The sequence below is a fragment of the Streptomyces sp. NPDC045287 genome, assembly GCF_056432325.1.
Genome location: NZ_JBWKJG010000023.1, coordinates 15,125 through 71,918 on the forward strand (window position 1 = coordinate 15,125; position 56,794 = coordinate 71,918).

The 56,794-nt window shown below is 69.9% G+C and carries 49 protein-coding genes and 2 pseudogenes; 24 read left to right on the forward strand and 27 right to left on the reverse strand.

Going from position 1 to position 56,794, the window contains the following annotated elements; translation table 11 throughout:
* A partial coding sequence (locus AC07D6_RS29075; protein ID WP_479049308.1) for a hypothetical protein occupies positions 1 to 227 on the forward strand: 227 nt, incomplete at its 5' end.
* 188 nt (positions 228 to 415) lie between these two features.
* Here AC07D6_RS29075 and AC07D6_RS29080 read toward each other — a convergent pair.
* Positions 416 to 784 (reverse strand): hypothetical protein, encoded by a 369-nt coding sequence (locus AC07D6_RS29080; protein ID WP_479049482.1) that lies wholly within the window; start codon positions 782 to 784, stop codon positions 416 to 418.
* A gap of 3 nt (positions 785 to 787) precedes the next feature.
* On the opposite strand from AC07D6_RS29080, the gene AC07D6_RS29085 reads away from it, so the two are divergent.
* On the forward strand, positions 788 to 1,465 hold the full coding sequence (locus AC07D6_RS29085; RefSeq protein WP_479049478.1) for a hypothetical protein: 678 nt from the start codon (positions 788 to 790) through the stop codon (positions 1,463 to 1,465).
* Between the two features lie 876 nt (positions 1,466 to 2,341).
* On the opposite strand, the gene AC07D6_RS29090 is transcribed toward AC07D6_RS29085, so the two are convergent.
* Positions 2,342 to 3,361, reverse strand: coding sequence for a YaaC family protein (locus AC07D6_RS29090; protein WP_479049310.1), 1,020 nt, complete (start codon positions 3,359 to 3,361; stop codon positions 2,342 to 2,344).
* A 63-nt stretch (positions 3,362 to 3,424) separates the two neighbouring features.
* Here AC07D6_RS29090 and AC07D6_RS29095 point away from each other — a divergent pair, with 63 nt between their 5' ends.
* Positions 3,425 to 3,952, forward strand: a complete 528-nt coding sequence (locus AC07D6_RS29095; protein WP_479049312.1) for a hypothetical protein — start codon at positions 3,425 to 3,427, stop codon at positions 3,950 to 3,952.
* 203 nt (positions 3,953 to 4,155) lie between these two features.
* Here AC07D6_RS29095 and AC07D6_RS29100 read toward each other — a convergent pair whose 3' ends face one another.
* The 4 genes from AC07D6_RS29100 to AC07D6_RS29115 all read right to left on the reverse strand — a co-directional run bounded on the left by AC07D6_RS29100 (position 4,156) and on the right by AC07D6_RS29115 (position 7,064).
* Positions 4,156 to 4,437 (reverse strand): hypothetical protein, encoded by a 282-nt coding sequence (locus AC07D6_RS29100; RefSeq protein WP_479049314.1) that lies wholly within the window; start codon positions 4,435 to 4,437, stop codon positions 4,156 to 4,158.
* 73 nt (positions 4,438 to 4,510) lie between these two features.
* Positions 4,511 to 5,062 carry a hypothetical protein gene (locus tag AC07D6_RS29105; protein ID WP_479049316.1) on the reverse strand — a complete coding sequence of 184 codons (552 nt, stop codon included), beginning with the start codon at positions 5,060 to 5,062 and terminating at the stop codon, positions 4,511 to 4,513.
* Positions 5,063 to 5,400: 338 nt separating this feature from the next.
* The gene (locus tag AC07D6_RS29110; protein WP_479049318.1) at positions 5,401 to 6,195 is read right to left on the reverse strand and encodes a hypothetical protein; all 795 of its coding nucleotides are present in this window, start codon (positions 6,193 to 6,195) and stop codon (positions 5,401 to 5,403) included.
* A gap of 599 nt (positions 6,196 to 6,794) precedes the next feature.
* A complete protein-coding gene (locus AC07D6_RS29115) occupies positions 6,795 to 7,064 on the reverse strand; it encodes a hypothetical protein (RefSeq protein WP_479049320.1) in 270 nt (89 codons plus the stop codon).
* Between the two features lie 482 nt (positions 7,065 to 7,546).
* Here AC07D6_RS29115 and AC07D6_RS29120 point away from each other — a divergent pair, with 482 nt between their 5' ends.
* On the forward strand, positions 7,547 to 8,224 hold the full coding sequence (locus tag AC07D6_RS29120) for a hypothetical protein (RefSeq protein WP_479049322.1): 678 nt from the start codon (positions 7,547 to 7,549) through the stop codon (positions 8,222 to 8,224).
* A gap of 241 nt (positions 8,225 to 8,465) precedes the next feature.
* Here the strand turns inward: AC07D6_RS29120 and AC07D6_RS29125 are convergent, their stop codons facing one another.
* A complete protein-coding gene (locus AC07D6_RS29125) occupies positions 8,466 to 8,849 on the reverse strand; it encodes a hypothetical protein (RefSeq protein WP_479049324.1) in 384 nt (127 codons plus the stop codon).
* 171 nt (positions 8,850 to 9,020) lie between these two features.
* Here AC07D6_RS29125 and AC07D6_RS29130 point away from each other — a divergent pair, with 171 nt between their 5' ends.
* Positions 9,021 to 9,506: an N-acetyltransferase family protein gene (locus tag AC07D6_RS29130; RefSeq protein WP_479049326.1), complete on the forward strand. Its 486-nt coding sequence runs from the start codon at positions 9,021 to 9,023 to the stop codon at positions 9,504 to 9,506.
* A gap of 64 nt (positions 9,507 to 9,570) precedes the next feature.
* Positions 9,571 to 10,020: a hypothetical protein gene (locus tag AC07D6_RS29135; RefSeq protein ID WP_479049328.1), complete on the forward strand. Its 450-nt coding sequence runs from the start codon at positions 9,571 to 9,573 to the stop codon at positions 10,018 to 10,020.
* A gap of 824 nt (positions 10,021 to 10,844) precedes the next feature.
* Here AC07D6_RS29135 and AC07D6_RS29140 read toward each other — a convergent pair.
* Positions 10,845 to 12,242: a replication-relaxation family protein gene (locus tag AC07D6_RS29140; RefSeq protein ID WP_479049330.1), complete on the reverse strand. Its 1,398-nt coding sequence runs from the start codon at positions 12,240 to 12,242 to the stop codon at positions 10,845 to 10,847.
* 673 nt (positions 12,243 to 12,915) lie between these two features.
* Here AC07D6_RS29140 and AC07D6_RS29145 point away from each other — a divergent pair.
* The gene (locus AC07D6_RS29145) at positions 12,916 to 13,359 is read left to right on the forward strand and encodes a hypothetical protein (protein WP_479049332.1); all 444 of its coding nucleotides are present in this window, start codon (positions 12,916 to 12,918) and stop codon (positions 13,357 to 13,359) included.
* A 423-nt stretch (positions 13,360 to 13,782) separates the two neighbouring features.
* Here AC07D6_RS29145 and mobF read toward each other — a convergent pair whose 3' ends face one another.
* On the reverse strand, positions 13,783 to 15,744 hold the full coding sequence (gene mobF / locus AC07D6_RS29150) for a MobF family relaxase (protein ID WP_479049334.1): 1,962 nt from the start codon (positions 15,742 to 15,744) through the stop codon (positions 13,783 to 13,785).
* A gap of 282 nt (positions 15,745 to 16,026) precedes the next feature.
* Here mobF and AC07D6_RS29155 point away from each other — a divergent pair, with 282 nt between their 5' ends.
* A complete protein-coding gene (locus AC07D6_RS29155; RefSeq protein ID WP_479049336.1) occupies positions 16,027 to 16,326 on the forward strand; it encodes a hypothetical protein in 300 nt (99 codons plus the stop codon).
* Positions 16,327 to 16,431: 105 nt separating this feature from the next.
* On the forward strand, positions 16,432 to 17,130 hold the full coding sequence (locus tag AC07D6_RS29160; protein WP_479049338.1) for a hypothetical protein: 699 nt from the start codon (positions 16,432 to 16,434) through the stop codon (positions 17,128 to 17,130).
* 808 nt (positions 17,131 to 17,938) lie between these two features.
* Here the strand turns inward: AC07D6_RS29160 and AC07D6_RS29165 are convergent.
* The 3 genes from AC07D6_RS29165 to AC07D6_RS29175 form a co-directional block, all read right to left on the reverse strand.
* On the reverse strand, positions 17,939 to 18,130 hold the full coding sequence (locus tag AC07D6_RS29165) for a hypothetical protein (protein ID WP_479049340.1): 192 nt from the start codon (positions 18,128 to 18,130) through the stop codon (positions 17,939 to 17,941).
* 75 nt (positions 18,131 to 18,205) lie between these two features.
* Entirely contained in the window at positions 18,206 to 18,334 is a 129-nt protein-coding gene (locus tag AC07D6_RS29170; protein WP_479049343.1) for a hypothetical protein, read from the reverse strand.
* 18 nt (positions 18,335 to 18,352) lie between these two features.
* On the reverse strand, positions 18,353 to 21,736 hold the full coding sequence (locus AC07D6_RS29175; RefSeq protein ID WP_479049345.1) for an RHS repeat-associated core domain-containing protein: 3,384 nt from the start codon (positions 21,734 to 21,736) through the stop codon (positions 18,353 to 18,355).
* A gap of 514 nt (positions 21,737 to 22,250) precedes the next feature.
* Here AC07D6_RS29175 and AC07D6_RS29180 point away from each other — a divergent pair.
* The 3 genes from AC07D6_RS29180 (at position 22,251) to AC07D6_RS29190 (ending at position 25,633) form a co-directional block, all read left to right on the forward strand.
* A complete protein-coding gene (locus tag AC07D6_RS29180) occupies positions 22,251 to 22,481 on the forward strand; it encodes a hypothetical protein (RefSeq protein ID WP_479049347.1) in 231 nt (76 codons plus the stop codon).
* A gap of 439 nt (positions 22,482 to 22,920) precedes the next feature.
* The gene (locus tag AC07D6_RS29185) at positions 22,921 to 23,826 is read left to right on the forward strand and encodes an NAD(P)-dependent oxidoreductase (protein WP_479049349.1); all 906 of its coding nucleotides are present in this window, start codon (positions 22,921 to 22,923) and stop codon (positions 23,824 to 23,826) included.
* 1,408 nt (positions 23,827 to 25,234) lie between these two features.
* A complete protein-coding gene (locus AC07D6_RS29190) occupies positions 25,235 to 25,633 on the forward strand; it encodes a peptidase inhibitor family I36 protein (protein WP_479049351.1) in 399 nt (132 codons plus the stop codon).
* Between the two features lie 27 nt (positions 25,634 to 25,660).
* Here the strand turns inward: AC07D6_RS29190 and AC07D6_RS29195 are convergent.
* Positions 25,661 to 26,044: pseudogene (locus AC07D6_RS29195) on the reverse strand (MobF family relaxase); the annotation flags it as partial.
* On the opposite strand from AC07D6_RS29195, the gene AC07D6_RS29200 reads away from it, so the two are divergent.
* The 3 genes from AC07D6_RS29200 (at position 25,986) to AC07D6_RS29210 (ending at position 31,119) form a co-directional block, all read left to right on the forward strand.
* Positions 25,986 to 26,546: a L,D-transpeptidase gene (locus AC07D6_RS29200; protein WP_479049353.1), complete on the forward strand. Its 561-nt coding sequence runs from the start codon at positions 25,986 to 25,988 to the stop codon at positions 26,544 to 26,546. The pseudogene AC07D6_RS29195 and the gene AC07D6_RS29200 sit on opposite strands and share 59 nt — an antisense overlap.
* Before the next feature lie 155 nt (positions 26,547 to 26,701).
* A complete protein-coding gene (locus AC07D6_RS29205; protein ID WP_479049355.1) occupies positions 26,702 to 27,043 on the forward strand; it encodes a CU044_2847 family protein in 342 nt (113 codons plus the stop codon).
* Positions 27,022 to 31,119, forward strand: coding sequence for a trypsin-like peptidase domain-containing protein (locus AC07D6_RS29210; RefSeq protein ID WP_479049357.1), 4,098 nt, complete (start codon positions 27,022 to 27,024; stop codon positions 31,117 to 31,119). The genes AC07D6_RS29205 and AC07D6_RS29210 overlap by 22 nt, the downstream gene beginning before the upstream one ends.
* 66 nt (positions 31,120 to 31,185) lie before the next feature.
* On the opposite strand, the gene AC07D6_RS29215 is transcribed toward AC07D6_RS29210, so the two are convergent.
* Both AC07D6_RS29215 and AC07D6_RS29220 read right to left on the reverse strand, forming a co-directional pair.
* A protein-coding gene (locus tag AC07D6_RS29215) for an IS630 family transposase (RefSeq protein WP_479049359.1) occupies positions 31,186 to 32,270 on the reverse strand; the annotation gives its coding sequence in 2 pieces (ribosomal slippage) (positions 31,186 to 31,745 and positions 31,745 to 32,270; 1,086 coding nt in all).
* Positions 32,271 to 32,742: 472 nt separating this feature from the next.
* Complete coding sequence (locus AC07D6_RS29220) at positions 32,743 to 33,954, reverse strand: MFS transporter (protein ID WP_479049361.1); 1,212 nt, start codon at positions 33,952 to 33,954, stop codon at positions 32,743 to 32,745.
* Between the two features lie 98 nt (positions 33,955 to 34,052).
* Here AC07D6_RS29220 and AC07D6_RS29225 point away from each other — a divergent pair, with 98 nt between their 5' ends.
* Together AC07D6_RS29225 and AC07D6_RS29230 are read left to right on the forward strand one after the other, a co-directional pair.
* Positions 34,053 to 34,970, forward strand: a complete 918-nt coding sequence (locus AC07D6_RS29225) for a LysR family transcriptional regulator (RefSeq protein WP_479049363.1) — start codon at positions 34,053 to 34,055, stop codon at positions 34,968 to 34,970.
* Positions 34,971 to 35,367: 397 nt separating this feature from the next.
* Positions 35,368 to 35,541: a hypothetical protein gene (locus AC07D6_RS29230; RefSeq protein ID WP_479049365.1), complete on the forward strand. Its 174-nt coding sequence runs from the start codon at positions 35,368 to 35,370 to the stop codon at positions 35,539 to 35,541.
* Between the two features lie 118 nt (positions 35,542 to 35,659).
* Here AC07D6_RS29230 and AC07D6_RS29235 read toward each other — a convergent pair whose 3' ends face one another.
* The 5 genes from AC07D6_RS29235 to AC07D6_RS29255 all read right to left on the reverse strand — a co-directional run bounded on the left by AC07D6_RS29235 (position 35,660) and on the right by AC07D6_RS29255 (position 41,115).
* Positions 35,660 to 36,073: a hypothetical protein gene (locus tag AC07D6_RS29235; protein ID WP_479049367.1), complete on the reverse strand. Its 414-nt coding sequence runs from the start codon at positions 36,071 to 36,073 to the stop codon at positions 35,660 to 35,662.
* Positions 36,074 to 36,125: 52 nt separating this feature from the next.
* Complete coding sequence (locus tag AC07D6_RS29240) at positions 36,126 to 36,803, reverse strand: hypothetical protein (RefSeq protein ID WP_479049369.1); 678 nt, start codon at positions 36,801 to 36,803, stop codon at positions 36,126 to 36,128.
* A 924-nt stretch (positions 36,804 to 37,727) separates the two neighbouring features.
* Positions 37,728 to 38,207, reverse strand: coding sequence for an OsmC family protein (locus tag AC07D6_RS29245; protein WP_479049371.1), 480 nt, complete (start codon positions 38,205 to 38,207; stop codon positions 37,728 to 37,730).
* 1,132 nt (positions 38,208 to 39,339) lie between these two features.
* Complete coding sequence (locus tag AC07D6_RS29250) at positions 39,340 to 39,558, reverse strand: hypothetical protein (RefSeq protein ID WP_479049373.1); 219 nt, start codon at positions 39,556 to 39,558, stop codon at positions 39,340 to 39,342.
* A gap of 693 nt (positions 39,559 to 40,251) precedes the next feature.
* Positions 40,252 to 41,115, reverse strand: a complete 864-nt coding sequence (locus AC07D6_RS29255; RefSeq protein ID WP_479049375.1) for an SDR family NAD(P)-dependent oxidoreductase — start codon at positions 41,113 to 41,115, stop codon at positions 40,252 to 40,254.
* Positions 41,116 to 41,258: 143 nt separating this feature from the next.
* Here AC07D6_RS29255 and AC07D6_RS29260 point away from each other — a divergent pair, with 143 nt between their 5' ends.
* Positions 41,259 to 42,167, forward strand: coding sequence for a LysR family transcriptional regulator (locus AC07D6_RS29260; RefSeq protein WP_479049377.1), 909 nt, complete (start codon positions 41,259 to 41,261; stop codon positions 42,165 to 42,167).
* A 1,164-nt stretch (positions 42,168 to 43,331) separates the two neighbouring features.
* On the opposite strand, the gene AC07D6_RS29265 is transcribed toward AC07D6_RS29260, so the two are convergent.
* The 4 genes from AC07D6_RS29265 to AC07D6_RS29280 form a co-directional block, all read right to left on the reverse strand.
* Positions 43,332 to 44,456 (reverse strand): ParB/RepB/Spo0J family partition protein, encoded by a 1,125-nt coding sequence (locus tag AC07D6_RS29265; RefSeq protein ID WP_479049379.1) that lies wholly within the window; start codon positions 44,454 to 44,456, stop codon positions 43,332 to 43,334.
* Positions 44,453 to 45,703, reverse strand: a complete 1,251-nt coding sequence (locus tag AC07D6_RS29270) for a ParA family protein (protein ID WP_479049381.1) — start codon at positions 45,701 to 45,703, stop codon at positions 44,453 to 44,455. Before AC07D6_RS29270 ends, AC07D6_RS29265 begins: the two co-directional genes overlap by 4 nt.
* Before the next feature lie 1,077 nt (positions 45,704 to 46,780).
* Positions 46,781 to 47,497, reverse strand: coding sequence for a hypothetical protein (locus AC07D6_RS29275; protein ID WP_479049383.1), 717 nt, complete (start codon positions 47,495 to 47,497; stop codon positions 46,781 to 46,783).
* Positions 47,498 to 47,796: 299 nt separating this feature from the next.
* Positions 47,797 to 48,225 carry a hypothetical protein gene (locus AC07D6_RS29280; RefSeq protein WP_479049385.1) on the reverse strand — a complete coding sequence of 143 codons (429 nt, stop codon included), beginning with the start codon at positions 48,223 to 48,225 and terminating at the stop codon, positions 47,797 to 47,799.
* Between the two features lie 208 nt (positions 48,226 to 48,433).
* On the opposite strand from AC07D6_RS29280, the gene AC07D6_RS29285 reads away from it, so the two are divergent.
* The 4 genes from AC07D6_RS29285 (at position 48,434) to AC07D6_RS29300 (ending at position 51,202) form a co-directional block, all read left to right on the forward strand.
* On the forward strand, positions 48,434 to 49,453 hold the full coding sequence (locus AC07D6_RS29285; RefSeq protein WP_479049387.1) for an AraC-like ligand-binding domain-containing protein: 1,020 nt from the start codon (positions 48,434 to 48,436) through the stop codon (positions 49,451 to 49,453).
* Positions 49,454 to 49,564: 111 nt separating this feature from the next.
* Entirely contained in the window at positions 49,565 to 50,062 is a 498-nt protein-coding gene (locus tag AC07D6_RS29290) for an SRPBCC family protein (RefSeq protein WP_479049389.1), read from the forward strand.
* Positions 50,059 to 50,406: an ArsR/SmtB family transcription factor gene (locus AC07D6_RS29295; RefSeq protein ID WP_479049391.1), complete on the forward strand. Its 348-nt coding sequence runs from the start codon at positions 50,059 to 50,061 to the stop codon at positions 50,404 to 50,406. The genes AC07D6_RS29290 and AC07D6_RS29295 overlap by 4 nt, the downstream gene beginning before the upstream one ends.
* A 25-nt stretch (positions 50,407 to 50,431) precedes the next feature.
* Positions 50,432 to 51,202, forward strand: coding sequence for a DUF899 family protein (locus tag AC07D6_RS29300; RefSeq protein WP_479049393.1), 771 nt, complete (start codon positions 50,432 to 50,434; stop codon positions 51,200 to 51,202).
* Between the two features lie 133 nt (positions 51,203 to 51,335).
* Here AC07D6_RS29300 and AC07D6_RS29305 read toward each other — a convergent pair whose 3' ends face one another.
* Together AC07D6_RS29305 and AC07D6_RS29310 are read right to left on the reverse strand one after the other, a co-directional pair.
* Positions 51,336 to 51,461, reverse strand: a complete 126-nt coding sequence (locus AC07D6_RS29305; protein WP_479049395.1) for a hypothetical protein — start codon at positions 51,459 to 51,461, stop codon at positions 51,336 to 51,338.
* Between the two features lie 230 nt (positions 51,462 to 51,691).
* Positions 51,692 to 52,342, reverse strand: coding sequence for an Lsr2 family DNA-binding protein (locus AC07D6_RS29310; protein ID WP_479049397.1), 651 nt, complete (start codon positions 52,340 to 52,342; stop codon positions 51,692 to 51,694).
* A gap of 1,347 nt (positions 52,343 to 53,689) precedes the next feature.
* Here AC07D6_RS29310 and AC07D6_RS29315 point away from each other — a divergent pair.
* On the forward strand, positions 53,690 to 53,875 hold the full coding sequence (locus AC07D6_RS29315) for a hypothetical protein (protein ID WP_479049398.1): 186 nt from the start codon (positions 53,690 to 53,692) through the stop codon (positions 53,873 to 53,875).
* A 125-nt stretch (positions 53,876 to 54,000) separates the two neighbouring features.
* Here AC07D6_RS29315 and AC07D6_RS29320 read toward each other — a convergent pair.
* A pseudogene (locus AC07D6_RS29320) lies at positions 54,001 to 55,238 on the reverse strand (IS701 family transposase).
* Between the two features lie 254 nt (positions 55,239 to 55,492).
* Here AC07D6_RS29320 and AC07D6_RS29325 point away from each other — a divergent pair.
* The gene (locus tag AC07D6_RS29325) at positions 55,493 to 56,041 is read left to right on the forward strand and encodes a hypothetical protein (protein WP_479049400.1); all 549 of its coding nucleotides are present in this window, start codon (positions 55,493 to 55,495) and stop codon (positions 56,039 to 56,041) included.
* Positions 56,042 to 56,794: the final 753 nt, after the last annotated feature.

The window sequence follows — 56,794 nt, forward strand, 5'->3', positions numbered from 1 at the left end:
ACGAAGAACTCCAGACCGCCGGCTACGGCACCAAACCACGGCAAGTCATCCCAACCCGCGTGTGGGACGCCATGACCACCCAGATCGCGGACGGCACGCTCATCAAGGCACCCGGCGCGGCGGACGTGTGGCTAGTGTCCGGCAATCACAGGCAGCTGATGACGGAGACGGGTACAACCGTCTGGACCGTGCCACAGCGTGTGATCGACGCGATTCCCCTGGGGTGAGGTAGCCGCGGGGTCGACAGCCGGGGTGGTGGGCGCTCGATGCCACCACCCCGGCCGCACGCCACCTCTGACGCCTCGTATCTCTGCACTTAAGCTCCCTCCACCGCAGCGAGGTGGGGGAATGGGGAGTTGACTGCTTGGATGGTGAGGCTCGGGCCCATGAACCAGGTGACCGTCCACGTGCGCCGTCACCCCGGGCAACGCTGTTCTCCGTGCTCAAGGATGTCTTCGCAGGGCACGGTCACGGGATACCGCCCCCCTTGGCGGAAGACCGTTCGCCGCGCGACCCTTGCCCGCGCGGCCGCGATCGCCAGTCTCATGCTCGTCTCACGCAGCCACTGGATACCCGACCACGTCGCGCTGGTGGAAAATCTCGGCGCCTCGGACAGTGTCCCGAGAGTGAGCCGCTTGCCGGTCCGTTCGCGCAGGGCGGTCCGAGTGAGGCGGTACCAGTCGGCCTGCTCCTTGGCCAACTCGTCCGGGACCATCGCCGAGGGCAGGTCCAAGTACCACTGGGCGATCCAGACCAGGTCGCCCTGGGTGGGCAGCTGAGCCACCGCCTGCCCGTCGAATACGTCCAGGGCCAGGCCGCCCAGCGGCTGAAGGCGTCGGTGGCGGCGTTCCGGTGGGCCCGGCACACCGGCCTCATCCCCGAGCCGGACGCGTCGTCCTACCAGTGGTCCCGGGCCGCCGTGGAGGCGCTGGATGCCGACGCCATCGGCGCCGCGATGCCCAAAGCGGCGATCTCCGGCAGTGCGGCGGTCGACCGGATCGCCGCCGCGCTCGGCACCCCGAACGTGATCGGCGAGAAGGCGAACGTGACGGCGTTCGTGGTTCACCGGTTCGTCGACCGGGGCCTCCTGGTCGACCTGAGCGCCACCCCCGACGGGACACTGCACCACCCCGGCCAGGTCGAGCAGGTCTGCCGCCGCGAGGCCCTGGCCGAGCTCGTCGCCGACACCCCGCTCGGACCGGAGCAGGCCGCCGCCCACCTTCGGGTCCGCCGTGCCGACTTCAACCACATGGTCCGGCTCGGCTGGATCCGCTCCCCGCAGTCGATCGAGGTCCGCTTCGGCACCAGCCGGGCCGGAGCCGTCGACATCGCCCTCTACACCACCACCTCCGTCGACGCCCTCGTCCCCGCCCACCCCGAAGCCGACTGGGAGCAGCTGCGCACGATGGGGAAGGGCCGGCGCTCCCCTCTCGCCGCGCTGGCCAAGCAGGCCGCCGCGGCCTGACCCGGGCCGCTGCTCGTCGACGCCGCCTCTCCTCGTGTCCGGCGGGGAGGGCCGGCGTCGCCGTGTGGGGTCAACCGCAGCAGCGGAACAGCCCGCGGCGGGGCTTGCCCGGCCCCTGGTCGTGATCCGGCTCCGGTTCCGGGGGCGTGGTGGCCTGGAGGCGGGCGGCTTCGGCGGCAGCGCCACGACGTCGCCGTGGAACGCCGGCACAGCCTCACCGCCCGCTGCCCCGCTATGCCGGCAGGAACAACCAGTCGGGACGGCGACACTACCGCCGCGCGGTGCCGGCACCGCGCGGCGGACGGCAGGACGACAGCGCCACGGAACGGCAGCACCACAGCAGCACGGCGGCACGGCGAAGCACAGCGGCGGGGACGCCGCAGCGGCACGGCGGGACCGCGAAGTGGCGGGACGACGACCGCGGGCGGCGGCGAGCGGGTGGCAGGGCACGGAGACAGCGGGACGGCGCGGCGGCACCACGGGCGGGCCGAGCGGCGCCCGCCCCGCAGTTACAAGCGAGGACACCAAAAGCCGGGGCCGCGACAGCGCCGCCCCTGGCGGCGGGCCCGCGGCGAGAGGGCAGCCAGAGCGACCGCGCCGCAGATGCTCAGGCCCTCACCACCCGGCCGAACGCGGCACGCAGAACACCAAGGCAACAGGGTGTCGACGCGGCAGCAGCAGGGGCGCCCCTACGACGGCCCGGGCGGGCTGAGCGGCGGCGGGACGGGACGGCCAAGGCCGGAGCGGCGTGCCCGCAGCGGCGGCCCGGCGCACCGCAGCAGGACCGCGGAGCGGCGGGACGGCGGCACCGCGGGCGGCACACCGGAGGGCCGGACAGGGGGTGGTCCTGTCCGGCCCCACTGGTTTGTCCGTACGTCATGCTGAGACCTCTTCAACCGTAGACACGATGAGGTCCGGGAGGACGTCGATGGCGCGCTTCAACAAGCCTTCGATCGGGACGGCGTGGCTGTTGCTGTCCACACTGATGAGTCCGACCCATCCGGCCGGCTCGTAGCGGGCCAGCATGGATAGCGTGTAGACGACCGACCACCAGGCCATCAGCAGGTGCGGTTCCCTGCCTGTCGATGAAATCGCCGGCAGGAACCAGCGTGAGTGGCCGTGGCTCCGGGTGAGGCCGTGAAGGTGGGCACGGCGCTCTTCGACGGAGGCGTGTCCTTGGGACATGAGCCAGCTCACCCCGAGTTCGCCACCGCCGTGGTCATAGCGGGTGAAGTCGGGTGGCCCGTCGGGGCGGGGTGTCCGTCGGACGTACTCGTGATGCTGGGCGAGGCCCGGGTACTTCGCGAAGAATGCGTTCACCGTCTCCCTGCTGCCGTCATCGATGACCCAGTCGGGGATGTCACAGACGGGGACGTGCAGCAGAGGATGGGGGTCGCCGTGGATGCTGCGATCGTCCGTGTACAGGGCGGGGTGCCGGTCCCGGCCGGTGAGCGGGTAGTCGAGGTTGACCGGCAGCATGTCCCAGACGTCTTCGAGGCGTACCGGGTCCTTGCCCCAGACCGGGGAGTCGAGGAGCTGGCTCAGTCGCACGAAGCTGCCCCGTGATGTCGCGGGGTCGGTGCGGATCTCGATGTCGGCGAAGGGCTTGTCGAAGCCGCTGGCCTTGATGCCGTGCCCATCGAGTCGCCAGTCTTCGCCCTTGAGGTCGACCGCCGCAGCGGCGATGGCGCGGCCCGCCTGGCTGAGGCCGTAGAAGACCTGCAGGGGGCGAGTGGCCGGTCCCACCACGGAGGCCGCGCGGAACATCTGCTCCGCCTGTTCTAGCGCCGCCGCGTAGGTCTTCCGGCGTGCTCCGTTGCCGGCCTTGCCGGGCGGGTTCGCCCGGCTCGCGCGCAGCTTCTCCCACACCTCGTCAGGATCCGCCTTCATGTACATGCACAGACGCTACCTGACCCAAACGGCTCCCGAAGCCTCTACCGCAGGGTCTAGGGTCCGCCCATGAGTGAGTTCTGGGACGCGGCCAGCGCGGTCGCAACAACAGCGGCAACGGGCGTTGCCCTCTGGTTGGCCGTGCACGAGGTACAGATGAGGCGGAAGGACGAGACTGACAGGCAAGCCGCCCAGGCTCGCTTGGTGGTGTCGGCCATCGAGGGAACGCGGGGCGAGGTGGTCAATCACAGTTCTGAGCCCTTGCTTGAGCTGAGGATCATCAGGGCCGACGCCGACGTGGACGGGGGGCCGGTCGCAATGCGTTGGGACGAGGATACTCAACGTATATTTCGCAACGTGTCGGCCGGTGAGGAGCGACACCTTGAGCTGCTGGTACAGGGCTGGGGGCCGCTGTTCCACCCGGAACTCAGCTACGAGGTGGGCACTGATGAAGGCGTCGCTCCCTTCAACGCCACCAATCACCGGCTGACCATCCAGTTCCTCGATGCGGCCGGTCTGTGGTGGCAGCGTGTTGGGCTTGAGCCGCCCACCAGAGTTCTCGGAGAGCCTGCGCAGCCTGCGGCAAACCCGGAATAGGCCAGGCACCGGTTAAAGGCTCACATCTACCTGGTTAACACGACCGCTGGCAGCAACCGGACGACGGCAACCAGGCTCGAAAGGCCCTCCTCCGTCGACCCTTCCCTGGGGGTACTTCATGGCTGTGTCCAAGCGCCTGCGATACGAAATTTTTCGGAGGGAAAGGAGGGCGGCGACGAGTCGTACGTGCGGCCCCTCTCGCCCTACCTGGGGTCAGGGGTGTCTCCAGACCAGTCCCAGCAGTTCTGCTCGCCGGGCCGCGGGTCGTACAGGGCCCTGCCGCCGGCGCCGAACTGCCCGAGCTCGGTTGTCAGCGCGACGCCGGTCTGGATCTCGTCCGCGCTCCAGCCGGTGCTGTCGAACAGCAACCCGTCGAGCGGGCCGCCGACCAGTTCGGTGTAGGCCCGGTCGGGCCGCGGGCCGGGGTGGTCGTGGTCGGCGCCGTAGACCCGGCCGCGCAGCAGCTGCTCGTCATCACGGTCCATCCGCTCAGCCTGGCAGCCACCACTGACAGCCGTGCTCAGTCTCGTCAGCGATAGCTTTCAATGACTTGCTGGATCACTGTTCCCAGGGGGCTTTGTGGCCTTCGGGGTCTAGTGCTGCGGCAGCACGGAGATCCCGTTCATTTCCTTTGGCCAGCTCGCGATCCCAGTAGGCAGTCTGTGCGGGATCAGTATAAAGCGGCCGTCCGAGCATCTGATACATCTCGCTCCGTGCGCGAGCATGTTCATCGCTGGCTCGTACCTCGACCGCAGCTCGGAGCTGGCGAGCAGCTTCGACCTCTCCGATGCGGTGCATATGACCAAATGCCTGCCCGACAAAGGCCGCACAGTCTTCCCAGCCCTTGCGTTCCGTCATTTGGTAGGTGGCAATAACCGCGTAAAGCAGTAGTTCCTGAATTCCGCCCTGATCGCCCCATACCTTCGGAGCGATTGCTTGCATGACGTAAGAGGCCCCGTAGTTCGCCCTCTCTCGCGGGTTGGGATCACGCCGGGCTTCGACCAACAGGCCGTAAGCGTGTCCGTTTGGATCCTCAAGACCAGCGAGCCACTCCTCTACGTACGCGCGGAGGTCTCGACCGGCAACAACATACTCGCGATCGTCTGTCATGGGCACTTCCTGTTCGTCTCTGACCCGGTCTAACTGTGCAAGCCGCACCAGCCATTGTGGCGCTCACCGCTGACCACACGGTCGTCTAGGACCACCGCGATGCGCCAGCATCCGGATCATGTACGGAAGCGGGAGAACCAGGTGCAGCAAGCTGGCGACCACCTGCTCACTCGACCGGTGCTCGTACCGCTCGAAGCCATGGACGACCTGCCCCACTGGCTTCCGAGAAAGGCCTAGTCGCTTTGCTGAGGACTCTGGCTCCGTCAGTGATCCGCCGGACAAAACCTAACCGGCGGGGCCGGGCAGGGGAAGCTCTGTCCGGCCCCGCCGTCCTGCGCTCAACAGGCCCGGCCGCGCGGACGCGACCCCGCCTCTTCGCTTACTTCCGCGATGCGCGCGACGAGAGCGGTGGCGTTGTCCGCGTACGGGTCCGGTAGCGCGTGGGCGTGCCGGACGGCGTCGTCGACGAGGCGTCCGGCGGCGTCGTGTGAGTCGCCGGTCAGGTAGGTGCGCAGGTCGTGGTCGGCGTCCTCGTGGGGTTCGTAGGCGCCGTCGGATGCCAGCAGCAGCCACCCCGGCCGGGCCGGAGCGCGCAGGTACTCGATGGCCGGGTGGCCCCAGAGCTGTTCGGTCTCCTGGTCACTGCGTCCCAGCCCGAGGCAGGCGGTAATCAGGTTGCGGTCCCCGTAGCCGTCGCAGGCGCGGCGAGCGTTGTGGTCCTCGGTCAGCAGCCACAGTGGGCCGTCGAGCCCGTCGAAGAGGAGGTAGGCGCGGGCGTCATCGGACCAGGCGGGTGAGAACTGGCCGCCGGAGGCGTGGATGGCGACGACGGCCGCGGGCAGGCCCTGCTTGAGGCGGCGGGCGGGGTTGGCGGCGTAGCGGTCGTACTCGGCCCGCAGAGCGGCCTCCGCGTCACCGCGCACGGCGGCGGCACGGGCCAGACGGCGCGCGGCGGTACGCGTCCAGGAACGCACCGGCCGGGTGTCGCCGACGCCGTCGAGGAGAGCGTAGGCCCAGGTGCCGTATGGCATCGTGCACACCGCGGTCGCGTGGCACTGGAAGACCCGGTCACCGAGCCGCTGGGCGGGGGCGTACGGCTTCACGGCCAAGTCGACGTCGACGGCCTCCCGCATGCGGCAAGCCTCCCAGAACACGAGCCCGGACAGGGCGCTTCGCAGGGAATCCCCGGGCGGAGCGGGTGCCCGCCGCAGCTTGTCGCGAGGCGGCGGGACGGATTCGCGTGCCCGGCGCGCGGGTCCGGCCCTCACGGCACGTCGCCCTCCCAGCCGCTGGCGGGCTTCTCACCCAGCGGTATGGGTGGGGGCCGTTACGGTTGGGTGTGCTGATCGTCGCCCGGTACCGCGGCGCGGCGCCGGCGGCGGGGAGCGGCCCGGTGGTACTGCCCCCAGAGCGCTGGGCACCGGGCCTGACCCGCACACTCCCTACCGGCACGGACTGCCCGCGATCCTAGCCCGGCAGCACACCCGGGATGCCGGGACCGGCCGGGCCGGCGCCCAACGGTCGGCGCCCCGCGCGCGGAGGCGGCGTCGGGCGGGGCGGAACCGGTTCGACGAACTCGGCGCCGGCCGCGCGCTCGGCGGCGGAACGGGCCCGCGGGTCACACACCGGCGCCTCGGAAGGGACCTCGGGGCCGGGGCCGGGCCCGAGCTCCCGGCGACGTACAGCGCTGCTCACGACGGCGCACTCCCCCGCCGCCGGCCCGCACGTCCGGTCACGGCACGTCGCCCTCCCAGTGCCACACCAGCAGCTCGGTAGGGTCGGCCGGCCCGTACAGGGCTCGCCCTCCCGGCCCGTAGGCGCCCGCTTCCGTGATCAGCGCCGCCCCCTCCGCCAACTCCTTCGGTGGGCAGCCGGTCACGTTCACCAAGAGCCCGTCCAAGGGGCCGCCGTGCAGGGCGGCGTAGGTGCGGCCAGGCTTCGGCCAAGGATGCGGGTCATCATGATCAACCCCGTAAACCCGGGGCCGCAGGCTCTCCGTCATACCCGCCAGCATCCCGCACAACAGCCCCCCGGCAGAGGAGATTTGACAGCCCAGCCCAAGGCCACTCGAACGGCCGCCGGAACACCCCGTACGGCCAGACCGGAACGGGAGAAGCCGGCGCCGAGGGCGAGGAGACCTGGCGCCGGCCGTTACGCCCGGGCGTGCCGCTCGTCGCGCGACCGGACGACGACCCGGGACGGGCCAACCGGGCCGGGCCAACCGGGCCGGGGCGGGCCGGGGCGGGCCGGGCCGGGGCGGGCCGGGGCGGGCCGGGCCGGGGCGGAGCGGCGGGCGGTGGCGGCCGGGGCGGGGTGGGCCGGGGCGGTGGCGGCGCCCGAGTGGGTGATTTTCCCTTCGCGTACGCGGGCGCAGTCCTAGCAGTGCGCGTCCAACTTGCCTATTTCTAGGGGAGCTTGACAGTTTTTCATGCGTTCTGTCATGTTCTGTCCGCCGCTTCCGGCGAACGAGCGAGAGGTGATCTCATGCGACGAACCGAGTACGACGCGAGCCAGGCCGCCAAGCGCCTGAAGGTGTCCGCAGCCGCCTTCCGGTGGGCCCGGCATACCGGCCTCATCCCCGCCCCCGACGTGTCGACGTCCCTGTGGTCCCGGGCCGCCGTGGAGACACTGGACGCCGACGCCATCCGGGCCGCGATGCCCTCCCCGCCGATCTCCGGCGGCGCGGCGGCCGACCGGATCGCCGACGCGCTCGGCACCCCGAACGTGATCGGCGAGAAGGCGAAGGTGACGGCGTTCGTAGTACGCCGGTTCGTCGACCGGGGCCTCCTGGTCGACCTGAGCGCCACCCCGGACGGAACGCTGCACCACCCCGGCCAGGTCGACGAGGTCTGCCGCCGCGAGGACCTGGCCGAGCTCGTCGCCGCCGACACCCCGCTCGGACCGGAGCAGGCCGCCGCCCGCCTCCGGGTGCGCCGTGCCGACTTCGACCACATGGTGCGGCTCGGCTGGATCCGCTCCCCGCAGTCGATCGAGGTCCGCTTCGGCACCAGCCGGGCCGGAGCCGTCGACGTCGCCCTCTACACCACCGCCTCCGTCGACGCGATCGTCCCCGCCCACCCCGAGGTCGACTGGGAGCAGCTGCGCACGATGGGGAAGGGCCGGCGCTCCCCTCTCGCCGTGCTGCGGCCCGCCGCGGCCTGACCACTCGCCCCGGCCAAGAGCTTCGGGAGCTCCGAGTGCCGCCCGGTCCTCCCGGCCGGGGCGGGCGCAGCAAAACGCCCCGCCGTCCCTTCACGGGGACGGCGGGGCGGGGCATCGGCCCGTCTTTTCGTCGCGGTGTCGGACCTGGTGGGTGGGGGCCCCGGCCTGTGGGCTCAGCGGGGGTACGGGATCAGGGCGACGACGGCAGGTACCGGTCGATGGTGGAGCGCGTCAGCCCCGATCATGCATCTTCGTCTTGGAGACGCCCGCCGCCTGTGCGGCCACCCATGAGGAACAGGGCCGATGCCGGGTTGGCGAGGCTCTTGCCCAGTTGCTCGCTGTCGGCCGCGACCGTTCGGAGTTCCGCGGCGGTCGTGGCCACCTCGGTCTTCACCTCGCCCCGCTCGACCGTGACCTTGTCGCTCTTGGCCAGGAGCTCCAGGACGTCGGCGGTCTGCTCGAATGCCTGCGGGAGGCGGTCGACCAGCGACTTCAGCGCCTGGGTGGCTTCCGAGAGAGCAGGCGCCGGCAGGGCGTTCGCGTCGTCCAGGAGTACACGGTTGTACCCCTCGATCAGGTCCCGGGCCTGCCGAGCCAGCTTCGCCGGATCCGCCTTCGCCGCCATGTCCTCGCTCCTCACCGCTGGGTGGCCCTCAGTGTTCCAGAGCCGGTGCCGGCGGCAGATCCGTTCATGAGGGGTTCCGGAGTTCAGGGGGTGGCGCGGTTCAGTACCTCCGTCATGTCGTCGATGGCCGTGGACAGTGACTCCGCGCCGGAGTCCTGGAACACTCGAGTCATGCCGCTCATCCGTGACATCGCCCCAGCCGACTACCCGGTGGTGGAGGGGCTGCTGTACTCGAACCATCTGGGAGACGGCAGCTTCTACGACCCCGAGGGCCTGGACGTCGTCGTGGCCGAGCTCCACGGGCGTCTCGTCGGTGTCGCCGAGTTCCAGCTCCACTGCGACTTCGGGCATGACGAAGGCCGGGAGGCGTATCCCGGCGAGCAGACGTTCATCTTGACGATGGCCGTTGCCCCTACCGATCGTCGTGGCGGGGTCGGCCGGGCGCTTCTCACCGAGATCGCCCGCCGGGCCCAGGAAGCCGGCCACACGTTCTTGGCCCTGGTGCCGCAGGACGGCGCCGACGCGACCGGCCGACAGGCGTTCTTCCAGGCGTGCGGGTTCACGCTCTACGGCCCGGCCGGACCGGGCGCGGCATGGGGCTGCCCGGTCTCGGAGATCCTCGCCGTGAAGAACACGGCCGACGCCGCAGGTGGGTAACCCGCACCGTGCTGTGGCCGGAGCGGAACCGTGTCCGCCTTGCTGGTCGGGGGGTTGACCGGGCATGGAGAACATCACCGCCGCGGCCGGGACCACGGTGCCGGGTGCCGCGATCGAGCAGTTGCTGTTCACCGCCGGCTGGCTCACGGGCGTGCGCGCCACCGCGAACGCCGCCCTGACCGAGCAGGCGGACTACGCGTACAGGCTGGCGTACGCTCTGTCGGGCGGGGGCGAGCTCCATCCCGACGCGCACAGCGCCGCTCTCGCCAACCTCCTGCACAGCGTGACGCCGGGCATCGTCGCGTTCGCCCTGCACCACCTACGCCCGCTCCTGCCCGACCTCACCGACGAGCAGTGGACGCGTATCGACGCGGCCGCCGTCGCTTTGGACCTGCGGGTGTGCGAGGACCTCAGCGGCGCCGGCATCGTCGAGGAGACCGCAGGGCCCGCGCTGGCACACGCTCCGTGTACGACCGGCCGGGTCGACTGCGGCCCGGCCCCGGAGCGGTCCTGATCCGGCAGCAGACCGGGAAGGCCCCTGGCGTTGTGCGAAGCCCGGGGCCCCGAGGTGTTCCAGAGGGTTGCGCCGGTGCTGTTTGTGGCCGGTGTGTGCGTTCCCCCGGGTGCGAAGGGAATCATCAGGCCGCCGGCGGAACCAGCCGCGGCCCCGGCCCGGCCCGGGCTCGTCCTCCGGATCCGGCACCAGCGGCGCCGCAAGCGGCGGGCGGCACGGCCGAGGCCCGGGCAGCGGCAGGGTGTCGACGCGGCGGCGGGACGGCAGCGCGGCAGGAACACGAAGCGGCGGAACAGCCCGCAGCGGGGCTTGCCCGGCTCCTGGTCGTGATCCGGCTCCGGTTCCGGGGGCGTGGTGGCCTGGAGGCGGGCGGCTTCGGCGGCAGCGCCACGATGTCGCCGTGGAACGCCGGCACAGCCTCACCGCCCGCTGCCCCATTACGCCGGCAGGAACAACCAGTCGGGACGGCGACACCACCGCCGCGCGGTGCCGGCACCGCGCGGCGGACGGCAGGACGACAGCGCCACGGAACGGCGGCGCCACAGCGGCACGGCGGCACGGCGGCACGGCGGCACGGCGGCACGGCGAGGCACAGCGGCGGGGACGCCGCAGCGGCACGGTAGGACCGCGAAGTGGCGGGACGACGACGGCGGGCGGCGCCGGGCGGGCGGCAGGGCACGGAGACAGCGGGACGGCGCGGCGGCACCACGGGCGGACCGAGCGGCGCCCGCCCCGCAGTTACAAGCGAGGACACCAAAAGCCGGGGCCGCGACAGCGCCGCCCTGGCGACAGGCCTGCGGCGGGACGGGCGGACGGCCCCTCCGTCAGGAGCGGAACCGCGCGAACCATCCGCCCTCCTCCCTCTGCTTGGGCACGGCCTGGTCGTGCTCTTGGTGCTCGGGCCCGGCCTGCTCGGCTTGGCGTTCGACGGTGATGGCGCGCTGCTTGCAGTCGTCGCACAGGTGCGGGTGGGTCTCGCGCGGGGCGTCCCACCCGGCGGGCTCGATGGCCTTCCACCGTTCGTCGGTGAAACGGGTGCCGCAGTCGGCGCACACGGGACGGCGGGCCTCCTTCTCGGCTCTGTGCTGTGCGGCGGTGCGGCGCAGCTCCTCCTGGTGCTCCCGCTGGCGGGCGGCGTACTCGGCCTGCTTCCGGGCGTCGTAGGCTTCGCGGCGCGGGTTGCCGATCGCCTCGATGAGGGTCTGGTTGTGCGGCCGGCCGAAGCGCCGGAAGACCGCTCCGGCCGGGCCGTGTTCCTTCAGCTGCTTCATGCCGGTGACCACGATGGGCAGCTTGCCGTCGTACACGTGGAAGCCGCCCTCGTACGCCCTGCCCTTCCAGTGCCGTTCGGTGAGCTCGGCCAGCTGCGCGATGACGGTGTTGGGGTTGCGCGGGCCGATCCGGTTGAAGACGAGCAGCAGCGGCGGGTGCGGCTGGTCGCCGCGGCGGCCGTCGGGCACCCACCAGCGGGTGCGCCACATCGGCCGCTCCTTGCCGTCGACGTCCTTCACCTTCCGCTGGCAGAACCGCATGTACTTGTCGACCTTCGCGGCGAGGACCTGCGCGGACTCGAAGCAGTTGTCGATCTCCACGAACAGCAGCGGCACCCCGTCCTCGGGCGCGGCGATCACGATGTCCGCCTGGGCGCCGCCCTTGCCCGGGTTGGCCCAGGTGCCGGTCGCGGGCAGCGCCACCTCGGTCGCGTAGGAGGCGATGGTGCCCACCCCGGCGGGCGCGTCGGCAGCGGCCTGCGCGGCGGCGAGGACGTCGGCCGGCTCGCTGGCGAGCTGGGCGAGGTCCGGCTTCGGGCGCAGCAGGGCGAGCACGGCTTCGTTGACCGTCATCGGATGGGAGGCGCCGGTGCGGCCCGCGCCGCGGGCCGGGTTGCCCATCTCCCCCACCGGCCGCCCCAGCTCGCGCGCGGCGGCCTTCAGGCCCATGGGCGTCAAGTTGCGCAGCGTGTCCCCGCCCGGGAGCTGCCCGCCGTTCTCCGCCAGGCCGTGCTTGCGCAGATCGGACAGCGCCCCGGTGTGAGAGGCGGTGCGGGCCTGCTTCCGCTTCGACGGCGTCGGCTTGCCGGTGTGGCGATAGCTCAGGTGCGGGGCTGAGATCTGCTGGACCTGTTCGACCGTGGCGACCTTCAGGACTCCGAGCACGCGCAGCACGTCACCGCGCAGGTTGTTCGACGACCCCGCCGGGTTCTCCTCACGCTTCCCCGCCATCAGCTGCGCTCCTTCCCCGTCGTCTGGCGCGCGCGGCCACCTGCCGAGCACCGGCCGCGCCCGACCGCGGAGGGCGCCCGGCCCCCGAACCCGATGATCTCCTCCTCTACGGACATCACTTCAAAGTTCAGGAGTAGACAAGAGGGTTGTGACAACGCGGCGCGCGGCCGTATCTGCGTGGTGACCTGGGCTTTCTCCGTCCAGTTCGGTGCCGGGCACCAAAGTGGGTTCCACAGTGGCCTCCCAAGCGCGCACCACAGGAGGCCGGACCGGCTTGCCCGCTGCTGGTCAGGCCCGTGGTCGCGCCGGGCGCCTGCCGGGGGTCGGTGCGTGGTCATCGCAGTAGCTCCTTCGCTTCGGGCCGCCCCTGGTGGGCGGGGACTCGAGGGAGCAGCGTGCAACCGACCCCCTTGTCCGCGGTCTAACCGTGGCCAGGTCAAGGAGAAACACGGCGATGAGCGGGGCGGTAGCAGAGGTGGACAAGGGGTCAGGGTCGGGTTCGTGGTCGGGCCGACCACCCTGGACAAGGGGACCGCTTTGACTCTTGCAGCCCCGATTCGCCCCCTTTCTCTTGAAGTAGGGAGAAATCTTTGGCCTCTGTCCACAGGCCCGCACGCCAACCATGCGATGAGCACGCCGCGAGCCGCGCGGCGGCCATCGTGAGGAGAGCTTCATGCCGTACCTGATCCCGCCCCGTACGCCGCTGACGCCCGAGCAGGTGGAGCAGGGCTTCGACTACCTCCTGGCGCTCCAGATGGGCGGCGGGAACTACGTCTCCGGCCGCACGCCGGCTACTCCAGAACTGGCCTTCCTGCTGCTGCGCCTCGCCGAGAACATCGTCTTCCCCGTCACGGGGGTCCTGGGCGACGGGGAGCCGCACCCGGACTCCTTCGCCCTGGACGAGGTCGGATGCATCTTGCTGTCCGCCCTGCGGGACTGGACACGCGACTCCCCCACTACGGCCGTGCTGGGCATCGCCCGCAGCATCATCCGCTTCGTCGAGAACGTCATCCCCGACCCCGACGACCACGGAGACACCCGCGCCACCCTGGAGACCATGCGCGACGAACACCTGGAGTGGGCCCGCACCGTGCAGTCCATGACCGCGCGCCCATAGCCACGCCGACGCGCACCGGTGCGGTGGAGCGCACCGATCCGGTGCGGTGGGCGCGCAGGTGGTGCGCACCGATCCGGTGCGGTGGTGCGCCCGGGTCTATCCGGTGCGCTCCACCCGGTGCGGTGGTGCGCGCACCGGTGCGGTGGGCGCACGGAAGTGGTGCGCACCAGGTGGATGCGGTGCGGTGGAGTGGAGTGGGCCCGGGTGGAGACGGTGCGTTTCTCCTTGACCTGAGCCGAGGTCAAGGAGAAACGCACCGGGTGGAGCGCGGCGCCACTCCCGTCGATGTCGTCCACTTCCACCCGGTGGGCTCCACCCAGTGGGTCCACTCGGTGGGCTCCACTCGGTGGGCTCCACTCGGTGGAGTGGAGCCGGGCGTCGTCGGTGCGCACCACCGCACCGGGTGCGCACCATCGGGTCCACTCAGTGGCCGGCCTCCCGGCCGCGGTGCGGTCCGGGTTGCTGTGGGCGGTGCGCCTGCTGGTCGTCCGGGCGCACCGCGTCGGCGTCGGCCTGTGCGGTGTGGCGGTGCGCGCGGGCGTGGGAGTCGTTGACCATCTTGGTGGCCGCCTCCTGGATGCGGCGCAGCCGGTCGGCGGTGAGATCGAGGGCTTCCACGTCCGTGCGGGATCGTCGCAAGGCCCGCAGCGCCGTCATGTCGATCGCCTCCCCGCGACCGGCCTCCTGCTCCTGGGCGTCGTGCTCGGGGTCGGCCGGCTCGGGTGCGAGCAGCTGCTCGGGCATCGCCGCCTGCTGGTGGGCGACGACGTCGTACGCCCGGCCCCGCACCGCGGGGGCGGTGGTGGTGCGCAGCTTCTCCCGCACCACCGCTCCGGCGAGGACGGCACGGTCGTACGGGAGCGGGATGCGGGGTACCTCCCACTCCCCCGCGTCCTGGCCCGGCGGCCGGAGCGCAGCCGGCTCGCCCAGGTCGGCCGGGGGCTGCCGGTCCGGGTCGGGCGCGGGAGCGGGTGGGCGGGGCCGGGCGGGGAGGTCGGCCAGGTCCCACCGGGCGGTGTAGAGGCGGTAGTCCGCCAGCAGGCCGATGGTGGTCTTCGGCTCGGTGATGTCCAGGCAGTGGGTGGAGATGGCGGCGGCCACCACCTGGTCGTCCAGGCCGGGGTCGCGGCGGCGGCCGCGCAGGACCAGGGCGAGGTGGCGGCGGGCTTCGGCGAGCAGGTGCCGGCGGTGGAAGCGCCCGCCCTCGTTCATCACGAACACCGTCGCGGTGACGTCGACGGCCGCCAGGGCGACGTCGACCACGGCGGCGACGCGGGCCCGGATCGCGGCGGCTGCGGCGCGGGCGTGCTCGAGGAGGGAGGTGATGACGTCGGCGGTGACCTTGGAGGTGAGGATCGCGCTCACCTTCCACCAGGCGCGCAGCTGCGCGAGCGGCTGGGTCTTCCGCTTGGGCGGGCGGGTCTTGCGGGCGGCGATCTGGTTCATCTTGGCGCGGGCCCGCTCGGAGACCACGGGCAGGAACTTCGGCTCGCCGTCGTCGTCGACGGCGGTGACGTACTCGTGCTCCAGCACGGAGCGGCAGGCGGCGATCTGGTCGCTGCGCCGGGCGGTCCAGCGGATCAGCTCGTGCGGCACCCCGGCGATCTCCATCACCGGCCGGCGCCCCGGGGTGACGGTGCGCGGCTCGGTCGCCAGCCCGAGTTCCTCGCAGACCTCAGCGGCCACGATCTCGTTGTAGAGCGCGGAGGCCGCGACCGTGTTCTCGTACAGGGCCGTGGTGTGAATCGACCCCCACTTCCCGTCCAGGCGCTGCCCCTTCACGCTCAGCAGCAGATGGTCATGGAGCAACGGCCGCCCGGAGCGCGCCTCGTAGTGGCGGAAGCGGGCGGCGACCAGACCGCCGGTCGGCCGCACCCGGTAGATCCCGTCCTTGCCATAGCGGATCACCGCGACCTCGTCCTCGATCCACTCCAGCACCCGCCCGATCGCCCGCTCGTGCGCGGCCTCAATCACCAGACGGGTCTCCTCATCCCCCAGCGCCCACAACAGGTAGATCGTCGGCTGCGGCCGGAACACGAAGTCCACGCCCGTGACCGTCACCCGGCGTCCGAGGGCGCCGGCCTTGAACGCCTTCTTCGGGGAGTCGCCCGCGGCGAGCCGGTCGGCCTCGATCCGGTCCGCGTACGGGTGGCGGCCCCCCTCACCGAACAGGTTCCGCAGCTGCGCCTCGGTGACCTCCTCACCCGGCGCGAGTCCGAGCGCCGCAAGGCCGCGGCCCATCCAGCGCCCGACCGGGACACCGGCCCGCTCCTGAGCCTCGCGCAGCGGCGTGCGCGCCGGGCGGCGGCCGTCGCCGACCACGGTCTCACGCAGGTAGTAGCGGTACATCCGACCGGCCCGGATGACCCTGATATCCACTGTCATGCAGACCACGCCACACCGCTCTGACCTGCAAGAAAAGGCCGATCAGCGCGGCGTCCCGTCAGGCGGGAGGAGAGGCCGAACTTTCTTTTCAGGTGCCCGCCGGGCGGGAAGCGGCACTGGGCCGGACGCGAATGTCATCGCTCTCCGGCAGCCCACGCACCCCGACCCGAACGACACCATCCAGCACCACTGAGCATCACCACGCGCCAAGGAACGAGCACCGCCTACAGCAGCCCCCGGCAACCGCCGGGGGCTTCGTCGTGCTGCCCGGAGGAGACCACCGTGCCCACCTTCGAGACCTGCCCCCGCTTCACCGCCGACCTCCAGCACCTCACCCCCGCCCAACGCCGGCGCTTCCGCCGCGTCGTCCTGGACGCCTTCGTCCCCGACCTGCGCACCGGCCGCGGACGCTTCCGCGCCGGCCTCCGTATCAAGGGCGTCCGCCGCGCGCCCGGGGTCTACGAACTCACCTGGGCACCGGACGGGCGCGCCACGTGGTCCTACGGCCCGGCCCGGTCAGCCGGCGAGCAGCACATCGTCTGGCGCCGTATCGGCGGCCACGACATCCTCACCGGCCCGTAACGGCCGACTCCCGCGCGTCGGGAGGGAAGCCGCCGGGGCGCGATGACCGTCATCATGTGATCCCGGCGCGTACGACCAGGATGCGTGGAAGGACGTGGGCGGAACATGGAGCTGACCGGCGAAGGGCGGCCCGGCGGGCTGGAGGCGCTGGCTGAGGAGATGGTCGTCGCGGCGTGCGCGCTGGCGGACGCCGCGAGCCTGGGCGGGTGGAGCGCGGGCGCGGTGGAGGACGCGGCCACCGCGTTGGAGGTCCTGGCCGGTGCGCTCGCCCGGCTCGATCCGCAGTGCGCCGAGATCCTGGCCGCCGTGCCGGTCGCGGCGGCCGCCGTCGCCGAACGCGCCGAACAAGCCCGCGCCGGCACCGCTCCGCACGGCGACGCCGCTGGCGCGAGTGCCGCCGTCAGCGTGGAGTTGCGCCAGGCGCTGGCGGGGCACGGCATCACGCGGCACCGCGTCCACCAGCTCGGCGCCGTACTCCTCACCCTCACGCTGGAGCCCGCCGACGCTCAGGCCCTGGCCGGACTCCTCACGCGACCAGGCGGGGTTCCACGGCAGGCTTCGTCGGCCGAGCCCGGATGGGGCGAAGGGCCGGCCCGGACCGCGGCCGCCGCGCTCGCCGAAGCCCTCACCCCGCACGGGGCGGGCGCCTACGCGCAGGTCCTCGACTCCGGCCACGTCAGCGCGGGTCTTCCGCCCCAGGCCGCGCGCGGCGTCATCACCGCCCTCACCACCCCGACCCTTCCCCCACCACGCGGGCGGCGCCGCGGCCTCGGGCACGGCTACCAGGGCATCGGCGGACGGTAACCACGTCGGGCGCGGTGCCGGAACGCCTGGAGGCGACGCAAGCGCGTCAGTTTGCTACGGCGTGCGCACCGGTGGGCTTCTTCGCCGCCTCCGCTGTCCAGAGGTATCCCTCCCGCTCTAGGGGGTGAAGGAAGAGCCGTCCTTTGCCCGCGACGTAAGCACCCCGGGTGGTCCATGGTCCGACTCTCTTGATCGAAAGGAGAAAGCCATGGCTTCCACGAGCAGGGAATCCGCTGAGTAGCTGGATCAACGCGCGAAGATCATGATCAGGATGCCGGTCGCGATCGCGCTGATGAGTAGCGATCCCAGACAGCCGATCCGGTTACTGAAGAAGAACATGACACCCGCCTACCCCGAAAACACCTGGGTAGCCGCAGAACCGGTCGCAGGCAGGAGCGGTAGCAGCTTCTGGTTTTCAAGGTGACGCGCGGGCGTCCCGGCAGGAGAGCGCGGTACGGGTCCGCAGCTCACACCCGGCAGTCGACTGGGAGCAAATGCGCGCGGTGGGAAGAGCTAGCGCTCTCCGCTCGCCGCACTGTGCCCGAAGGCGAAGGCGGCGTCAACATCGGCGTAGGGGTCGGGCAGGCCAAGGGGCGGCCGCCCGGGGTCCCCCGGTGGCCCCCGTGTTGTAGCGGGCGGGTCAGGCAGGGGTGGAGGCGGTCAGGACGGGGTGGCGATGTGGTGGTGCTCGATCCCGACACCGTACCGGCCGCCCACGCCACCAGGCCTAACCGACTGGTTTGGCAGGTTTTTACCACATTATGACTGCCTCGGCTGCACTGCCAGAGCACGGTTCGTTTCCAGTGGTTTACCCACCCACTACGGCGTAGACCAGGCCCAAGACCACCAGGACCGTCCCGATGATACGGAAGGCAAACGCATTCGACGTCTCGAAGCGACCACTAGACCGTCGTCCACTGAGCGTGTTCGCCACATGCGGACCTACGGTGGCTGCAGCCAGCCCGAACAGGACGATGAGAATACCCACGACGATGGCCATGCCGGCATCTCCTGGTTATCGGGTGTAGGGGACCTCTCCAGAGAAGAGGTCCCCTACACATGTCCTCACGCAAATTCAGCGACGCCGCTTGGCATACATGACGCCGATGAAGACCATCGCCATGACGAACAGGCCGATGGCCAGGTAAGGAGACCACGACGGCCCGTCAGGTCGGTCATTGGCGATTTGAAGAAAAGCAAGCATGCGTGATCTCCTAAGGAGTTAGAAGGTGTACTTGGCGCTACCTGAACACTTTCCGGTGCTACCTCCCGTGCCCACGCTTTCACTGCCATCGGTAGCTGCGGATGCTTCGACTGGCCCGAATCCGCAGGACACCTCGCCGGTCCACCCTTGGTCAGCTGATCCGGACGCAAGACTTGCGTCGACACTGCCACCAGGTGTCCCGACGCCAAAGCTGACGTAGGGGTGGAGACTGCCGTCCTCATTGACGCTTATGCCGGCACCACCACAGACCCAGAGGCAAGCCTCTCCTCCGATGTCCATCGAAAGCAGTCCGGTGGGGTCGGTGTGGTTGATGGGGTCGCCGGCGGCGTAGAGGTAGGGGTTGGTTTCCTGTCCGGAGGGGTCGGGCTGGGTGAAGCGGCCGAGGTAGGGGTCGTAGTAACGGGCGCCCATTTTGTACAGGCCGGTGGGATCCAGGTAGGCGCCGGCGTAACGGTAGGGCTGGGAGAAGGACTCGACGGGGTCGCTGTAGTTGGTGCCGTAGGGGGTGTAGGCGTAGCTGTGGGTGCGCTGGCCCGCCTCGTCGACCAGTCCGAGCACGTTGCCGGTGGCGTCGGTGAGGTAGTAGTAGGACTTGCCCGCGCTGCGCACGGAGTTGAGTGTGCCCGCCGGTTCGCGGATGAATCCGGTGTCGACTCCGGCGGTGGTGGTGCCGGTCAGTCCGAGTGCGGTGTGGTGGAAGGCCGTGTCGGCCAGCTTGGTGCGCTCGGTGTTGTCGGTGCCCGCGTGCGTCAGGCCCCGGGTGGTGCCGGCGGTGGTGATGGACTTCAGCTGACTGTGGTCGGTCCAGGTCTCGCCGGTGCGGGCGGTGCCGTCAATGGGAGCGGCGGCGGTCTCGTTGCCGGCCTTGTCGTAGGACCAGCCGGTGGTCGTACCGCTCTTGGTGACAAGTTGGGAAGCGTCGTTGTAGCCATAGCTGGTCGTGCAGGTGGGGCGGGGGGCGCCGAGGAGGTTGCCCACTTTGTCGTAGCAGTACCGGGTGAAGGTCGTGGGGTGGTTGGGGTTGCGGGGTTCGACCACGGAGAGGCGGCCCTGGCTGTCGTAGATGTAGGTGTCGGTGGTCTGGGTGGTGTTGTTCTTGCGGGTGCGGATTTTGGTGCCGTCGGTGGCGTTGTTGGTGCCGTACTTGTAGGTGTAGGCGAGGTCGACCAGGGTGGTGGTGCCGGAGACCGTCTTGATGGCGGTGGGGCGGTTGGAGGCGTCCAGGGTGATGTTCTGGGTGGTGCCGCCGGGGTAGGTGGTCTTGGTGCGCTTGTCGTTGTTGTTGTACTCGTAGGTGGTCTTCTTGCCCGCCGGATCCAGCAACTCCGTCAGGCGGCCGGCGGCGTCCCAGGTGTAGTCGGTCTTGCCGTTGGGATCCTTGTACCAGTCCACCTCACCGCCGCCGGGGGTATAGGCCAGGGTGGTGAAGGAGCCGTCCTGCAGGGTGCGGATCGTCTCGCGGTTCAGGGCGTCGAAGATCCAGGTGGTGGTGCCGGTGTCGTCGGTCCGGGAGGTGAGGTTGCCGTCGGCGTCGTAGGTGTAGGTGACGGTGGTGTAGCCGGAGGTGTCGACCTTGGTGACCCGGTCGCGGGCGTCGTAGGTGTAGAGGGTCCTGACGCCGCGTCCGTCGGTGGAGGTGGCCGTACGGCCCAGCGTGTCGTAGGTATAGGTGGTGACGCCGAGGGGCGCGGGTGGGGTGACCTTGGCGAGGTTGCCCTTGGCGTCGTAGGTGAAGGACGTGGTCTTGCCGTTGGCGTCCTTGGCCGTGCAACGCTGGCCCTGGAACCCGCCGCAGCTGGGGGTGGCGGGGTTGTAGGTGTAGGTGCGCTGTCCGCCCTCGGTGCCGCTGGTGGTCACCGACAGCGTGTTGCCCGCGGCGTCGTAGGCGTAGGTGTCCTTGCGCCCGTCGGCGTCGGTCGTGCTGGTGGGCAGATCGGCGCCGGCGACCGTCTGGTACTGGGCTGCTGTGTTCGCGCCGGTGGGCAGTTTGGCCGAGACGGGGTTGTTGCGGGTGTCCCAGCCGTAGGTGGTGACGTTGCCGCCCGTGCCCCCGGTGCCAGTGCCCATCGCGTCGGTCGCAGTCTGCACCAGGTGGTTCTGGTAAGTGGTGGAGCGGTTGTGGCCCAGTGGGTCGGTGACCTTGGTGATCTCTCCGTCCGCGTTGTGGGTGTGGACCGTGCGGTCGCCGTCCGGGTCGATCGCGGTCGTTGTGCCCGCCTGCCAGGGGTACTCGGTGTTGTAGGCGTAGGTCCAGGTCGGGCCCGAACCTCCGTCCAGCCGTTGGACGGAGACGACGCGGTTCTGGGAGTCGTAGTTGAACAGGGTCTCGTTGCCCCGCGGGGTGGTGATCTTCGCGACCCGGTTCGAGGAGTCGTAGGTGTAGAGGGTGGACTTGCCGTCGGTGTCTGTGGTCTTGACGAGGTTGCCGCCAACCTCTCCATCGGCGCTGGGTGTGGAGAGCTCGTAGGAGATGGTGCGGCCGGTGTTGTCCGTGGCCTGCCAGTGCGTCGCATCGCTTCTGACCAGGTCGATCCAGCGGCCCGAGCGGGTCTCGGTCAGTTTGAAGCCGGTGTGCTCACCGTCCTGCTCGTGCCGGGTAACGGCGAGGGCACCGTTGTTCTTGTCGGTGACCTTCGTCAGGTCGCCGCCAGCGCTGTAGGTGTCCTTCGAGCCGGTCTTCCGATCGGTCAGCGTGTAGGTGCCGTCCGCGTTCTTCTTCAGATCCTTGCTGTAGCCGGACGGCGTGGCGAGTGTGCCGTCGGCATTCTTGGTGAAGCGCACCGTCGCGCCGGTGGCGTCGTAGTGGACCACCTCGTTGGTGAACATCAGGTCCAGACGGCGCTCGAAGCCCTGCCACCAGTTCTCCACCTGGCCGTACGGGCCGGTGAAGGAGTTGTACGTCCGGGTCAGCTGCAGCTTCTGGCCCACTCCGACGATGTCGAAGTCGGTCGCGGCCAGCATCAGGTTGCCGTTGGACAGGTTCACCCGCGCCACCAGAGCGTCGGTCAGGCGTGTGTCGGAGTAGCGGTGCCAGGGCACCTCCCCCTGCCCCTCGGGCACGAACGTCAGCGCCCCCAACGTCGAGCGCGCCGACTTCTGCGGCTCCCTCCCGTCACGGCGCTGCTTCTGAGCCACACGCCAGGCGGCCTCCTCCTCCGACGGCTCGGCCGACGGCTCGCTGGGCACCGGCTTGTTGACACCCACCGGCACCTCCGGCGCGGTGGGTCTGGGACTGTCCTTGCCCCAGGCGGACGAGGCAGGCGTCTTCTCCTGCGCGGCCGCGCCCACGGCCGGCAGCGAGGACAGGGCCAGCGCGCCGGAAGTGATCACGGCCAGCGCGGCCAGGCGAGCGGTCTTCTTGCGGACACGCCACGAAGGCATGCCCGAGACACGCGAGTTCACAAGGATCCCCCCACGGGATACAGGAACCAGCGACCCCCCTGGCCGCTGGGCGCACACAACCTGACACGCCACAGCCACGGATCCGCCGCCGTGCCCCCGATCTTCCTTCACACACGGGCAAGAACCGGACCCTCCGGATGACACCTACTCACGCCGTCTGGACGTGTATTTCGGATTTCACCGATACTCACAGATGATGAAAGACACGAACCGGGCATCCATCACGACCGAAAGTGAACAGATGTCCGCCACCATCGTCAGTTGCGTTCCGGTCATCGCCACCCCGCCATTCCAGCCACCGAAGCACTCTCAGCGACATCACTCGTGACCCGCTGGTCCGCCACCTGCGGCCTGTCCGGCAACCCAGAAGGCACACTCCACCGCCCCCGGCCAGGTCACCGGGGTCTACGTGCGAGAGGACCTGGCCGAGCTCGTCACCGCAGTCACCCCACTCGGCCCCGGCCAAGCCGCCACCCGCTTTCGGGTAAGGCGAGTGGACTTCGACTGGATGGTCAAGCTCGGGTGGCTCCGGGCGGTGGAGCGGGTCGAGGTCCGGTGCGGTACATCGCGGGCCGGGGCGGTCGACGTGCCGCTCTACCGCACCGTCGACGTCGACACGGTCATCCCCGCCCACCCCGAGGTCGACTGGGAGCAACTGCACACCGTGGAGAAAGACCGACGCTCGCCGCTCGCCTCACTGCGCCCGGAACCGGCACCCGGGTAAGCCTGCTGCGGGTGTAGCCCTCCGCACCCAGGCCCGTGGTCGCGCCGGGTGCGGAGCGTGGTCACACGGGCTGGGTGCGCGCGATCTCCAGACGGTCCAGGCATTCGTAGAGGGCGCGCACGAGACGGGCGCGGTTCTGGACGCAGCGCACGGTGCCCTCGATCGTCACGGATAGCCGGCCTCCACCTCGCACAGGACGGCATCGGGGGTGCGCACCACCGCCGGTGGATCGACCGCCGCCGCGCGCGTGGATCGCATAAGGTCCGCCTGTAGGGAAGGGGGATTCGTGGGGCGGATGCGGGTTCTACTGCTGGATGCGGCTCCTGGGGAACTGCTCGACCGTGAGCTGGAGCGCCTGCTCGGGCACGGGGCAGCCGTCACGCTGAACCTCTAGCGGGTAACCGACCAGGCCAGTGCGCGGGCTGCGTGGACGGGCCGGGTGGACTTTGTCGACTTCGACGCTTTCGACGAGTCGGCGCTGACAGCTGAGATCCTGCGTGACGGGCTCGGCTACCACGCGGTGAAGTCCCGGGCCGGTGTCCCGTTGGGCGCCGCGTTCCTGGCGGCGGCGACCGATCCGATACTGGCCAACCGGCTCCGGGTGATCGGCCGGGCCGGGGCGGGCACCGACCACGTCGACTTGGCCGCCGCCGCCCGCCGCGGCGTCGCCGTCACCCACACCCCGGGCTCCAACGCGACCGCGGTCGCGGAGTTCGCCCTGGCCCAGCTGCTTGCCCTGACCCGGAACCTGTCAGAGCACAACGAAGCTGCCCACCACGGCCGCTGGAGCGGACCGGTCGCCCCCGCATCCGAGCTGTCGGAGCTGACTCTGGGTGTCCTTGGGCTCGGTCGAATCGGTCGAGCACTGGCCGAGCGTGCGGCTGCCCTCGGCATGACGGTCCAGGGCTTCTCCCGCCGCCCGGCGGGGGCGGCGGTACCCCGAGTCGAGTCCCTCACCGCCCTCCTGGCCGGCAGCGACGTGGTCTCCCTGCACCTCCCGCTCACCCCGCAGACCCGGGGAATGATCGACCGGGCGGAACTGGCGCTGATGCGACCCGGCTCGATCCTGCTGAACACCTCCCGGGGCGGAATCGTCGACGAACAAGCCCTGGCCGACGCACTACGCGACCCGGCACACCCCCTGGCGGCCGCCGCGATCGACACCTTCGCCCACGAGCACGCCGCCTTCACCTCCCCGCTGTTCGGCCTGCCCAACGCCCTGCTCACCCCGCACATCGCCGGAATGACCAGCCGCGCCATGGCCGAGGCCGCCCTGCGCTGCGTCGACTACATCGCCGCCCTGCTCGCCGGCCGCCCGGACGGCATCCCCGTGGTGACGCCGTAACGTCAGCGGCCCGTGGGCGACGCCCGAACCGCCGCCCATGGCAGCCAGCCGTAAACACGCCGGGGCGAACCTGGCCACGGAGATGACGACACGAGCCTGCCGAATCGAGTCAAGGGGTGGTCGGGCAGCGTATGCACCGATGAGGTGCGGGACATCGGAAGCGTGCAGGAGTGCCGGTCATCGCCGGGCGGACTCCACCCGGCGGATCCACCGAGTGAGGTCCACTCGATGAAGCGGAACGGGAGGGGCGGCCACTCCCCCACTCGATGACTTCCACCCGATGGGCTCCACCAAGTGGCTCCACTCAGTGGAGCCGCGCACCGGCCGGGCCACACAGTGGTGTCCGTTTTGCCCATTGACTGCCCCTTGACCAGGTGGTTCGTCCCCCACCCCGCGCCGGTGCACCCCACGGTGGCCGCCACCCCCACCCGGTGACGCAGCAGCATGCGGTCTTCGCTTCCGCCGGCGCGCCGGTCCGCTTCGAGCGCCCACGCGAGGCCCGGCGAGGGGAGCTTCCCGGGTGCCGGGGCGCCGCCGTGCTCAGCGTCGACGGTATCGGCGCGGGCGTAGGTCCCGCGGCGGGTTCGGCCGGCCCCCGGAGTCCTGCCCCCCGGCGGCCCCGGACCAGCAAAGACGCGGCAGGCGCCGCGTACAGCGCCACCCGCAGCCGGGAGGCGTCGACGAGTTACGCCAGGCGCTCCGGGGTGAGATCCGGGAACGGCTGGACCATGAAGAGGACCTCCGTACGTTGGGTACCGGCCCCTGCACCCTCACCCCTGCTCCGGCACCTCCCGGCCGCGCTCGCCGGTCGATGCCCCAGCGACTTCGTGCGGCATCCCACCGGAACCGGCCCACCTCTCGACCGTGGCCGTCACCGTCCGGGCATCGCTCCCCCGCCCTGACCGGATCCAGGGCCGGGTCCGGGGTGCTGGTGCTGCCGCTGGCCGCGGGAGCGGGAGTGTCCGTGTCGGACTGCGGGTCGGGCCGCGTCCGCTCGAGGTCCCGACGACGGGTCTCGGCTTCCAGGGTGAGCCTGGCGAGCCGGGCGAGGTTCTCCGGGGTCCGCAGCCACGTCGCCGGATCGGTCGTGCGGCCCTCCAGGTAGTACTCGGGCATCGCGGCCTGCTGGTGGGCGTGGACGGCATCAGTACGTTGCTTGGGAGTGAGGGCGTCCTCCCGGCCGAGGTGGTCGACGGCGCGCGGCGGCGCCTGGTCGCGCCGCTCGGTGAGCGCCGCGGTTCCGGTCGCGGGCGAGTCCGGGCGCAGGCCCAGATTGCCGGGGACCGTCCCCCACGAACCGGGCCCCCGTTGAAGGCTTCTCCCGGTGGCTGTCCCATGGGGTGCTCCGCTGGAGTGAACGCTTGCGTAAACGTCCCCACTCACGGGCGGTGGCCGGTATCCGTAGTACGTGATCAGGAACCTGATGCATGCTGCGGCCGTCGCCGCCCTCGCCCTCACACCACTCGTCCTTCCAGCCTCCGCCTCCAGCGAGCCCCGTGCGACACGGGCCGCGATCGACTGCCCGTCCGGCTACGTCTGCATCTACCCCGAGATCAACTTCGGCGGGCAGCCCTGGGTACGCCGGGCTTCGGATGGCAGCGTGAAGGACCTGCCCTCCGCGATCCGGGACCGCGGCAGCTCGGTCCGCAACAACTCCGACCGCACCGCCCGCGTCTACGAGAAGCGCAACCACGCCGGCCGCTGGGTGTGCGTCACCCGCAGCGGTGGATCCATCCACGATCTGCGCGGCTACAACCTCAACGACCAGACCCGCTCCCTGAAAATCAACCGGAACGACTGCGGCTGAACTTCACACCGCCGCATGCCGGAACCGGCGCGCCCGGCCGGTCCCGGCATGCGGGCGGGCCTGCTCGTACGGCGAGGCGGACCGTTTGCGGGTCAACGGGCGCAGCACAGCCTGGTCCTCAGTGTCGCGGGGGTACAGGGCGCGCAGGTCGGCGGTCATCATCCGCCGGCTCGCCGAGCGGGTGTAGTCGTCGACGATGCTCTGCACGATCCGTTCGTCCAAGCCCTGCTCGTGGGGCCGGCCGCGCAGAACGTAGGAGAGGTGGCGGCGGGCTTCGGCGAGCAGGCGGTGGCGCGCGAAGGCGCCGCGCATCACGTACACCACGGCGACGACGTCGTCGGCCGCCAGCACGGTGTCGACCACCGGCCGCACCCGCACCCACACCCCTGCGGTCGCCGCCCGCATCCGCTCGCGGACGAAGACGCTCCCCTTCCGCATCGGCCGGTCGCAGATCAGCACCATCGACCTGAAGACCGAGAAGAGGACGATCACCCGGGACGGGGCGAAGACCGCCACCTACTCCGTCACCGGCGGAGACGGCGAGCACACCACTTGGTCCGGGATCATGGTAATCAGTGAGCGGCTGAAGGAGCCCCGGATGCGCTCCTCGGCGGTCGGCCTCGGCAACGAGCACGACATCGCGGACGTGCCGCACGCCCAGCGGCTTACCACCTCCGGCACCTTCATCCACGGCACCTACTGGACCGCCAACTCCATCTTCGATCACCGCAACAGCACCCACGGTTGCATCGGCCTGCGCGACACCAAGGGCGGGAAGGATGAGGAGACGGCTGGGTACGCGTTCTACGGCGGTTCGCTCCTTAGGGACGTGGTGATCGTGAAGAACTCGGGTGACAAGACCGTCGACTCGGCCAACGGGCTCACCGGCTGGAACCTCTCCTGGAAGAAGTAGAAGGCGGGCAGCACGCTCGCCTAACCGCCGCGTCCCGCGCCGGACGGGGTTCTCCCCAGCGGCCGCGCACTGTCCGTGGGCTGTGCCAAGATGTCGTCACAGCCCGCTCCGGGCTCGTCACAGACGTTCGGGCTGGCGCCTGGAGGGGATGCACGATGACAGAGCACGACCGCACCGTGGGAGAGACCGTGGTGGTCCCGGTGACCCAGGACGGGGTGCGCATACAGGTGTTCGCGCGCTCCGTGGAGGCCGCGGTGGGCGGCGAGGAGACCGAGATCGGTGCCCGTCGCCCTGGCCTCGACCAGGTCATGTCCGGATTGAACGCGGTGGCGCGGGCCGTGGGCGAGCAGGCCCGGCAGAGCACGGCGAGCAAGGTGACGCTGGAGTTCGGCTGCGATATCGCCCTGGAGTCGGGCTCCCTGGTGGCCGCCATCGGCAAGGCGAGCGCCAAGTCGGCGTTCAAGGTCACGCTCGAATGGGACAGCACCTCGGCGTGACGAGCCTTTCCCCGGGGAGGCAGCAGTCGGCGCTGCTGGACTCTGTCGTCGCGCTGGAAGTGCCCTCGCCCGACGGCGAACCGCTCGCCGTGGGCACCGGCTTCTTCGTGGCACCCGGTGTGGTGGCCACATGCGCCCACGTGGTGGCCGCCTCGGCGGCGGAGCTGCCGCGCAGGATCGTGGGCCGCATCGCCTCGCGCTCGCTGATCCTGGAACTCCAGGCGCGTCCAGAGCGGTACTTCCTGTCCCCGGGGGACGGGCTCGACCTGGCGTTCCTTCAGGTCACCGACGCCGACCGGCGGGAGAGCCCCGCCGCCCTGCCGCTGTCGGATCGGCTGACCGTCGGGGACGCACTGTGGACCCATGGGCACCCGTCCGGCATGTTCCGCGCCGGGCAGTCCGCGACCTTCACCTACGAAGGCACGTCCGCCCGTGCCTTCGACCGGCCGAACAGCCTGCATCGGTTGCGCGGCGCGGTGGTGACCGCCGGGTTCAGCGGTAGTCCCGTCCTCAACCACCGGACGGGGTGCGTGGCCGGCATGCTCACCACTGCCGACCGAACCGGCAGTTCGCACATGGTCGGGGCGCGCGAGCTGACCGCCCGGCTCGATCCTGGTTGGTGCGACAGCCGGTGGAGCGCCGACTGCCGGACCTGGCTGGGCACGCTGTCGGACGCGCAGATCGAGGCTGGCGGCTGGCCCTTCCTCGGACCGCGACTGCGCGAGTTCCTGGACATCTCCGTGCGGGCCGCCCGGGAGCACCCGTATCCGGGCGTGGTCCCCGGCACAGTGCCGCCGCCGCTGTCCACCGTCTATGTCCACCAGCACGCAACGGCGTACCGGGGCCTCGACCCAGTGCCGGACGACGAGACGCGGGCCCCCGCCGATGCGCTCCTGGACCACCCCGACGACGTGATTGTCTTCGGCGGACCGGGTTTCGGGAAGTCCAGTCTGCTGCGGTCCTGGATCACCACCGTCGCCCGCAGGTGGACCGAGGAGCACTTCTACCACTCGGTCCCCGTCCTGGTCAGGGCCGCAGACCTGGTCGGCGACCGGCCCTTCGCGAGTCTCCTACACGACGCCGTCTCCCGAGAGCTGAGCGGCGCCGGGCTGGTCAGGCCGATCCGCGAGGACCTCTTCGCCGCTCCCCCGGCGCCAGGCGTGCGCTGGCTGCTGCTGGTGGACGGCTTGGACGAGGTGATGAGCCCGGAGGGGCGGCAGCGCGTCCTGGGCAAGCTCGCCTCGATCCGGGAACAGGACTCGTACGCGCACCAGTTCCGGTTCGTCCTGGCGACCAGGCCCACCCTCGACATCCGGGACGTGCCGGCACCCCGGTTCCGCTGCTACTCCCTGCTGCCCTTCGATCTCCAACAGCTGCCCGGGTTCGCCCGCGCCTGGTTCACCGCCCTGGGCCTGCCGGAGCCAGAGGCGAGGACCACCGCCTTCCTGGAGCACGTCAGGATCCCCAGCGTGCGACACCTGGCAACGGTGCCGCTGATGGCGACCATGCTCTGCCAATTACACGCCGAATCCGACCAGGAGCCGCTGCCTCGGGGCCGCTGGGCACTGTACACGCGGTTCATGGACCTGCTCCGCGCCAAGCAGTACGGCGAGCGGGCCAACGTGCTGGAGCAGGCGCACGCCGTGCTGGACCGCCACGGCGCCGAGGGGGCCCGCGCGGCGGAAGGACTCGGTGCCCTGACGGATCACGTCCTGCGGGAGCTGGCACTGGCCAAGTACCACGGGGACACCACTCCCGAGCAGCAGTTGATCGAACGGTGGACGGGCCACCTGCGGCCCGCTTCGCTCCGTCCCGAGCGGTGGAGCGCGCTGTGCGAGGAGGTACTGCTGCGCGGCGGGCTGGTCGTCCGGCGGGGCGGCGGCCTGGAGTTCGTCCACCAGACGCTGCTCGAACACCTCGCGGCGCAGGCCACGGTGGGGGACCCCGAGCGGAACCGGGCCGCCTACCGCTCGATCGTCGGCGGCTGGCCGCGCAGACGCCGGGCGGCCCCGCTGGCCGCCGTCGAGAGTCCCTATGTCGACTTCCTCGTCTCCTCCTGGTCCGGCCGTCCAGGATTCGCGCGGTTGCTCGCGTACTGGACCAAGGAGCTGTACAGCGCCCAGTACGTCGCCCGGCTGAGCGGCGAGGGCATCATCCTTCCCCGGCGGGTGCTGCGGGCGGCCACGCGGGAACTGTTCGCGGTGGCCCGCGACGAGCGGCGCGACCCGTTCGACCGGCTGCGGGCCGCGCGGGCGCTGGTGGACCTCGGGGACGCCCGGGGCACCACGGAGATCTCCTCGTTCGCGGCGCTCCCCGAGCACGATCTGGGATCCCGGCTGCACGCTGCGGAGATGCTCGCGGACCTCGGCGCCGCAGACGCCCATGAGCTGCCGGTTTCCGTCGCCGGCGATCAGGAGGCGGACGCGGGGCGCAGGATCAGAGCCGCCGAGATCCTGGGCCGACTCGGTGACGAGCGCGGCGCGCGGGCGCTGGCAGACCTCGCCCGGTCCTCCGAGATCTGGTGGGTGGACCGGCTGCGCGCCGCAGAGTCCCTGAACCGGACCGCGCCGGGCAGCGCCGTCGCCATCCTGCTCGGCATCGCCGTCGACGGCCGGACCCCCACCCATGTCCGGTCCGCCGCGGTGGAGGCGCTCTCCCGGCTCCACCCGTACTCCGCCTTCCGGTACCTGCGCAAGGCCGCCGGGGACCGGGAGCGCCCGGTGTCCTCCCGGAGCCGGGTGCTGGAGGCCCTGGAATGGCTGGGCGGGAAGGACTCCGTCGAGTGCCTGGCCCGGATCGCCCGGGACCCCTCAGAGGACCGCCTCCTGCGGTTGTCGGCCGCCGACGGACTCTCCCGCCTCCGAGACCCCTGCGTCGTGGACACCCTGGCTCACCTGCTGACCGGGCCGTCCGACGAGCCAGCGCTGATCCTTCGGGCGGCCGAGGCGCTGGCCCGGCACGGCGACCCCAGGGCGGCTGACGCTCTGGCTGCGATCGCGGCGACGGAGCAGCTGTCCAGACCGGAGCGGCTCCAGGCGGGCCGGGCGCTGCTCTCCCTGTCCGACCCGCGCGGCCAGGACGTCCTGTACGCCCTGGCCGGCGACCCCGCGGCCGGGGCCGAGTTGCGCCTGCAGGCCGCCGAGGCGCTGGACGGCGTACGGGACCCGCGAGCGCTGTACCCGCTCACCATCATCGCGCTGCACCCTTCGGTGCCCCGGGCATCGCAGATCTTGGCCGCCGAGCGCCTCGACCAGTTCCGCACCCGCAAGGCCGCCGACGCCCTGCTGTCCGTGCTGGACAACCCGGAGCTGCTGGAGGTGATGCGGGTACAGGCCGGCACGCTCCTGGCGGACCTCGGCGACGTCCGGGCACGCCGTTGCCTGGAGCGGCTCGCCCGATCGGCGTTCGGTCCGGTGCTGCGGATCCGCGCCGCCGGCGCGCTGGGCAAGATCGCCCCGGAGGACGGGTGTCGGGCACTGGAGGAGCTGTTGACGGACGCGTCGGTCGACGCGCCCTCGCGCATCAGGGCACTGGAGGCGCTGTGCCGGGCGCACCCGGAGCGGGCCAGGCAGGTGCTGCCCGACGTGGCGGCCGATGCCCGCCAGGAGACGGCAGTCCGGATCTGCGCACTGGCACTGACCCGGGGCCGACTGCTGCCGGAGACGAGCGCCGCCCACCAGGCGATCGCCGCCGCCCAACACGTGCCACCGATGGTCCGCGTCGGCGCGATCCAGGTGTTGCGGCACTTAGGTGGCGCGGACGTGTTAGACCTGCTCGGACGGCTGGCCAGAGAGCCCAACCGCTACCTCCAGGTCAGGGTGCTGATCACCCTGACCCAACTGCAGCACGCACCAGCGGCGGCCGCGGCCCGAGACTTCATGGCCGACCCCAAGGTGCCGATGCGGAACAAGTTCGAGGTACTCCAGGTGCTGGCTGGCTCCCCGGTCGAGAAGCTGCGCCAGGTCGCCCGGGACGTCTCGCTCGGCACGGTCCCCTCCGGTCTGCTGCGGGACCACTGCCGCGCGCTGCTCGCAGAGACACACAGACCCGACACCCGCATGGCCGGCACCGACTGACCGCGCGACGGCTCCCGTCCCACGCCCTGGTCCTCACCCGGCACCCTACTCCGCACGCCGTTGCTCCTACTGAGGTTGCAGGCGTGGTGTCGTGAGTGCGAGGCCGGTCGCGGCGAGGCATCCGTCGATGATGTCGCTGCGGTACTGGATCTGGCGGAGGCCGTGTCGGAGCCGGCGGACGAGATGGTCTGGGTTGGTGAAGGCGGTGTTGGCCTGGGTGGTGCGGCGGAGGATCGACCAGATGCCTTCGACGGGGTTGAGGTCGGGTGCGTAGGACGGCAGGTGGTAAGTGGTGAGCCAGTTCTGCGCGTCGATAAAGGCCCGCATGCGGCGGTCCTTGTGGACGTTCAAGTTGTCCCAGACCAGGACGATCGGGCCGCCGAGCTGTTGGTGGGCGGCGATGAGGAGGTCGCGGTACTCGCTCCAGGCAAAGCTCTTGCGGCCGCCGCTCTTGTGGTCGGTGTGTCGTTTGGGCCGATAGATCAGGCGGGAGCGTTCGCCGGGCTGGTAGCAGCACAGGGCTGCGATGGAGAAGCGGCGCTGGGAGCGGCCGCGGACCCGGATGACCGGTGTGTTTCCGCGTCGGCTCCAGGTGCGGGAGGTCGGCGGCGTCATCGAGAATCCGGCTTCGTCCTCGAAGACGATCCAGGCCCCGAGCGCCGCCGCGCTGGTTCCAGGTGCGGCCACACCTCCTTCCCCCAGCCGGCCACGGCTGCCTCGTCCCGCTCGACGGCTCGGCGGGCTGGAACCTGGTGGCTCCAGCCGTGCCTCCGCAGCATCTGCGAGATGCCCGACAACGTCATGCTTTTGTGGAATCGCCGGCCGATCAGCGTTTTGATCCGGGCCAGTGTCCACCGCTGATCCGGCCATCCGTGCGCGACCGGTCCCTTGGCCAACTCTTCCTCGAGCACGGCGAACAGCGCTTCGCTCAGCTTCGGCCGGGAGACCGGGCCGCGGGATCGGACCCCGTCCCGGCCGGCCGCCTCCCATGCCTGATGCCAACGCTGGACCGACCGGACGCTGACCCGTAACTCTCTGGCGATCTCCGTGCTGCCCCGCCCAGCGGTGAACATCCCGACCGCTTCCATCCGGACCCGCTCACGGAACGCTTGCCTCTCCGCGGTCAGACCCCCACCCTGCGGATACCTCATACACCCGGCATACCGCGACAACCGCCAACCGTCAGCCCCTACGACAAGACGACTTCAAAGTCAGTAGATGGCGTGCAGCACATCATCTGGCGCCTCATCGGCAGCCACGGCATCCTCACCGGCCCGTGACCATCGGGAGCGGCAGGGGGAAGGGCGGGTAACCCGCTGGCAGGATCGGCGCCCGCATCGAAAGGCGAGATGTCCGTGGTCGTGACGTCCAGTAGGAGCCGGGCGAAACGCACCGGGTGTCACCACGATCCGTGCCCCAGTGCTGTGTCCACCACATGATCTCGGCGACTGGCTATGGTTCGACCAGCACGACGTCGAGCCGCGCGCGAGGCCCAGGATGTCGTGAACCGTACGCCTCCCCATGGGCCCTGCTGGCGCCAGTCGCTCGGCTCGGCAGGCCGAGTTGGCCGGATCGGCGGTCCAGCCCCGGCTCGGAAGGTCCGAGCGCGGTCGGTCCGGCAATCTAGCCGAGCCGGCCGCTCTCCGGGGCCCGGCCCAGGGCGGCCACCAGCAGGGCGGCGAGTACCAGGCCGCCGCCCAGCCACATCACGGCTTCGATCCCGGCACCGTCCGCGGTGAGTCCGCCGACCAGGGCGCCCAGTGCGATCGCCCCGTTGAAGACTCCCACGAAGAGCGAGGACGCTGCCTCGCGGTCCTGTGGCGTGGCGGCTAGTAGCCAGGTCTGGGTGCTCACCGACACGCCGCCGTACGAGATGCCCCACACCGCGAGCAGCACACCGGCTGTCAGCACCGAGCCGCCGAGCAGCGGCAGCAGCCCCACCGTGGCCGCCAGGACGAGGGCGATCACCAGGAGCGTGCCGCGCGGGGAGCGGCCCGCCCCGGCGCCGGCCGCGAAGTTCCCCAGGACGCCGGCGACGCCGTAGACGAGGAGCAGGGTGCCGATCATCGTGGGGCTGACCCCGGAGATCTCCTCCAACGCGGGCCGTACGTACGTGTAGGCGGCGAAGTGCCCGGTGACCAGGAATGCCACCACGGCGAGCCCGGTCGCCACCCGTGGGTTGCCGATCAGCTTCAGCACGCCGCCGAGCCGGATGTCCTGCTCGGCCGGGAGCGGTGGCAGCAGGGCCGCGAGTGCGATCAGGACCACCACGGCGAGGGCGGCGATGACGGCGAACGCCGTTCTCCAGTCGGCCAGTTCCCCGATGTACGTACCGGCCGGGACGCCCAGCACCGAGGCCACCGCGATCCCACTGAAGATGAGTGAGGTGGCCGGTCCGATGGCAGTGCCGGACACGAGCCGTACGGCGAGACCGGCGGCGACCGCCCAGACCACGCCCATGCCGATGCCGACGAGGATGCGGGCGACCACCATCACCCCGAAGTTAGGGGCCCACGCCGCGAGCAGGTTGCCCAGCACGAGCAGCGCCATCATGGAGCACAGCAGCACCCGGCGGTCCAGCCGGCCGAGCAGCGGCGTCAGCAGCGGCGCGGAGACCGCGCCGACCAGACCCGTGAGGGTGAGGGTGAGCCCGGCGGTCCCCTCGCTCACATGGAGCGCGTCGCCGATGGGGGTGAGCAGCCCCACCGGCAGCATCTCGGAGGTGACTACCGTGAACGTCGCCCCGGCGACGGCGGCGACCGCGGGCCAGCCCCCGCGTCGTGCGGACTGCCCCTCTCCGGGCGCCTTGCCTGCGATTTCCTCTGTCTGTGCCATACGACCAGCCAACCCGTAGGGTCATTCGGGAACAACGGCCAATCCCTCATCCTTCTATGAGTGGGATTACTCGATCGGGTGGAGGGGGCCGGGATTCCGTGGGCGGTATCGAGATCCGCGAGTTGGAGGCGTTCCTCGTCCTCGCCGAGGAATTGCACTTCGGCCGAGCGGGCGAGCGACTGTACGTCTCCCAGAGCAGGGTAAGCCAGCTGCTGCGTGCTCTGGAGGGACGGATCGGTGCCCCGCTGGTCGAGCGCACCAGCCGCCAGGTGCGGCTGACTCCGCTCGGGGAGTCTTTCATCGGCAGCCTGCGGCCCGCGTACGACGGGCTGCGCGCCACCCTGGATGAGGCGCGGGCCGCCGCCCGAGCGGAGGTGGGCAGAGTGCTGCGAATCGGCTTCCAGGGCACCGTCGACGACTACCTCGCCCAGGCGATAGCCCTGTTCGAGGAGGAGTGCCCGGGGTGCGTCCTGGAGCTGACGGAAATCCCGCTGTCGGACCCGTTCGGGCCGGTACGCCGCCAGGAGGTGGACTGCGCGGTGGTGCTCCTGCCAGTACAGGAGGAGGACCTGGTGCTCGGGCCGGTCTTCTCCCGGCAGCCGCAGACCCTCGCCGTCTCCGTCCGGCACCCGTTTGCGGCCCGGGAGTCGGTGTCGGCGGAGGAGCTGTCCGACTGCCGGCTCATCGGCGTGGGCGCGGGTGGGACGCCCGGTCCCGCGCCTGCGTACTGGCGCCTGGCTCAGACCCCGGACCACACCCCGGAGCTGCGGCCGATCCCGGCGGGCCCGCTGGTCAACACCCTCCAGGAGGGGCTGAGTCTGGCGGCGGCGGACCGGGGCGCGATGCTGCTGTGCCGGTCCACGGCCGACTACCACGGGCGGCGCAGCTCCATCACCTTCATCCCGGTCGACGGGCTGCCCTCCTCCGAGCTGGGGCTGATCTGGCACCGCTCCTATGTCCCCCCGACCGCCCTCGCCTTCGCGCGGGCAGTGAAGGGCGTCACGCCGGGGCCGTAACCGTGACCTTCTGGTGGAGACCTCACAGAAGGGCGATCCCGCCCCGCAGGGTGACTCCGAAGGGCCGACCTTCATCTCTCGCACAGCACCATTTCCAGAAGCTGTCCTACTACCAACTCCCTTTCATGTTCAGGACACAAGACCACGAAGATCCCCCTCGCAGCCGACGACCGCTGCCGACCACCGGCCCCCTACCTGACCATCGGCCAAGCAGGCAAGCTCCGGCCTTCACTGAGGTGATGACACGCCTGTACGTCCGGACGGCCCCGTACCGAGCCCAATATGGTCCTGGCCGACGAGGCGCTCTCCTCCCGCGAGATCCGAAACCACCTGCATAGACGCGGCGTCTGCGCGGTGATCCCAAAACGAGCCGACCAGCAGGCCAACCGGCAGCGGCGTGGGCAGGCCGACGGCCTTCGACCGGGAGGCGTACAGGCAGCGCAACACCGTCGAGCCGTGCGTCAACCACTTCAAGCAGGGGCGCGGCATCGCCACCCGCTACGAGAAGACCGCCACCATCTACCTGGCAGGGCTCCACATCGCAGGCATCTTCCTCTGGCCCGCCCGATAATCCAGACGAAACCGCCTGGTCCACATCGGAGTGAGGGGTCGGCCTCGAGCAGCTATAGTGGCGAGCAGAACCTCATAACTCAGGCACAGGGGCTCCGCCGTGGCGGAGCCCCTGTTTTTTAAGCGACCTTCAGGCTTGGCCTGCCTTCGGCAGGAGGAACGGCCGTATAGGCCGGCAGGTTCAGATTGGGCAGCTCACGGGCTTTGATCTGCTGGATTGCGTGCCGGAAGGCGGCTTCCAGGTCCTCTGGCGTCTCGTACTTCGCCGCGAAGGGGTGGAGACGATAGCTGTTGCCCTGGCGCGCTTCGTTCTGGGGACGCAGCACGATGTTCAGCTTGCCGAGTGCGGCGATGTGGTTGCTGACAGCTTGCGGTGTGATGCGCAGTTCCTCGGCCATGTCCTTCTGCCGGACGGGCAGCTCGCCTCCGAAGTCGGACCGGTGGATGAGGTACTGGAGGAACTTGACGGCTGCTCCAGAGATGGGCAGCGCCCAGATGCGCTCGCTGACGATCGGTGACATGACCTGGGCCATCAGATCATCCCTCTTTCTCGCGAAGTAAGCACGTCAACCCTTTCGTGCACTATCACCCGATTCGCTTCTTTCTACCGTAGGGCTGCTCTCCGAAGTCGAACTCCTCCTGCAACGGCTTCTCCGGCCCGACACCGTAGGGGAAGGCTTCCATGTTGTGGTCATGGGCGGCGGAGATCTGCTCGAGCACCTCGCGCTGGGCGTCGCTGTTGCCGGAGAACCACAGCCGGGCATTCACCCGGATCTTCCCGTTGCCCGCCCGCTCCAACCAGTGGTATTCGCACAGGGCCTTGATCGCCCGGTTCACCGTGGAGCGGGTGATCAGCTTGCCACCCTTCTCGCGTGCGACGGCGTTGAGGCCGTCGGTGATCTCCTGCTGGGTGTACTGGGTGACGCCCGTGCCCCGGATCTGTCCACCGACGACGTAGAGGAAGACACACAGCTGCGACTTCGTGACGGAGTTGGCGATGACCAGCTGGGCCAGGAACTGGGTGAACCAGTTGCTTGCCAGGCTGTAGCCGCGGTTGCCGGCCATGTCGTGAACGGCGCGGCCGTCCGACTCGAACTCGAGCTCCACCTTCTTCAGCCGGCGGCGCCCTCGAGGGTCCGCTACAGCGGCTACTTCACCGAGCTGCTCCCCCAGGACACCGAGGATGTCGTTGAACGGGTCTTCGTCTGGAGCACCAGCCAGCGGGCGCGGCTTCGGTGCGCGGCCGGGCGGGTCTGATGTCACTTGACCTCCTCAATCACTCAGGCGATCAGGACACTACCGCAAAACTCAAGCGCCACTTGTGTTTTGTCGCGTAGGCGCGCCCGTCGGTACAGCTTCGATCACCCCACCGCTCCAGGCGCGCAGAAAATCCATTCTGCATGGAGTTTTAGAGGGTCGCAGGCATCAGAACTCCACTGGCTATTGAGTTTCCGTGTCGCGATGACAGCACATCTCCGCCCTCGGCGCGGGCGTCGACCCGCCAGTGCAGCGCCCCCTTTCACCGCTGCCACCTGCTAAGACATCGAGCCTATCGAGCTACGCGGGAAGTCAACACCTGCTGGAGTTTCATAGGGGAACGTGACGGCTACAGCGACAAATTCGAACCTAAAATGTGCGCTCAAGAGCACTGTGCTACAGAAAGTTCCCTGGTCAGGCATGGTGTCCTCGGCGGCGCTTCTTACCAAAGAGCAACCACGCCCCCAGTGCCCTCACCATGCAGGTCTCGGTCAGGCAACCGACCACGGCTCCCCCACCAACGGCTCCCCCACCAGCAGGCGGCCTCACCCTCAATCTCCCCCAGCCACCCACCGACCTCTGCCACAGGACACCAAACCCCCTTGTCGAAGCAGGTAACTCCTACCTCCACCACCGGTGCGAGGCGCCCGGCGACTTCTTCAGCAAGTCCACATCCCCGTTGCTCCCCGGCGCGCACCACATCCACCACAGCGATACGGATTCGCGCCGGGGAGCAACGGGGGCAGCGGGGTCCAGGGGCCGGCGAAGGCCCCTGGTACCCGCGGGCTCAGCCCTCAATGAGCACGGACACGGACAAGAGCGACGAAAGCTGCACGAAAAATGGCAGGCTGCGACCACTGCTCTACGAAAGCCCAGGGAAGGGGCGCCGGGCAGTTTGCTCCTGGAAGCCGAGTGCTGCCGGAGCCCTGCTCAGCCCTCCTGGACACGGATTACGGGTGTGTGGGTGATGGGGAAGTTCACCGAGCGGGCGATGAAGCACACCGCAGGTACGTCGCCGTGCAGCGAGCGCGCCTTCTCCACCATCGACACGTCGGCGACTGTCACCTCAGGGCTCAAGACGACTTCGGTGATCTGGCCTCCCCCACCGTTCTCATCCATGGTCATGACTCCATGGGCGTGGTCCTCGTAGTCGGTGACGGTGACCCCGCTGTCGGCGCAGAGGTGGAGGTACCAGAGCATGTGGCACTGGGCGACGGAAGCCACGAGCAACTCCTCGGGATTCCATCGCCCTGCATCACCCCGGAATGCGGGATCCGAGGAGGCTGCGATCCCGACCTTGCCGTCCGCCAGCACCTCGTGGTCCCGGCTGAAGGATCGGTAGCTGTCCGTTCCCGATCCGAGGTTGCCCGTCCATTCGACCGTGACATCGTAGGTATGCGTTGTCGTCATGAGCCAGAGCTTAGAAGGCGCCAGGGGCGGTATGGCGCTGCATTTTCACCACGCCGATGCCGCTGCACGGAAGTGCACGCAACGGTGTCAATCCGTCGGGCGGTCCGCCCAGGTGGAGGTCTCCTACTCAGGCGGCACAGTGGGAAGGTCTGTTCGCCGGCCGGTTCGCTTCGTGCACCGTACGGACTGCATCGGCTCGTCCCGGTCTGTGTAACAGTCCATGGCGGCGCGGGCATGGTCGACCGCCGCAGGGAAAGCGCCCCTGAGGTAGCACAGTCACTCGACTGAGATCGAGAACCTCCATGCCCACGCGGTACTTCCCCAAGGCCCACAGCGCCGTCAGATCGATCGCCTCCCGAGGCGCGGCTTCCGGCTCCCAGTCGCCGTGCTTGAGTACCGCCTTCGATGGTGCAAGCATCTGCTCGGGTATCGCGGCCTGCTGGTGTGCGTCGGCGTCGTACGCCCGGCCGCGTACGGCAGTGACGGCTCGCGGCTTCTCGCGTACCACCGTGCCGGATAGGACAGCACGGTTGTGGCGCAGCGGGACACGGAGGACACCCCAGTCCCCCAGATTTCGCTCTGGGAGCCGGGGCGCAGCCAGGGCCTCGGGACTGCTGCCGGGAGATGCCTTCCCCTCAGCCAGCTGGCGCCGGGAAGGTACGAGGACGAACCTGCGAAGCCTGCGCCTCACAGCGTGAAGAGCACCGAGTTCCAGGACTGACCAGGTCCTGAGCACTCTGGTCTTCGCTCGACATCCGCGAACAGGGCTGCGGTCCCACCAGCAGAGGCGGGACCGCAGCCATATCCAGCGAGAACGCCCAGGCTGGGTGAGTCGACCAGCGGGACAGCCTGGCGTTCTCCGTGCTTGTAGAGCAGATCCGGCGTCTTGTTGAACTCGTCGGCCGGCATCTTGCGAATCGGGGAGCGCGTCGCGTCGATGCCGTCCTTGCAGGGGAGGACCAGGGGCTGCCGACTCCCTCCCCCAGTCATAGCCTTGATCGGGTCGGCCTGACCGGGAACGCCTGGCGCGGCATGCAGCGCATCGTCTGGTGACGCATCGGCAGCCACCGCGTCCTCAACGTGCCCTGCCGGACACCGCGGGAGGCCGGTGTCCGGCAGGGCACGGGGTGGTTCAGGTGGCAGAGGCCGTGGCCGGGGGCGGTTCCGTGAGGCAGTCGAGTCGCTCGTACAGGGCGCGGACGATCTGGGCGCGCTCCTGGGCGCAGCGGACGGTGCCCTCGCGTGGGGTGGCGAGAGGCTGGTCGGCGTCGTCCAGGACGTATTCGGCGAGGGCGCGGGCGGCACTGCGGGCTGGAACACGGCTACCTGGGCATCGGCGGACGGTAGCCACGTCGGGCGCGGTGCCGGAACGCCTGGAGGCGACGCAAGCGCGTCAGTTTGCTATGGCGTGCACACCGGTGGACTTCCTCGCCGCCTCCGCTGTCCAGAGGTATCCCTCCCGCTCTAGGGGGTGAAGGAAGAACCGTCCTTTGCCCGCGACGTAAGCACCCCGGGTGGTCCATGGTCCGACTCCCTTGACCGAAAGGAGAAAGCCATGGCTTCCACAAGCAGGGAATCAACCGCCCCGACATGTAGGGCCTCGAGGTCGGACGGGCGACCGCCTGCTCCGACGCGGTCGCTGCTGGCGGTGATGCCCACCTGAAGCGTCGGGCCGCGTTCGCCATCGCCCTCACCTCCAACGAGGTACACGCCTTCCGAACCGATCCCGAATGAGATGACGCCGATGTTGTGCGGGCCGTCGAGGACCTGGAGGAGGCCGAGCTTCGATGCGCCCTGGTCCGGGGTGTCTAGGGGGTGGGGGAGCAGCGGGCGGCGAGCATCGTGCGGAAGGCGTCGACGGCGGTTTGGTCCTCGGGGGTGAGGGTGCCAGGGCCGGTGCCGTAGCGGCGGAAGGGGCGATGGCTCATCGGGCGGCCTCCTGGGCGGCGTCGTAGGCGTCCAGTGTGGAAGACGAGACGTCGGGAGGTGGGCCGCGGACACCGGGCGTCCCTCGCCGGTGTCCGCGGCCCACCTCCGCGGGTGCCTAGAGGGCAGCCAGGATTTTCTTCGTCCAGACCGGCACGGTGGCCTTCACCTCAGGGGTGATGAAACCGAGCAGGGTGTCGTCCGGCACTCCGGCCGAGCCGATGACCACGCCGGTGCGTCCGTCGAGTGCGGTGTCGGTGGCGGCGACGAGCGGGGCGCGCACGGCGACGGCCACCGGCGTCGAGACATCCTGGCGGATCTGCTCCCAGTGCGGGCGCGCGGCAGGCGGAAGGATGTCGATGGTCATCTGCGCCGCGTTATCGGTGGCGGCGGGCCCGGGGTCGGCAGCGAACACGGAGATCATGCTGTCCTTGAGGAGCTCGGCCAGCTCCATGGTGTGAGTGAGGTGTGCCAGCTTGGCACGCCCGGTGGCGGCCATGCCGTAGTACGGTCCGGGCGCCTCGACATCGTCGAAGACCGGCTGGGCCGCCACTATCGCGCCGGAGGTGATGTTCACGATTCGGCTGGGCGCACCGGTGGAGAGGGCGTCCAAGAGGGCCTCGGTGAAGACGTAGGGCGAGAGGTGGTTCAGAGCAACGCTCCCCTCGATGCCCTCGGGGCTCTCCCAGCGCTCGGTCCACATACCGCCTACGTTGTTGACCAGTAGGTTGACGGGGCCCTCGGTGGCCAATCGCTGGCCGAGCGCCCGGGTCACGGACACGTTCGACAGGTCCGCGCTGACGAAGCGTCCCGCGCTGCGGCCGGCTGCGGCGTCGATGCGTGCCACGGCCGTCTCGCCTCGCGATCGGTCCCGGCCGATGACGGTGACGTGCCAGCCCTGCGCTGCCAGTCCCACCGCCGTTTGCAGGCCGATCCCCGCGGTGCCGCCGGTCACCACCGCTGTACGGGCATGCGCTGTCATGGGTCGTTCTCCTTATTCCTGGCTGCGACGGGATGGGGCCCCGTCCTTTCCTCCAGGCAACCGCCAGCTGGCCGATCATGGAAGTTCCGATCGGGCATGGGGCTGTGCCGACCCGGCATACGCGCTCGTGAGACCCTGTGTGGATGGGAGAGGTCGAGATTCGGCAGGTCGCTTATTTCGTTGCGGTGGCCGAGGAGTTGAACTTCACCCGGGCGGCACAGCGACTCAACATGACACAGCCCGCCCTGTCCCGCGCCGTGAAGGCGATGGAGAAAAGCGCGGGAGGTCCGCTGCTGGTGCGCACCCCCCAGGGCCTGTCCCTCACCCCGGCGGGCGAGGTTCTGCTCGCCGAGGGCAGAGAACTGCTGGCCCGGTCCGAGCGTCTCCTGGCCCGGGTTCGGCGGGCGATGCGTCCGCATGCCCCGCTCACGGTCACCAGTCCTGGATGCGACGCCTCCCTACTCGATCTGCTCGTCAGGTCCTACAACAACACCAGTCCGGATCACCCCGCCCAGGCATCCGTGGGGACGCTGCACGATCAGTTCCAGCGCCTCCTGGACGGCCGGGCCGACATCGCACTGTGGCGAGGCGTCCCGCCCGTCGAGGACCTGCACGGGCTCGTGGTCCGCTACGAGCACGTCTGCGTCCTGGCCGGCGCCGGGCACCGGCTCGCCCGACAGCACACCGTGACGGTCGCCGACCTGGTTGACGAGCGGATCGTCCAGTGGGTCAGAGCAGGTCCTGCCGACCCGCTGAGCGATCCGCGGCTGTGGCCCGACGGTCTGCCCGGTGCACCGGGTCCCCGCATCAGCGACGGGCTTCAGATGCTGGCCGTCGTCCGGCTCGGCCACGCTCTTGCCCTCACCGTCGCTCCCGAGAACGGCACCGTGGCTCCCGAGGGCACGGTGAGCATTCCGCTGCGCGACGGTCCTCGCCTGCCACTGCGCCTGCTCTGGTCACGGAGCGGCGACACTCCAGACGTCCGCCGCTTCGCACGGAACGCAGCGAGTGTCTTGCAGGGGCGGGAAGAGGACCATGCCCAAGTGGCATGAAGGCAGATGACGTGGCCTGTGCCGAGCTGCCAGCTGTGGGTACCGAACGCAGCCGCGAGCCAGTGGCGGGCTTCAGATCGCAGCCCGTCAGGCCGGGCCCCGGCACCAGGCTGTACAGCGGGGCGTCCGTGTAGTGCTCGGCCGTGGCCAGGGAATCCTCGCCGCTTGCGAGGATCGCCTTCTCCAGGCCGTAGACCAGCTTGAGGGTGTCCTGGTCGTCCGCCGCCGGCATTGTCCGGCCGGGGCCAGTGGCTTTCTCCAGGATCTTGTCGACGGCCCGGGCCACCAGGACCACGGCCGCGTCGGCGTGGCGGGCCAGGAGTCGGTGGGCGCGGGTGGTGTGGGCGTCGCGCGGCAGGAGTCCGGTGGGCGGATCCCTCTGGCTGGCGGCGAGGCGGCGGTGGAGCGCGGCGATGGTCACCAGGAGGGCGCACTGCCCGGTCCGGGCCCGAACACGCGGGGTGGAGGACATACTGAGGGGGTCCCTCTCGTCTCGTACGGGATGGAGTGGGCCTGGGCCAGCCGACGACGCCGGCAAGCATGGGCGGTTATCCCGGGCGGTTCAGCGGCCGGCCCGCTGGCGGGCGTCGGCCAGGATCCGGGCGGCATCGGGATGGGCGCGGACGGCCTCGCTCAGCGCGTCCCACCAGATCGCGGCAGCGCTCGCGCTCCCGCAGCTCCTTCAGCTTCTGCTCGATGCGACGGCTGCCGGTGCGAGCAGCTACTTGGGCGTCTCGGTCTGCTGGTGTGTTTCGGTCTTCCTTTCGCGGATCTGGCCCTCTGGGGGTATGAGCAGGCTCTCGGCGCTGAGCAGCCAGGGGCTGTCGGGTTCGCGAGCTCCGGTGTTGTGCCGACACGGGCAGCGGGGGCGGCACCTGGGTCTGCGCGGAATGCTTGTAGGGGGAGAGCTGACCAGGGAGAGCTGCCGCAGGGATGGAGGCGCTCTTTGCCTGTTCTACCCCGGTAGTCGCAGGTCGGGGTGAAGCACAGGCCGATCTGGCTCATCATCGGCCGGCAGGAGCTTGAGGCTCCGGTATCAGACTGCGGGCCCTGCTGAGCTACGCGCGAGATGCGCGAGTTCAGCAGGGCCCGCAGCGGCAGGGACAGAGTGTGGCATCGGGAGGCCGGGCATGACCCTGCCTGGTTAAGCGGACGCGTCGGGGTTTATGTCTCATTCGCCAGCAGGTCAGCGACTTGCCTCAGCACTGCTGCGAGTTCCGCTCGGTCCGCAGGGAGAAGCCCGTACCCCAGGTGGGTGGCCACTTCTTCCACGCCGCTGGTGATCTGGAAGTAGCGCTGGATGAACGAGCTTCGCTGCGCCGGGTCGAGCTGGGTGTACGCCAGGTCCATGGCCGCGGAGCCGTTGTCCCACTGCCCCGCCGGCGGGGTGTCGGAGGGGGGCGGCTCGGTGCGCTGTTCCGGGAGGATCTCGTGAGGCTGGTCGCCGGGATCGGCTTGGGCTGACCTATTACGCCGTGATAGGTCAGCCGCCTCTGTGGTCGTGATGGCTTCGCCGTCGGGGTTCGGCTGCTGCGGTTCGGCCTTATCACGGCGTGATAGGTCTGGCGGCGGTGATGTCTTCTTCTTGGCGGTTGCGGCGCGTTCGTCTGCCTTGCGCCGCTGTTCCTCGGCTGACAGCTTGGAGAGGTTGCGGACCTGCTCGATCGTGCGTCGGCCGGCGATGAGGTCGGCTTGGAGTTCGGGGGTGAGCTCGAGGATGGAGAGCTTCGACGAGATGGTCGACTGCCCGATACCGAGCCGCTTGGCAGCCTTGTTCTGCGACCCGTAGAACTTCACCAGCCGCTGCAGCGCGTGGGCTTGCTCGAGGAGGTTCATGTCGTCGCGGTGGACGTTGGCGACGAAGGCCGCTTCGAGGAGTGACTCGTCTGTGGAGACCAGGGCGTTGTCGACGCTGACGCGGATTGTCGCGGCGCCGGCGAGGCGTGCGGCTGCGAGTCGACGGTGGCCGTCGACGACGATGTAGCGTGCGCCTTCGTCGAGGTCGTCGGCCCGGTTGGGGCGTTCGGCGAGGTAAGCGTCGCGGGTGGCGACGGTGATGGCGTTGACGAGCCCGATCTCGCGGATGCTGTCGGCCAGTCCTTCGAGGTCCCGAAGTTCGTTGCGGGGGTTGTCGGGGTTCTGGCTGATCGCGTCGAGGGGGAGCTCGGTGGGATCGGGAACGCCTGCCGTGGGGGCTACGGTCACGGCCCCGATCGCGGCGCGGCGGGCGCTGATGGGGCGTGCTTGGGCGAACGACGCTCCGGCTCCGAGGTTTTTGGCCTTGCTCACTTACTGATCTCCCGGGCGAGGGCGCGGAGGGCGACGGACTGCTCGCAACGCGGCGCGTAGGCGAGGAGGGGCAGCTTGGCGCGCACGGCCTCTTTCTGTTCCTTGAGGTCTCCGATGACGCCGACGACCCGCGGATCCTTTATGTCCATCCAGGACTGGAGGGAGGAGGTGGCGATGAAACCACGGCGGGCGTCGTAGTGGTTGACGACGAGGCCGAGGTAGTCGATGTCCAGGGCGAGGTCGTTGCGCATGTCCTCGATCTGGGAGGTGAGGAGTCCGTAGGCGTCGGCGCTGCTGTCTTCGGCTTGGACGACGATGAGGGCGCCGGAGTTTCCGGGGACTTCGCCGGGGCGGCGGCGTCCGTAGTAGGAGGCGGCGTCCATGCTGAGGCCGAGGCTGGGCGGGCAGTCGATGAGGATGACGTCGTAGTCGCTCTCCACGGCGGAGAGCGCTCGTTCGAGGGCAGCTTCGCGGGCGCGGACGGATGCGAGGCGGACGTCTAGGAGGAAGGCGTCGGTGCAGGCGGGCAACAGGTGCAGGCGCCCGCCGAAGCGGTCGTCGTCGATAGGGACGATGAGCTGCCGGAGGTCGCCCTTGGCGTCGCCGGCCATGTGGTTGGTGAGGGAGTCTCCGCCCATCGGGAGGGGCTCTTGACCAAGTTGCTTGGTGAGGTGCCCCTGGGGGTCGAAGTCGACGAGCAGGACTCGCTGTCCGAGGCCGGGCAGGTCTTCCAGGGTGAGGGGGTCGGTGCCGCTGTCGGGTTGCTCCTGCAGCAGGGCGGCGAAGTGCTTGGAGACCCGGACCGGCACGAGGACGCTGGGGTCCTCGGCGAGCGCTTCACCGGTGCCGGCGGTGATGGCCGTTTTGCCGACGCCGCCCTTCTGGTTGCAGACGATGATGCGGCGCACGATCGCCGGGCGCTTCACTGCGGGTGCGGGGTGAGTGTCCAGCCAGACCTGTACGGACTGGGCGAGGCCCTGGATCAGGGACACCCCGCGGTTCTTGCAGTCGGCGCGGAAGCCTGCCCATACCTCCTCGGGAAGGAAGGTAGCGAAAGACTCGGCACCGGAGGTGTCGATGGGGGAGAGGTTGGCACCCAGACCCCGCCATGCCGTGATACCGGCTTCGACAGCGTCCTGCATGTCGATGTGGTGCTGGACGGCACGGATCTTGAGTTCTTGGCGGAGCCAGGACGGCAGCTTGGAGACGACCTTCTCCCGGTCGCCTCTCGTGTCAGGAGACGTCATAGCCCGTCACTCTACTAACGTTAGATGCTGATTGCAGCAGCGACACGTTAGCTTGCTTGCTCTCCAAGGGGTTGCGTATCACGGCGTGATAGCCCAGTGCTCCTCCCGGGCCTAACGACGGGACCATCCCGAGGACATCCGTACCTATCACGGCGTGATAGGTCGATGCTCGCCCTCCCGGGCTTGAGAACGCTCGCCCGTACGATGCGTCCGACAGCTATCACGGCGTGATAAGTCGATACCCGCTCCCCGGTCCCGAGTGAGGATGGCCTCTCTCAAGAGCGAGAGGGCTGACAGTTCCTACCGGGGCGTGCGTCGCCAAGTCCAGGGGAGGCGGGGAGGGGTTCTGGAGATGTTCACTGATGGAACCACCCGGCTGTTGATCAGAAAACAGCGGTGACGTGCCCTTGGCGTTGGCCATGGAGCCGCGGGCAGACACCTGCCCGATCCTGCCGGAGCAGACCTGCGTCGTTGTTACTCACCCGCCCGCAAAAGACGGCCCTTGGTCCGGGACGTTGCGTGGGGACGAGCCGTTCCAGGTCGGCCATCAGCCGGGTTCGGTCACGGTGTGGGCCAACGGTGGTTGCTTCCCTCTCAGTCACCTGGCGGGTAAGACGATCGATCGGGTCGACTGGCAGCGCCCTGCCCGGGACTCGGATTCCTGAACGCGGCTCCGAGCCGCAACCGATCACGTGCCAACCGATTTCACGACGCGCGGCGAGGGCTCGGAGCACTTCAATCCGGTAGCTGCCGTGACACCCCTCAACCTGACAGTCACCTGAGAATCGGATCCCTTTCAACAGGCCGGTCGCTCATGACGCCAGTCAGACCGCGCCGTCGTGTGCTGGCCACCCCCTGTCGTCGGCGGCCGGCCATAGCTCTTTCGCTGCGAGGGGAGTTGCCCCGGTGAACGCAGGGACGTCGTGGTAGCGGTAGGACTGGTCGGCATACCCTCCGTCCACTGCCAGCCGTGCGGAGGCGTACCTGCGGACCAGGCGGTGGCCGGCGTGATCGAAGCGGGCCATCCCGTCGTGCACGTCACCGCCCCGGCGGCCCGGCAGTTACGGGCGGCCCGACTCACGGCACGGGGACGCCGTAGCGGATGCCGTAGCGCTCCTCCAGCTGCCGCAGACGTTCCGGGAGGACCGCGCGGAGCCGCTCTACCTCCGCGGAGTGGGCGTCCAGGAAGGCGGTGCGGCGCTGCTCGCGCAGTTCCTCGCGGACCGCCTCCACCGGCGCCATGCACTGGGCGTACACCGCGCCGAGCCGCCGGTCCTCGTGCGCAGCGGCGGACGGATCGCCGTCCAGGGCGTGCAGTCGGGAGTCCACGAGGCCGAAGAAGGCGTCCTCGTCCGTGGCGGCCACCCCGTGGGCGGGAAGACACGTACGCAGTCCTTCGAGGGCGCGGCGCACCGCGGGGTCCCGGTCCAGTGCGTCCACGGTGTTCCACCACCGCGCCTGCAGCGGGACGAACAGCTTCTTGACCGCCAGGATCTCGGCGCGTGCCGTGTCCGCGTCGCACGGTGCGGCGGTCGCCCTCGGTGTCACGGGCGGGCGGGGCACGGGTGTACTGCTGAAGCCGTGGGCCCGTACGTGGACCAGATCGGGAAGGGCCATCCGCCGTACGAACATCGGCGGCGGTCCGTCCGCCGCGTCCTCCCCTCGACCGCAGGCCCGAGCCTGGACGTCCTGGGCCAGTTCGAGAAAGCCGTCGAGGCCCTGGGTGAGACGGGTTTCGGCGCCGGTGCTCGGGAAGACCATCGGGACGATGTCGCGCGGTTTGGTGTAGCTCACTTTCGGGGGCGCGGTGGTGTCGGGAGACCGGCCCTCCGCGGGACTCGGGACGGAACGGGGGCCAGAGCCGGAGGGGGAGGGGGAGCAGGCAGCGGTGCTCGCGGCACACAGGACGGCGGTCACGGCGAGCAGCACGCGCCTCATCCTCGGCAGCTTCCTCGGCAACCGGGCGGTGTGGCGATGAACGGGCACACGGTTCTCCGGTGGGGTGTACGCGGTGGGTGCCGTACCGTCCGCCGCGGCGCTGCGGAAGCGCGGGGCGAACGGCACGGCCTGAACGGGTCCTTGGGGGAACCGGGTTAGTGGGCGACCGTCACCGAGTCCCCGCCGTCGTAGTAGCTGCCGACACCCATCGGGGTGCCGGCGGCCACGTCCGACAGCAGGACCTTCCACGGGCTGTGGCTGCCGTCGCTGGCCCAGATGTAGCCGCGGCTGCCGCCCTTCCAGCCGCTGGAGGTCTTGTAGAACCCCCGGTAGCTGTCACCGTAGGACGACTGCGCGTCGTTCGACCAGGTGAGGTTCAGGTCGTTGCAGCTGCTGCTGCCGGACTTGTTCACCGTGGTGCTCACCTTCTGGTACCCGGTGGTGAGGCTCTTGGTGGCGCACGCCAGCGCCCCGACGGAGCCGGTGCCCTCGGTGGGAGCGGCGGCGGTGGCCGTCGGCACCATGACGGCGCCGCCCAGGACGAGGGCCATCACCGTGGCGGCGACATTGCGGCGAATCGACATGTCAGCTCCATTTCCAGCCGGGCCGGGATCCCCCCGTTGGGGTACCTACGAATCGGCCCGCGCTGTCGGATACGGGAACGACCTTGCCCGCGCGACCCCGCATGGGTCATGAGGACGAGACGCACTGTTATTGGCCGAGAGCGCACTTTTGCGACACACGCGTACCGGGACAAGGTGGTAGGAGGTCGATCAGCACACGGGGGCGTGGATGCTGTTGACGGTGTTCGACACGTCCGGATTGCCGGAAGAGGACCGGGCCGACGCGTGGTGGGAGGTCACGGCGCTGGCGCTGGTGACGACGCGCTTCCGCCTCGTCGAGCCGGAGAGCTTCGGAGCCCGCATCGAGGCGATGTCGCTGGGGGCGGCACAGCTGTCGACGCTGTCGTACAGCGCGCTGTTCTCGCAACGTACGCCGCGGCTCATCCGCCAGTCCGACCCGGAGCAGTACCAGCTGGCCCTGGCCACCCTCGGGAGACAGGGCATCGAACAAGCGCGGAACAACGTGCTGCTCCACCCCGGAGACATGGTGCTGTACGACAGCTCCCGGCCCTTCGACGCCTTCGCCGGGACCACGCGGGGCAGGGCCGAGTCGCTGGTGTTCCAGTTCCCGAAGAAGCTGCTGCCGCTACCGGCACACCGCGTGGAGCGCCTGCTCGCGACGCCGCTGTCCGCGGGCGGGGGAACCGGGCGACTGCTCGCACGGTTCCTGACCGGGCTGGCGCAGGAGCACGCCACGATCCGGCCCTACGACATGGTGCGGCTCGGGAGCATCGGCGTCGACCTGGTGGCGGCGCTCGCCGGGCACCTCGACGACGACGGGGACTGGACCGGCGCGGCCCGTCCGCAGGTGCTGTTCCTGCGGATCAGCGCCTTCATCCAGGAATACCTCGGACATCCGCTCACCCCGGCCGCCATCGCGTCGGCACACCAGATCTCGCTGCGGTACCTGCAACGCATCTTCCAGGAACAGGGAACCACCGTGAGCGACTTCATCAAGCAGCAGCGCATCGACCGTTGCCGCCGGGACCTGGCGGACCCCGCCCTGCGGGACGTCCCGGTACACGCCATCGGTGCCCGCTGGGGATTCCCGCGTCCCGCCGACTTCGGCCACGCCTTCCGCAGGGCGGTCGGCATGCCACCCGGCCGGTACCGTGCGACCCACTGCCCGCCGCCGGCCGCGATCCCGCACCACGACCCACCACAAGATCAATTATCGGACAGGCTTTAGGGCGACGCTCGACGGCGCACCGTATCTGCAACCGTGGGGTTGCAGCCATGCCCCCGATGTGCAAGCCTTGGGTTGCAGATTGATGTGCGGGAACGTCCGCGGGAGGAAGCCATGAACGACACCACCTACACCGACGCCGAACTCGCCGAGCTCGACCGGATCACCCGGCAGATCGACATCGACGCCCCAGCCGAGCGAGTCTGGGAGCTGATCGTGCGCCCCGGCTGGTATGTCAACGACGGTGCCGTCGAGACCGACCCTGACCTCCGCTACGAGGACGATGTGGCCGTGGTGCGCTATCCGACGCTGGGCGAGTTCCGGTTCCGGACGGTGGAACTGGACAAGCCGCGTTACGCAGCGTTCCGCTGGATCGCCACCCCGTTCCGGGACGAGTCGGCGCCCTCGACCCTGGTCGAGTTCTGGATCGACGAGCGAAACGGCGGCGGGGTGACTCTGCGCGTCGTCGAGAGCGGGTTCTCCTACCTCGCCGACGACTCGGCCGCGTGGCTGAAGGAGCGCGAGGGCAACGACAAGGGGTGGCTCGTCGAGCTGGAAGCCGCGAAGGTGTTCATCGAGAAGTCCGCACCGGTCGCGACGGTGCGACCGTGACCGTCCCTCTCCCCGTCGTGTGCGCCGCGCTCGGCGACCCGACGCGCTGGGAGATCCTCACCCGGCTCGGTGAGGGCCCGATGTCGGCGTCCGCGCTGGCCAGGGTGCTGCCGGTGAGCCGCCAGGCGATCGGCAAGCACCTGGAGGTGCTGCGCGAGGTCGGGTTGGTCGAGTCCAAGCAGCGCGGGCGCGAGGTCGTCTACCTCGCCGTCGGCGCTCGGCTCGGCGCGCTGGCCCGAGAACTCGACCGAATCGGCCGCTCCTGGGAGACCCGCCTGCTGCGGATCAAGGAACTGGCAGAGCGCCCCGGCCCGGCAGCCTCCCAAGCCCCGGAAGCCGACTGATGACTTACGACGATGGGACACGATCGTGACCGAGTACGACAGCAGGACGACAAACCCTAACCGCGCGCCAGCGCTGCCGCCGGTGGCAGACCGGGCCATCTTTCAGGCCGAACTGGACAAGTTGCGGGTCCGCGAGAAAGCGCACACCCGGGAAGGCGACGCGATCGCCGCGGCCCGGCGCCGGCTGCCCATGGTCGAGGTGACAGCCGACCTCGAACTGACCGGGCCCGACGGGCCAATCACCCTGCTCGACGCGTTCAAAGGGCGCCAGCAGCTCATCGCTTACTACTTCATGTGGCATGACGGCCACGATGCGGCCGGGCAGTGCGAGGGCTGCACATGGGTCACCACCCAGGTTCAGGAGCTGTCCTACCTGCACTCCCGCGACATCACCTACGCGGTCTTCTGCCAGGGCCCGTACGAGGAAAGCCGCCGCTACCGAGACTTCATGGGCTGGGAGGTGCCGTGGTACTCGGCCCTCCCGTCGCAGGACGAGCTCCTGGTCGGCCGCCACGTCGGCATGATGCACTTGGTCTGCTACCTGCGCGACGGCGACCGCGTCTACGAGACGTACTGGACGACGCTGCGCGGCGTGGAGGCGATGGACTACAGCTACGCGCTCATGGACCTCACCGTGTACGGGCGCCAGGAACTCTGGGAGAACTCGCCCCCCGGCTGGCCGCGTGCCCAGGGCACACCCGCCGACCACGTCCGTCTGCGGAGCAACGGACGTCCCATCCCCCAGTGGTCCCGCATCGAGGCCGGGCGATTCGACGACCTCACGCCGCGGCCGTGACAGCCCAGCGGCTTGTTCACCGGGCACCGCCAAGAGCCGACTTGGTCCAGAAAAGACCGACGGAGTACCGGCTCCGCGGGATTTCGCGAACTCACCGCTCCCTGCCAGCACCATCCACGCCTTACCGGCCGTCTCAGAAGCCATGGGTGATCGCCGAGAACGCAAACCTCGCCGCGGCCCCGGTCCAGTCGATCGGAAGGTCCAGCAGGACCGCGGTCACCGCGAGCGTCACGGCCATGACCAGGTGGTAGACCGCCACGTGAGCGATCAGCGGCCGCCGGAAGTCCTTGACCTCGCCGTATCAGCGCCCGGCTCCGGGCGTCCCTTGGCCGCATCAGGGTGAGCAACTCGTGGGCGAGGTACGGGTCGGCGGTGTGGCAGGCCCAGGTGGTCTCGTCGGGGGGCGAGGAGATTACCCGGAAGCGGACGGTCAGGCCGTCGTCACCGGGGACGGGCAGCTCGTCGAGGATCAGGGGGATCGCGGTCACGTCAGCCTGCCTTCCGGGCCGGGGCGACCGTGTGGGCGGCGGCGTAGGCGTCCAGGACGATCTTGCTCGGCAGGCCCCGGTCGGCGACCTGATAGCCGTGGACGCGTGCCCAGGTCCGGATCCCGGCGAGCTCGTCCCGGCTGTAGGTTCCGCTCGTACCGGTGCGGATCAGGGCGGGCGTAACGGCAGCCGTGGTGGTGCGGGTGCCGGCCTTCACGGCGCGCAACTCCTGCTCGGCCTGCTCCAGTGCCGCCCGGGCCTTGGCCACGCGGACCTCCGCCTCGCGCTGCGCAGCCTCGCTCTCGCGGCGCTCGGACAGCTCGGCGAGGTCGGCGATGATACGAGCGGCGCGCTTGCGGACCGAGACGGTCGGGTGCGCGGACGCCCAGTCGAGTAGCTCTTGGAGCGAGTCGGAGCCCGGGATCGGAATGACGGGTACGTCGATCACCGGGGCGACCGAGGCGGTATCCGTGCGGGGGATGTCGAGGACCTGGTCGGTGATGAGGTCGCTCAGCTCCCTCTCGCTCAGGCCGGTGGCTTCGCGGATGGCCTGCTCGCTGGCGCCGTCTGTGTGCATCGACAGCGCGACGGCCTCGTGCACCGGCCGGACCGGACCGGTGGCGGCGGTGCTGGTGACGGGATTCGTCGTCATGGTGGGCGCGTCTCCGGTTTCCGGTAGGAGTGGGAAGAGGTCGGTGAGGGTGTCGGGGCCGGCGGGCGTCCAAGGGCGCCCAGCGGGTAGATGAGGTCGTCCTTTCACGGGCGCGGCGGGCGACGGTCCGGGCTGCGGCGGCCTGGTCGGCGCCGCTGGTGGTACTCAGGGGCAGCGCCCCGGCGCGGGCGCTCTCGTCGACGTCGGTGAACACGTCCGGCCTCCTACGCGGCGTCGACGGTGTTGTTGGTGGTCTGGCGAGGGCGCTTCTGCGCAAGCAGGAGAAGCACTCGGTTGCGGTGCTGCTCGGGCGTGAGCGGCCGGGCCCGGGGGCTGTGACGGTGCCACAGCGGCTAGGCCGGTGGTTCGGGGTAGGCGAGGATGTGCTCGACATCGTGCTGAGTGCTCATGGGTGCCTCCAGATGGAGGGGAGAGTCAGACGTGGTCGACGCGGCCGGGCCGCCGGGGCGGACCGGAGACGAATCGGGTCTCGCCGGGGTGCTCGCGTTCCAGTTCTCCGCGCACGCCTTGTGCACGGGTTCGCCGGCGTGGGACCTCAGCGGAGTGGTCTTCGGGCACAGCACGCACCGCGAGGGCCAGGCGAAGTGGGCCCCGTCGTGCCAGCCCAGGAGCCGGACCGGCACGATGGGTTGCTCGGGCGGGGTGGGCGGCGGGTGCTCAGGGCCGGAAGACCGGGAGTCGGTCGAAAACGCGCTCCACGAGCTCTGGCGCCGGCTTTCCAGGGACCGAGCTGTCCGGTCGCGGGGATCGGCAGGGCGAGCTCCTGGACATCCATGAGCTCGAGATGCCACAACCCCGGAAGCACCCACGGCATGCAGGGGGCCACACCCTTGGGGTTTGGCAGCAGGCGGTGATGCGGGCGATGCCGAGGACGGCGCCGGTCACCAGCTCGCAGCCGCGCACCGTGCGGGCGACGAGCGGGTCGCGCCGCGCGCGCCGGTCGACGCTCTGGCCCGCGTGGAGGAGGTACCAGCCCAGCCGCCAGGGGCGGGGCCGGTTCTCGATCGTCTTGTGCCCAGTCAGGATCGCGGCCGCCAGGATTGCTTGATGGTGATGCCCCGGATCCAGTCGCCCTCGGGCACACCAGTGGACACGTCGATGGAGTGGTTCATGCGGCTCGCCCCCACGTGTTCGTGCCCGGACGGCTGGCACGGCGGCCGTTGACGGACGGCACGCGGACGTGCACGGGGGTGGCGAGGACCGCGCGGCCGGTGTGCTTGCCCTCGTACAGGGTCCGGCACGCTGCAGTGCGGAGAGGTCTCGGGCGCCGAGCGTGTCGGGGGTGGCTACGTCGACCGTACGGCCGTCGTCGAGGACGACCGGCGCGTGGAGCATCCGCACCAGCTGCTCCAGGCGCTGCTCGCGACGAGCGCGGGGCAGGCGCAGGACGACGGCGAACTCGTCGCCGCCGAGGCGGCCGACGGCGACGCCGCGGCCGGCCCAGGCGGTGAGGCGGGCGGCGGCCCCGCGAGAACGGAGCTCCCGGCCTCGTGCCGGCCGGACAAGCTGTAGAGGAACGATGTAAAGCGAGGCGGTTCTGCTCAGCGATCAGACGGGGCCGCCGGCCCGGTTCAGGATGGCGGCCATCTCGTCCTCGGTAAGCGCTGGGTTAGTACTCCAGCTGTAGATCGTGATCTTCATGTCTGGGATGCGGCTTGCAGCCGGTAATGGCTGGTGCGTGATCGCTTCTGATGGCGGCGTCGCCAGTGGGACCAGCCGAGTCGGTGGGCCACGTCGTGGAGAGGCTGGACGACGACCGTGATGAACAGGCGCTGGATCTCGTTGCAGGATAGCGGGACCAGGACAGTCGGCCCGGGATGGCGGGGGTGTTCGTCGGCTCTGGCGACGGCAAGGAAGGCATGGGCGAGCATCACCAGGGTGACCCAGCGGGTCCAGGAGGGGTAACGGCGGACCTGGTGCTCATCGAGTCCCGCCAGCCCCTTCCCGGCTTGGAAGGTCTCCTCCACACGCCACCTGGAGCCGGCGACCTTGACCAGGGTAGCTAGTGGCACTGACTCGGTAGAATGGCAGCGGTAGTAGGCGAGTTCGCCGGTGGCTCGGTTGCGGCGGATCAGTAGCTGCGTCTGCCCGGCGCTGACTCGGCAAGGTCGATGACCGCCCAGTCATAGAACCGCTCTCCCTTCGCGCCGCGTCCGGCCGAGAACTTCTGCCAGGCCCGCTTCGGCACCCTGTGGGCCAGGGCATCGGCGCGGAACGTGCCCGCACCGGTGGTCACTCCGGCCGAACCGGCCACCGCGAGGACATAGCCCATGCGGCGTTCCTCCAGAGCAGCCCGCAGTTTCGGGTTGCCGCCATAGACCTCGTCACCCGTGACCCAGCCCACGCGGTGTCTGGTGTCCAGGAACCGTTCGATCATCGCGCGGGCCAGTTCCGGCTTGGTCGCGAAGACGACGTCCTCGTTGAGTCCGGCTGCGCGGCAGCGATCGGGGTCGGAGGTCCAGGAGCACGGGATGTACAGCTCCCGGTCCACCGCTGCGTGCCCGCGTGCGGCGGCGTAGACGAGATAGACGGCGACCTGGGAGTTCTCGATCCGCCCGGCGGTACCGGTGTACTGGCGCTGGACGCCAACAGTGTGGATGCCCTTCTTCACGTCGCCGGTCTCGTCGACGACCAGCACCGCTGCATCGTCGCGGAGGTGCTCGACGACGTATTCGCGGACATCGTCGCGAACGGCATCCGCGTTCCAGGACGCCCGGCACAGCAGGTGCTGCATGCCATGCGGGGTTGCCTCGCCGGCCCACTCCGCGATCGTCCAGCAGTTCTTGCGCGGCAGGTCCGACAGTAGACCCAGCACCAACCGTCTAGCCCGCAGCCGTGGTTCGTACCGGGCGAACCGGCCCGCGATCCGGCCCATGGCCGCCTCGAACGCTTCCCGCCATCGGGCGGGATCTATGCTGTGACCTGCGGCCACCATCTCATCGTCAGTCCACACAACTCACGATGATCAACGGTGGCCACACCCGTCTCCGCACCCGCCCCACCGGCAAGATCACGGTTCTACTAGTGGCCAATACGGCAGGGGCGAGTCCGCGCTCCTGACCTCATCAGGGTGATGGGCCCCCGGGCGCACCACCCTCCCCCGCACAAGAACTGACGGAAAGGCACGACATGCTCCCGATGGGCCAGATCCGGGCGCTCCTGCTGGAGCACGACGACCCCCGTCACCTGGAACGCCCCGCGGATTTCGACCTGGGCACTTCGCGGGAATGTTTCGCCCGGCTGGTGAGCGCCCTGAAGGAACGCTTCGGGCCGTCCTGCTCAAGGGGCCTGGCTCAGGACGCCAGTTTCTACGGTGTCATCAATGTCCCAGCGGACGCGACGGGCCTTGGCCGGCCTCTGCGTATCGCGATGAGCAACTTCGGCGGCTACTTCGTCACTGCGGAATCGGTGGTCGGTGAGGATGTCCCCAGCGGCGAGGCGGGTCTTCCCCAGGCGCTCGTGACGTGGCTCGACGGCGTCTGTACAGCGGCGGGGTGCATCTTCGTCCCGGCCGATCTGCTCCGTGAGCCGTACGACGGGCCGTCGGTACTGGAGGCGCACCGAGACGAGGAACTGGTCGCGGCGCTCGTAGCCGCGGGCGAAATGGACGAAGACGAGGACGATGAGGAGGAGGTGGGAAAGGCGTACTGGCACGACCGGTACTTCGAGTACATGTGAGACATCTGCGGCTCCGACAGTCACCGGCGATGCTGCCTGTGGCAGCGTTCGCGCTCGCTTCGTCTACGTCCTGACGGGCAGGGAGGACGGCTTCGCGTACAGCCCCGTAGAGAGCGCCCTGAAGTCGAACCCGGTCCCCGCGCCGCTGGCGGGCCACGATCGAGCGGACCTAGACCTGCTGGTTCGGCACGGCTCTTTGGCCCCGCGAACCGGCCCGCAATCTGTCCTATCAGCCCATGGCCACACCCGTCTCCGCATCAGCCCCACTTGCAAGATCACGATCTACAGCTGGAGTATTAGCGCCCACGCTGGCGGCCAATTCGGGGACATGAAGCGCCTCACGGGGCGGGAGGCGCGGGTCGGCGGCCACCGCCTGATGTGTCCAGACCGCGGGGTCAAGGCCCCTGCTCCTGGTCCAGAAACAGCTTTGGCCCCGCCGGGAAGGCGGGGCCAAAGCGCGTGACGAGGAGCGGTGCGAGGACGATGCTGTTACTTCATCCGCCTCCAAGTAGAAAAGAGCCAGTGGCCCGTGTGTCCTAGCGCCGCCAGAGTAAAGAGCACGAAAAGGGCAAGCTGCACAAGCTCAAGGAATCCCTGATCATGCGGGTTGCTGAGTGCTATGACGCCGATCAGCACCCATACGCTCCAGGTCTTCCACACAGGCCACTTCTCGTCTGCTCTCATCTAGAAGCGTCCTCTCCAGTGCCTGTAGGTGTATCGCGGCCAGTACCTCGGGGTGAAGGAGTTGTAGGC

What these genes read in the sequence shown, in the direction of transcription:
- AC07D6_RS29090 (WP_479049310.1), bottom strand. Translation starts at nt 3,361, where the DNA reads ATGTACATGAAGGCGGATCCTGACGAGGTGTGGGAGAAGCTGCGCGCG.
- AC07D6_RS29095 (WP_479049312.1), top strand. Translation starts at nt 3,425, where the DNA reads ATGAGTGAGTTCTGGGACGCGGCCAGCGCGGTCGCAACAACAGCGGCA.
- AC07D6_RS29100 (WP_479049314.1), bottom strand. Translation starts at nt 4,437, where the DNA reads ATGGACCGTGATGACGAGCAGCTGCTGCGCGGCCGGGTCTACGGCGCC.
- AC07D6_RS29105 (WP_479049316.1), bottom strand. Translation starts at nt 5,062, where the DNA reads ATGACAGACGATCGCGAGTATGTTGTTGCCGGTCGAGACCTCCGCGCG.
- AC07D6_RS29110 (WP_479049318.1), bottom strand. Translation starts at nt 6,195, where the DNA reads ATGCGGGAGGCCGTCGACGTCGACTTGGCCGTGAAGCCGTACGCCCCC.
- AC07D6_RS29115 (WP_479049320.1), bottom strand. Translation starts at nt 7,064, where the DNA reads ATGACGGAGAGCCTGCGGCCCCGGGTTTACGGGGTTGATCATGATGAC.
- AC07D6_RS29120 (WP_479049322.1), top strand. Translation starts at nt 7,547, where the DNA reads ATGCGACGAACCGAGTACGACGCGAGCCAGGCCGCCAAGCGCCTGAAG.
- AC07D6_RS29125 (WP_479049324.1), bottom strand. Translation starts at nt 8,849, where the DNA reads ATGGCGGCGAAGGCGGATCCGGCGAAGCTGGCTCGGCAGGCCCGGGAC.
- AC07D6_RS29130 (WP_479049326.1), top strand. Translation starts at nt 9,021, where the DNA reads ATGCCGCTCATCCGTGACATCGCCCCAGCCGACTACCCGGTGGTGGAG.
- AC07D6_RS29135 (WP_479049328.1), top strand. Translation starts at nt 9,571, where the DNA reads ATGGAGAACATCACCGCCGCGGCCGGGACCACGGTGCCGGGTGCCGCG.
- AC07D6_RS29140 (WP_479049330.1), bottom strand. Translation starts at nt 12,242, where the DNA reads ATGGCGGGGAAGCGTGAGGAGAACCCGGCGGGGTCGTCGAACAACCTG.
- AC07D6_RS29145 (WP_479049332.1), top strand. Translation starts at nt 12,916, where the DNA reads ATGCCGTACCTGATCCCGCCCCGTACGCCGCTGACGCCCGAGCAGGTG.
- mobF (WP_479049334.1), bottom strand. Translation starts at nt 15,744, where the DNA reads ATGACAGTGGATATCAGGGTCATCCGGGCCGGTCGGATGTACCGCTAC.
- AC07D6_RS29160 (WP_479049338.1), top strand. Translation starts at nt 16,432, where the DNA reads ATGGAGCTGACCGGCGAAGGGCGGCCCGGCGGGCTGGAGGCGCTGGCT.
- AC07D6_RS29165 (WP_479049340.1), bottom strand. Translation starts at nt 18,130, where the DNA reads ATGGCCATCGTCGTGGGTATTCTCATCGTCCTGTTCGGGCTGGCTGCA.
- AC07D6_RS29170 (WP_479049343.1), bottom strand. Translation starts at nt 18,334, where the DNA reads ATGCTTGCTTTTCTTCAAATCGCCAATGACCGACCTGACGGGCCGTCG.
- AC07D6_RS29175 (WP_479049345.1), bottom strand. Translation starts at nt 21,736, where the DNA reads ATGCCTTCGTGGCGTGTCCGCAAGAAGACCGCTCGCCTGGCCGCGCTG.
- AC07D6_RS29205 (WP_479049355.1), top strand. Translation starts at nt 26,702, where the DNA reads ATGACAGAGCACGACCGCACCGTGGGAGAGACCGTGGTGGTCCCGGTG.
- AC07D6_RS29210 (WP_479049357.1), top strand. Translation starts at nt 27,022, where the DNA reads ATGGGACAGCACCTCGGCGTGACGAGCCTTTCCCCGGGGAGGCAGCAG.
- AC07D6_RS29220 (WP_479049361.1), bottom strand. Translation starts at nt 33,954, where the DNA reads ATGGCACAGACAGAGGAAATCGCAGGCAAGGCGCCCGGAGAGGGGCAG.
- AC07D6_RS29235 (WP_479049367.1), bottom strand. Translation starts at nt 36,073, where the DNA reads ATGGCCCAGGTCATGTCACCGATCGTCAGCGAGCGCATCTGGGCGCTG.
- AC07D6_RS29245 (WP_479049371.1), bottom strand. Translation starts at nt 38,207, where the DNA reads ATGACGACAACGCATACCTACGATGTCACGGTCGAATGGACGGGCAAC.
- AC07D6_RS29255 (WP_479049375.1), bottom strand. Translation starts at nt 41,115, where the DNA reads ATGACAGCGCATGCCCGTACAGCGGTGGTGACCGGCGGCACCGCGGGG.
- AC07D6_RS29260 (WP_479049377.1), top strand. Translation starts at nt 41,259, where the DNA reads ATGGGAGAGGTCGAGATTCGGCAGGTCGCTTATTTCGTTGCGGTGGCC.
- AC07D6_RS29270 (WP_479049381.1), bottom strand. Translation starts at nt 45,703, where the DNA reads ATGACGTCTCCTGACACGAGAGGCGACCGGGAGAAGGTCGTCTCCAAG.
- AC07D6_RS29280 (WP_479049385.1), bottom strand. Translation starts at nt 48,225, where the DNA reads ATGTCGATTCGCCGCAATGTCGCCGCCACGGTGATGGCCCTCGTCCTG.
- AC07D6_RS29285 (WP_479049387.1), top strand. Translation starts at nt 48,434, where the DNA reads ATGCTGTTGACGGTGTTCGACACGTCCGGATTGCCGGAAGAGGACCGG.
- AC07D6_RS29290 (WP_479049389.1), top strand. Translation starts at nt 49,565, where the DNA reads ATGAACGACACCACCTACACCGACGCCGAACTCGCCGAGCTCGACCGG.
- AC07D6_RS29310 (WP_479049397.1), bottom strand. Translation starts at nt 52,342, where the DNA reads ATGACGACGAATCCCGTCACCAGCACCGCCGCCACCGGTCCGGTCCGG.
- AC07D6_RS29325 (WP_479049400.1), top strand. Translation starts at nt 55,493, where the DNA reads ATGCTCCCGATGGGCCAGATCCGGGCGCTCCTGCTGGAGCACGACGAC.